The organism is Microvirga ossetica, assembly GCF_002741015.1.
In the GTDB taxonomy this organism is placed as follows: Bacteria; Pseudomonadota; Alphaproteobacteria; order Rhizobiales; family Beijerinckiaceae; genus Microvirga; species Microvirga ossetica.
The window spans coordinates 735177-792166 of the sequence record NZ_CP016616.1 but is presented as its reverse complement, the minus strand read 5'-3'; the positions used below and the strand labels follow the sequence as shown (position 1 = coordinate 792166).

Below are 56990 nucleotides of genomic sequence, written 5' to 3'. Positions count from 1 at the left end.
ACGCCAGCCCTTCGCGTCCCCGGCATCTCTGCGGTCGCGCATAGCCCCTCTCATCCTCGTCCTGCTCGTCCAAGCTCTCGGGGTGGCCGGGAGGAAATGGTCTCGATACTGCCGATGGGGGCAATCCCAAGGGCATTCCACCCGGATGTCCGGTCAAGGGCCCTGCCGCGGAGGTCGGTCGATGCCCTCGATCACCCTGCGCTCGATGTAGGGGTAGAACGGGTTCGACGAGATGCGCACCAGCGCGTCCAGCGAGACGATCAGGACGCCCCGCTCGCCACGGGGCGTCAGCGCGCCGAGATTGATGCCGAAGCGTTCCTCCGTGCCCGGTTGGGAGCCATAGAGCGGATCGGTGATCGGAAAAGGCAGGGCGACGTGGGAGAGCGAGAAGGCCGTGGGCGGGAACGACAGACCCATGTGCGTCACCGCCTCCGCCGTTGCGCCGCTCTCGACGGCCCGCTCGACAGCTTCCAGCGTGGACGGGTCGGCATTCGTGACAAGCGTCGTCCTGAATGCACGCGGGGCCGGCGGCAGCAGCCGTCCGACGATCGTGTCCATGGAGCGGTCGAGCAGGGGCCCGAGGCCGATCGCCCGGTTGAGGTCGAACAGCGTCAGCTCGCTGCCGTTCGCCGGGAGCCGCGCGTACAGGCTCGTGACGATCGCACGGGTGCTGACGGTGAAATCGGCCACGGACTGGTACGTATGGATCGGCGGAAGGGCAGCGATGCGGCCCTCGACAGCGGCCTGGTTGATGCGATCCTGGGCTGCCTGCGTAACCTGGTAGGCCTGCCGCGCCCCGTTCACAGGGAAGGAATTGTACTTGAACGGGTTGAACTCGGGCAGCACGTCGAGCCAGGCGGCTCGCGCGAAGGCCGGGAAGAAGGCGGGCAACCCGGCAAGGCCAGCATAGCGGGCGAATGCCGTGATCCCGATCATCGGCGAGAGCAGGACGAGGCGCTCGGGCCTTGGCAGGCCGTCGTCCAGAACGGCGTCGAGTGCATAGTTCATCGCCAGGGCGCCGCCGTTCGAGAAGCCGACGACATGGAGCCGCTTGCCCGGCCCAGCACGCCGGACGGCTTCCCGCACGGCCAGCCGGGTCGCCGCCATCCAGTCCTCCCATTCCACCTCGGCAAGGGCTGCGGGAACGGTGCCATGCCCGGGCAGGCGGATGCCGACGGCGACGAAGCCACGGTCGCGGTAGACGGCAGCGAGATGGCGGAGGCTGTAGGGGGCATCGGTGAGGCCGTGCAGGAACACGGCGGCTCCGACCGGCGTGTCCTCGGGCACCATGACGTAGGAGCGATTCCAGTCGCTCGCGAATGTCCCTGGGTCGACGGGGCTGCCGGTGACATACCGGCTGATCGGGATCGCCGCTCCGTCATCCGGAGCGCGGAAGACTTCCCGCCTCACGTCGGCAATGAGCCGCTCCTCCCTCCGGAGGTAAGCGGCCCAATCCATGGCGTCGATTGCGTCGGCGGCAGGCTCGTCGGGAACGTATGTGTGCCAAGCCTCGAGCGGAGGGGCACGAAGGGCGTCCCAGGCCCGGAACGCCAGGCCGGCAACGACGAGACACGCTGCCAGGGCCATGAGAAGGCCCAGGCCGACCGCGACCCGTTTCAGCCATACACCAATGGTCGTTCGCAAGGTCCCCTCCTGGCTGTGCCGACCCAAGCCCGGGCTCTGCCGCGAGCCGTGCCGGCGATGGGACGCAAGACCGATGCGCCCGGCCCGGAGGAGCCTCACCTGGGCAGTGTATCCTTGTGGATCCTACCGTCCTTCATGATGATGACCAAGTTCTTGGCCGGATCCGCCACGAGGCTGGCGTTCTCGAAGATACCTGACCTTGTGCGCCCACCACGTCGACACCCGCTCGCTCGCGGTCCTGCTTGACTCGTTGGACGGAAAGGGCACCCAAGGGTGCCCAGCGTCTCGGCCGGAGGATCGGGCACGGCTGTAGGCACCACTCGAATTTAATTGAGGCTCGGCCAGCTTGTTGCGGACCGCGTAGCGGACCAGGTCGGCAGACGTGTGCGCCTTGAGCTTTCGCATAGCCGTGGAACAGTAGGTTTTCGCCGTTTTGAGGTTGATGCCGAGGAGCTGGGCCGCCTCCTTGTTGGTTCGTCCTTCCGCGATGAGTTGCACCACACCCAGCTCGCGGGGCGTTAGGACATCGCCCGGAGGAGAGCCGAAGGCGAGGTAGGAACTCAGCAGGGTTTCCGAGACCTGTCCGGTGAAGAAGGGCTGGTGACGCGCCAGCGCGTCAACCGCCGCGATCAGGACGCGTCGGGCATCCGACTTGAGCACGTAGCCGCGCGCGCCCGCCTCGAGGAGTTCGCGAAGCAGCGGCTCGCCCTGGTGCATGGTGAAGATCAGCACCTCCGTCTGTGGGTGGAACGCCCGGATCTCCCGGGTCGCATCGATGCCGTTCATGAGCGGGAGCCGGTGGTCGAGGATCACGACATCCGGCTGGGTCTCGCCTGCGAGCTCGACCGCGCGCTTGCCGTCCGCGGCCACCGGGGTCGGCGCGATGCGGCCGAGATGCGAAAGAAGCTCGGACCAGGGTCGGCACAGGGTGGGCCGCGGATGCCGACAAGTTCCGCCATTGCCTCGTGTTCGGATATTGGGGGAAACCCTGAAATCCTCGGGCGAGAGGCTCTATCGGCCGTCCCGACCATCCCCTGGCAGACCGTCTCGGAAGCCCTTGGGAGTGGGACGGACTGTCGATTACGGAGAAAGTGGCCGCATGGCGGTCCGGCGTAGGCGGATTTTTGCGTGTGTCCTCAGGACAATTCCGGTCCCGGTTCGGGGTTTTGCCCGATGGTGTCGTGGCCCGTCCTCGGTACTCTCGTGCCGGGCCACGCTGTCGGCACGGAACGGCATGCCCTGGTGCACGGCCGGGCAAGGGATCCGTCGCTGTGAGCGCAGGTTGATCGTGACGGGAGCCAAGCATGCGCATCCGCATAGGGTTCAACATCTCGGCCCTTCTGCTGTATGGCCTGAGCTGGATCCTGCTCGGCGCCGCCGTACTGATGGTGATTCTCGCGATCGCGACGGCCCTGGGTGTGGCGAGCTTCCCGATGACGGTCTCCGCGGACCTGATCGGCAGCGTGGTCTGTGCCCTGCTCGCGCTCCTGTTCCGCTTTCTGGCGGGCAAACTGGACCAAGCCACTTGATCGGCGGGTTAGCCGCCCTGGTGATCGGTTGAAGAACATGATCGCCTGACCGAGCGCGAGGGCGTTTTTGGGTCCAGGAAGCCTGATCTTCCGACCGCACGTGACTGAGGGCCGTTGCGCCTGTCATGGATGCCTCAGTGGGTGAGCGGCCTGAAGATGTCTGGCGACATGGCACGGCATCGTCATGCCTCCGGTGTCGAGACGAGCAGGTCGAGGCCGAGGCGCTGCGAAAGGCAGTAGGCCCTCGGGGCGGGAGCCGGCGACCGCGACACCGGCTTGACCTTTCAGGGAGGTCCACCGCGGCACGGCGGTTATCCCCCGACGCCTGGCGGCTCCGTGATCAATGTGCGCTTTCCCGGTCTTTGACCTGAGCAACGTCACTTGCAGCCGTGGCGTTACGCTCCGGTAGCACCCTGGGACAGGGAGTCCGCCATGCGCCGCCTGATCGTCATGATCACGTCTGCCCCCTTCCGTTGAAGAACCGCCTCTAACGTGTGCTACATCGGCAGGACCCAAGGCACCATGATCACGCAAACGATAAGGACGAGGATGGAGAAAGGCACGCCAAGCCTTATGAAATCTCCGAACGAATAGCTCCCTGGGCCGACGACGAGGGTGTTCACCGGCGACGAGACAGGCGTCATGAAAGCGGTTGAGGCGGCCAAGGCGACGATCATGGCAAAGGGATACGGCGAAGCGTTCAGATCCTTGGCCACCGCAAGGGCGACCGGCGCCATCAGGACCGCTGTCGCGGTGTTGGAGATGAACATGCCGAGCAGCGCGGTGATGAGAAAGAGGGCTCCAAGGATCACACGGGGCCCGGCTTCGCTGATGAGTGCCATGAGGGCGTCGGCGGCCAAGTCCACTCCTCCGGTCCTCTGCAACGCGATCGAGAACGGCAGCATGCCGACGATGAGAACGATGGTTTTCCAGTCGATGGAGCGATAGGCGCTGGGAAGGTCGATGCACCCCAGCAGACCCATCAGCAGGCACCCGATCAACGCAGCGTGCACGTTCGGAATGACCCCGCTGACCATCAGCCCGACGACGAGCACCAGACAAGCAACCGCCTGAAGGGCCTTTCCGGGGACCGGGAGAACCTCGTCGAGTTCGGCGGGGAGCCGGATGATCGCCAGGTCTCCATCGTCCGACCGAAGTTGCTCGATATCGCTCCAGGTCCCGACGAGCAGGAGCATGTCGCCGACGTCGAGCCTTTCGTTGACGAGACTTCGGTCGTGCACGATACGGCCCCGCCTGAGGCCGATCGCCGAAAGTCCGAAGCGACTCCGGAAATGCGCTTCGATCACCGACCGTCCAACCAGATCCGACGATGGCGGCACGATGACTTCCGCCAATCCGATCTCCTGCGAACGATCGCTGAAATAGGTCCCCTCCAGCGGCAACTCCTCGAGGAGGAAATCGTCGCGAATGGACTGGATGCCCCTGCTATCCGAAAACAAGTCGATCAGCAGGACATCGCCGACCTCGATTTCCATTTTTGCGGTCGGCCGTAGCAGCTCCCTCGAGAAGTTGCGGCTTCTCTCTATGGCGATGATGTTTGCCCCGGACGAGCCCCGCAGGTCGAGTTCCTCCAAGGTCCTGCCGGCGAGCGGCGAGCGATCGGTCACGAGAAGACGGTATTCGCGGTCCGCGAGCCCATACTCGTCGACCCAGGTCGCGAATGTCGGCCGGTTGACGGTCCTCGCCCGATTTTCAGCCGGCAACCAGCGTCGCGCGAACGCCATGTAGATGATGCCCAGCACCAGGATGGGAACGCCGAACGGCGTGAAGCTGAAGAACGAAAAGCCCGCGATGCCGTGACGCTCGAGTTCGCTGTTGACCACGAGGTTCGGCGCCGTTGCGACCAGGGTCGTCATCCCGCTGATCAGGGCCGCGAAGCTGATCGGCATCATCAATCGGCCAGGCGGGATGCCCGTGCCTTGGGCGATCCGCAGCGCCACCGGGATGAAGATTGCCGTCACGGCCGTCGAACTCATGGTAGCTCCGAGCGCGCAGACGACCGTCATCAGGAGAGTTGTCAAGCGCAGTTCGTTCGCCCCGGCCTTTGCGGTCAGCCAATCGCCGAGCCCCTGGGCCACGCCCGTTCGCACCAATCCCTCTCCGATCACGAACAGGGCGGCAATCAGGACAATGTTGGGATCGCTGAAGCCTGCGAGCGCTTCCTGCATCGTGAGCACGCCTGTCAGGGGCAGCGCCGTGAGCATGATCAGCGCCACGGCGTCAAGGCGAGGCTTGTTGATGGCGAACATCACGATCGCGGCGGCAAGCAGGCCGAGGGTGACAGCAAGTTCAGGCATTCCAGGATTTCTTCGTACGGCCGATCGTTGCGCTGGTGAGCACCAGATTGGGTCGGCGCAGCGCTGGCGGCAACCAAATTCCCGGGCGGCGACGACTCAATGGGACGCTTGGCACGGTCGTGGGACATGGGGTCAAGCCATCAACCCTGCCCCCCTTCTCATTGCACGGTCCGGCATCACTCGGCCGCGCCATTCCGCCCAGCCGACGATGTCGTGCGGGACGCTGCATCGGTGCTCACGGCCAGCCCCCGGCCCATATCCCCGCGAGTCCGGTGCTCGTGACATAGATGACCAGGAAATAGAGCAGCACATGCAGGGCATAGGTCTGGCCGTTGCCGGAATAGACTCCTCGGGCCAAATTCGCGGCGGCAAGCGTGCCGTCCGCGATGCTCCGCCAGAAGACGATGGCAACAGGAGGCGATGCGAAGCCGATGACCGGACGATAGAAGGCGAAGAACCGACGAAGATCGACGACATTCCGCCGGTTGCCGGAATATGCGAGCCAGGCGATCAGTCCGAGGACCGCCGCGACCATCAAAGCGATAATCATGATCGGCGTCGGATTCCAGTAGCCATAGATCGTCTCCAGGGACATCCCCTCCCAGACCAGCGTCGAGGCAAATTGCGGGTCGATTGCAGCGGAAACGGGATCCATCAGCAACTTCGGGTAGAGTGAAAGAACGAGGATACCCGCGATCAGCACGAGTTGCGGAACGAGGAGAGTCATTGGCGCCTCGCTGACTTTCACCTGCTCGCTCCTATACGGCCCAAAGAAGAGGCCGCTGACGAGACGGATCATGTAGAGGAAGCCGAGGAAGGTCGCCACGAGCCCCGCGACGGCGAGAAAGTGCCAGCCTTTCTCCGTCATGGCGCTCAACAGCAACCACTTGCCACCGAAGCCCATCAGGGGCGGCAGACCCGACATCGAAATGACGGCGACGAGCACGGTGGCGAAGGTTACCGGCATTGCGCGGAGGAGCCCGCCCGCGTTCGGGAAGCTGCGCGAGCCCGTGCGCAGAATAATTCCGGCGACGGCGAGGAAGAGGATTCCTTTCACCATCATGTGGTTCGCGACGAGATAGAGCGCGGTGACCCAGCCGAGATGGCTCATCAGCGCGATTGCGGTGACGATGTAGCCGAGCTGGCTCATGCTGGAGAGCGCAAGGAGGCATTTGAAATCGGTCTGTCGGAGCGCCATCAAGGCTCCGGCAATCGTTGTCAGCATGCCGAGCCAGGCCATCGCATGCGCGAGCTCCAGCCCCACCTCGGACCGGATCGCGAGGTAGGTCCCCATAAGCAGACCGAAGACCGCAACCTTGCTGACAACGCCTGACACCATCGCGGTGAAGTCGTCATCTGCCTCGGAATAGGCTCCCGGCAGCCAGACATGCACGCCGATCGCACCCGCCTTGATCAGGAAGCCGACCGCGAGGAGCGCGAAAGCGACGCTGGCGTCCGGGCCGCTCGTCATCAGCGCGCCCAGGCTGGTCGAGCCGCTGATCGCGGCGATACCGGCGAAACCCGCCAGCACAAGAAAGGCGGACAGCAAAGAGAACAGCAGGAAGCTCAGCACATGCGGCCCCGCGCCCCGGCCCTTCGCGATCAGGAAGCAGGTCGAGAGAGTTACGATCTCCCAACTGAAGAAGAACTCCAGGCTCGTCGACGATCGAAGCAGCGCTTGGATGGACAGCAGGAGGATCGCCAGCATCGGATAGTAGCCGGGGCGTTCATCGTCCCTGTACAATCCCGCCGCGGCGATGACGAGGCTGCCAGCCAGGAGCAGGATCGCGAAGAGCCAGGCAATGCCCTGGGTGGCTTGCGCCAGGAGACCGCCGACGACAAGGACGACGGCAAGCATCAGCACATTCTTTGCCCGGCCCGGCATGCGGTCGAGCGCATAGAGGACGGTGCCGGCAAGGAGCGGGCCGAACATCCAGGGTTCGCCTGCTCCGGAGGCGCGTGCCGCGACATAGCCGGAGACGCACAGCAGGAGCGCGACGGCCACGATGGGGAACAACGCGGCGGCAGACGGCATCTCTGTCGGTCCGCTTTCCTGCGTGCAGAGGGCGCGGGTGAACCAGCGGAACATATACGCAGCTTCCAGCAGCGAACCGCAGAGGATCAGCGCGACCCAGGGCAGCTCGGCAGCGCCGGTCAGTTGCATGACCAGCTCCCATTTGGCCCAGAACCCGGGAAAGGGCGGCAGGCCGGCGATGGCCACGAGGAAGAGGGTCAGCAGCCCCGCGAGGAATGGGCGGCCGGCGAGGCCGACAGCCTTGTCGAGATCGCGCTGCCGGATCACTGCTGCGATCCAGAAGAGTCCGGCCTTGGCGAGAAGATGATTCAAGAACAGGCCACCCACCACCAGCGGTATCGATGCCAGAGCGCCGACCTGATGCAGAAGCGCCAACCCGAGGAGGAGCAGGCCCATTTGACCGATCGACGAATAGCCGAGGAGCCGCTGGATGTTGGACTGCTTCAAGCCGATCAGGTTGGAGAACAGGAACGTGGCTCCGCCCGAGACGGCGAGGATGGGGAGCTGGTCCTCGAAGAGGGGAAGCAGTTTCACGAGCGAGAAGAACACGCCGGCGGAAACACCGACGGAGATCATCGCGGCGACGCCGTTCGGCGCGGTCTCATAGACGTCGAGTCCCCAGCCATTGGCGGGGAAAGGCTTCAGTTCGATGACGAGGCAGGCAAGCAGGAGAAGCAGAGCAGCCGCGCCGATTGGACCGGTGATGTCGGACTTGGCGGCAACCAGGGTATCGATGCTGAGAGTGCCGGTGACATAATAGAGCAGACCGGTGCCGAGCATGAATAACGACGACGCGATGACTGTCGCCATGATGAACTTGAACGCCGCTCCCAACGCGGCCGGTGTTCGCTCAAGCCCGAGAAGTCCATAGGTCGCAATGGAGACGATCTCCAGGAAGACGAAGAGATTGAAGAGATCCCGGGTCATCACCATGCCGTTGATGCCCATGGTGAGGCCCAGATAGAGCAGCAACGCCGCGTAGTTGCCACGCAGCCGATCCCAAAGATGCAGCGCTCCCAGGATGGCAATGACATTGACGCTTGCGGCGACAAATCCTTCGGACGGGCCAAGGCGCAGACTGATCGAGACAGGCGGCAGCGATCCTGCCGTGAGGATATCGATGGGGGGCTCGCCGCCGAGAACGCGAAGCAGCGAAACGGCGCTGATGACCCCAATCCCGACGAGTGCGATGAAGAACCCCACTGAAAGCCACGCAGCACCGATCCGAACGAGCAGCGGAATGGCGAATCCGCCTGCCAGTCCAAGAACGAATATGTTCAGCGGATGGAACAGGCTCGCTACCATTTCGGCTCCGTGAAGGTACCGATGTCGAAGGTCTTCTTGGCCGAATGGAGACGGACTGCATAAGCGAGCATGATGGACGTCACGGCGAAGCCGATGACGATGGCCGTCACCACCAACGCGGAAGGGATGGGGTCGATCGCATGCCCTGCCTCGGCCGGGCCGAGCGCACGGTCGATGATCGGTGCTGTGCCGCCGGTTACATAGCCGGTTGCAACGATGACGATGTGGAGACCGGTGCCGAACAGGGCGAACCCGATGATGATGCGAAGCAGGTGGCGGTGCATCAGGATGCCGCAAAGGCCGATCAGGGAGAGCCCGAAGCCTGTGACCAGCAGGATGGAGGATACCGGTAGGATCGTTGCCATGGACTCGATCGCTCAACTTCGGAAGCGGTTGATGATGACACTGAGCTCTGCCCCGACCTTGATGCCGAGCAATGCCGAGACCAGCGGAATGGCGCCCGCGCTGATGAAGGCACCAACCTCGCCCGGCGGCAGGAACCGAGGGTCGAGGAAGCCCCCGGCCAGGACCAGTCCGATCATGCCGATCGCGACATACGCCATGCCGGCAAGGGATTCGATCACGCTCAACGCCGCGGCGTTGAGCCGTGCTCCCGGGTCGGCCAGGAGCAGCAGCATGACCCCGGAGGCGACGATGGCTCCGCCCTGGAACCCGCCACCGGCGGACAGGTGGCCGTTGACGATGACGTAGGCGCCGAAGGTGAGGATCACGGGCAGCAGGACCCGAGAGCCGGTCGTCACGATCTCGCTGGCGGGCCCGCGCCGACGTTCCTCCGGATCCCTCCGGCCGGCTTCGTCCTTCCTGAGCAGCAGGCCGACGCTGGCCGCGACCATGAAGAGCACGGCAACCTCACCCAGCGTATCGAAGCCGCGATAGGCGATGAGAATCCCGGTGACGATGTTCGCGACACCGAGTTCGACGGGGGCCTGCGACACGTAATGCTCCGCAAGGGGACGCAGGGTCGACCGTTCCGCATAGCTGCTGGCCAGACGGACGAAGATCAGTCCGAACAATGCGACGGTAAACAGCACGCCCGCACGATAGATCATGCCGCTCCCCCCGATCCGCCCGCCGTCTCATCGTCGGCAAGCGCGTCCGTCACGGTTGCCGAGGCCATCGGCGTGCGGATCCGATGTGCGGCGCGCGACAGGGCATGGGAGGAGACGGGATTCGTCAGCAGGACGAAGAAGATGACGAGGACCAGCTTGAGGGTCCATTCCGGATGATAGAAGGCAAGGCCGATCACGATCAATATGTTGCCCAGCGTCGTCGCCTTTGTTCCTGCCTGGATGCGGGTGTAGGCGTCCGGCATACGCACGAGGCCGAGGCCGGCCGAGAACAGGAATACGGCGCCGGACAGGATCAACAGGCTTCCGGTCAGCTCGATCATGGTTCATGTCCCCCCTGACCGGCATGGCGGAGGGCATAGATGAAGATGAAGGTGGTGAGGCCCGATCCGATCGCCGCCTCCGCCATCGCCACGTCCGGAGCCGCGAGCAGCAGGAACGACACCGACGCGAGCAGGCTGGCCAGGCCCGAGCTCACCATCGCGGCAATGAGGTTGTTCAGGCACACCGCAAGAAGCCCGCTGACAAGAATGCCGGCGCAGACCACCAGGATGAGAAGCTGGAGCATGCGCTAGAGTCCCTTCTCGAGAAAGCGCGCGAGCGCCAGCACCGCCAGGAAGCTCAGCAATCCATAGACGAGGGCGACATCGATATACACGAACCGTCCCGAAACATGGGCATACAGGACGATGAGCGAGATCGCGATGATCGTCAGCATATCGATCGCGACGATGCGGTCGATCAGAGTCGGGCCGAGCATCAGCCGAGTGATCCCAAGCAGGATGGCGCCGAGGATAAGGACAGCCGCGAGCTGAACGATGGTTTCAGCCAAAGACGTGCTCCAAATGCCTTTCGAAGGGGGTGACGATTGCATCGGTCGTCGCGTCGGCGTCGATGCCGTCGATATCGAGCAGGTGGATGAAGAGCGTGTCGCCCCTCAACTCCATCACGAGCGAGCCCGGCGTCAGCGCAATCGTATTGGCAAGGGCCAGGCGGCCGATCGGCGATTTGAGACGTGTGCGGACCTTGACGATGCCCGGCTTGATATCGATCCGCCGCGCATAGACGTAGCGCATCATGGTGATGTTGGCTTTGACGAGCTCGACGAGAAACGTCGCGCCGTAGAGCGAGAAGTGAAGGAGCCCGTCGGGAGTCCAGCGGATCCGGTTCCAGGGGCCGCCGGAGGAGGCGAAGATCCAGGCGATGGGCAGCGTGATCGCCGCGCCGAGCAGCACGACGACGACCGCCAGGGTGGAATTGGCAACCATCCACACGACGAAGAGCACGGCCCAGAGGCTGACCACTCCGTGTGACCGGAAGGGGGGCTTGGTATTGTCACGGTCCGAATCTGTGTCGCTCATTGGTGATCACCGGTTGGCCGATCAGAACCGCCAGATCAGCGGCACGAGGAAAACCGACACGACGAAGAACCAGAGGAGCAGCGGCAGGCCGAGCTTCCAGTAATCGCCGAACGCGTATCCTGCCGGCCCCATGACCATCAGGTTGGTCGGCGTCGCGATGGGGGTCAGGAAGGCACCGGCGGCGGCCACCGCGGTGCTCATGAGAACGGGGCGCGGCGAGATCCCCATGCTCGCCGCGGCCGCCATGCCGATGGGGATGACGATCAGCGCGGTCGCGGTGTTGCTGATCAACTGGCCCATGACGGCGGTGAGAAGGAAAAGGCCAGCGAGCAGGGCAACGGGCCCGGCGTCGCCGACGAGCCCGACCAGGCCTTCGGCCATGAGCTGCGCCGCTCCCGTTTGCACCATTGCCGTCGATAGCGGCATCAGCGCACCGACGAGGATCACCGTCGTCCAGTCGATGGCGCGGTAGGATTGCTCGACGGTCAGGATCCGGGACAGGACCATGGCGCCGGCGGCGAGAAGGCCGGCGACGGCGGGCGGCACGAGACCGGTCGCGAGCAGGAACACCATACCGATCAGCACGGCAATCGCCCGATAGGCGCCCGGTCCCATGGGCACGGCCTGGCGCCGCACGAGCTCGGGCGAGTTGACCACCAGCACGTCCGGATCGCTGAGGTGAACATCGAGGGCCTTCCAGGTTCCCTGGAGCAGCATGGTGTCGCCGGCGCGCAACGCGATGCCGCGACCGGAAACCTGGTTGGCGGCGCCGGCCTCGGCTCCGGCCCGTTGCACCGCGAGAACGACGAGGTCGCCGCTCTCGGTGACCATGCCCGGGAACACGGTCTGGCCGACGAGGCCCGAGCGTGGTGGGATCACCACCTCGGCCAGGCCTGACTGACGATTGAACAGGGTCTCTTCACCCTGGCCCGATGCGACATCCTCGCGGAACGAGAGATGCATCCGCGCGGCGAGGGAAGCGGCGGCTTCGGCATGCCCGCGCACGAGCATCTGATCGCCGTCCTCCACGGGACGGCGCAGCGGTGCGGCGCTCTCGCCCTCCTGGACGGCGACGAGCTGTACGCCCGGAAAGGACGAGAGATCGATGCCGGACGGAGAAAGACCGACATAGGGCGAGGTCGCGCGCACCTGCATCTGGAAGATGCCGTCGGCGAGACCGTATTGCTCCACCAGCGTCCTGGCATGGCGGCTGAGGTCGGCCGGCATCTTGGCGCCGTTGCGCTGGGGCAGGAGGCGCTCGCCGAAGAGGACGATGATCGCCATCGTGCCGGCGAGCAGCGGAATGCCGACGAGGGCGAACTCGAAGAAGCCGAACCCACCCACGCCGGCCTCGAGCCCTGCCTCGGAGACGAGGACGTTCACCGGCGTGCCGGTCAGCGCGAGCATCGATCCCGCATGGGCGGAGAAGACGAGCGGCATCAGAAGCTGCGACGACTTCCGTTTCAGGCGCACCGCCATGACGACCACGACCGGCAGCAGGGCAGCGACGGCGCCGTTGACGCTGATCAAGGCGGTCAGTACGGCCACGAGGCTCATGGTGAGAAGGAGGAGGCGCGTCCGGCTCTCCTTGCCGGCGCCGCGGATCAGAAGCTGCCCGGCCCATGCGGTGACCCCCGTCGTCTCGAGCCCGGCGCTGACGATGAAGAGGCAGGCGATGAAGATGACGGCCGGATCGCCGAAGCCGCCCAGCGCCTGACCCAGCGTGAGGACCTGCGTCGCCCACAAGGCGAGCGCGGTGCCCATGGCGACGACGACGACCGGCAGCCTGTTCCAGATGAACAGGACGACGGCAGCGGCGATAATGGCAGCGATGGAAGCGATGGGACTCAACCGCTCATCTCCCCGTGGGGCCGTTCGGACATGTCGTCGGCGAACAGCGAGAGGGGACGGCGTCGCAGCATGAGCCGACGACGGGGACCTGGATCAAACGGCGTGATGTCGCTGCCCACCTAGTCCTCGATCGTGGCCAGCAGCAACGCGAGGCGGCATCCGGTGGCGAATTCCGGCAAGTTGACGTATTCCTTGATCGTATGGATCTCCGCCTGCCCGGCGCCGATGGTGACGGTGGGGACACCGTGCTTGTCGAGCCAATTGGCATCGAGGCCGCCGTTCGAGAACAGGTAGTTTGGCTTGAGGCCAAGCGCGGTCATGGCCCTGGTCGCGCGCTGCACCACTGGCGCCGTCTCGTCCAGATTGAACGGCGGGTAGGACGGGGTATGGGTGAAGGCGACTTTCGCCGTTTCGCCTTCATCGTCCTTCACTTCCTCTTCGCCCTTCCGGAATGCCGCTTCGAAACCCTTCGCGATCGCCTCGGCGAAGGCGGAGGTCGGGCTTCGCGCCTCGCCCTTGATGAAGACGTAGTCGGTCACGACATTGGTCGCGTCCCCCGCGGCCTTGCCGTCCTTGCCGCCGAAGATCCCGACATTGCTGGTGCCGCGGCCGCCGGCCTTCGCCACCTTGCCGAACCACCCTTCGCGTTTAGCCTCGGCAAGGGCGACGGCGCCCACCAGCGTCGCGGAAATGCCCTTCTCGGGCGCGACGCCCGCATGCGAGGCCTTGCCGGTGATCTCGACCTGCCAGTTCTCCTGGCCGACCGCTCCGACGATCAGATCGTTCGGATCCTGGCCGTCGACGTTGATGCACATCGCGGCGCCGCCGAGATCGGCGGGATCGAGCTCGCGTGCGCCGTGCAGGCCGCTCTCCTCGCGGACCGTGAAGAGCAGCGTGATCGGCGGATGCGGCAGGTTGTGCTTCAGGAGCGTCTCCGCAAGGACGACGAGGATGGCGCAGCCGGTGCGGTTGTCGCCGCCGAGAGCCGTCGTGCCGTCCCCGACGATGCGGTCGCCCTCGCGCCGCGGCTTGGCGCCGGCGCAGAGCGGCACGGTGTCGAGATGGGTCGAGAACAGCAGCCGCGCTCCCGGCCGCGTTCCGGGCAGATCGACGATCAGGTTGCCGGTTTCCGTCGGCACGGGAATGCGCCTGTGCGCTTCGTCGAAGTGGATCGCGGAGGCCGGCACGCCGGCCGTCTTGAGCGTGTCGGAAACGGCCGCCGCGATGGCGGCCTCCTGTCCGGTCACGCCCTCGACCGAGAGGAACCGCATCAGGTGATCTTCCGCGGCGGCGACATCGAGGGGGATCGCAGAGCTGCTCATCGTTTCCATCCGTTGAATTCTGGCATCAGCTCATAGTCCCCATGGGAGCCCGAGCATCTTCCAGATGGCGAAGAGGGCGGTCCAGAGAATGAACATCCATATGACGTAGGGAAGCATCAGCGACACGACGGTGCCGACGCCCGCGGTCCGGTCGTATCTCTGCGTGAACCCGACCATGAGCGCAAAATAGGCGTTCAGGGGGGTGATCGCATTCATCGGCGAGTCACCGACGCGATAGGCTGCGAGCACCGCTTCCGGCTCGACCCCGAGCTTCATGAGCAGCGGCACGAAGACCGGGGCGAAGATCGCCCATTTGGCGATGGCGCCGGTCAGCAGCAGATCGATGATCGCGACGACGACGATGAAGCCGAGCAGCAGCGGCAGCGCGCCGATATTGGCGGCCTGGAGAGCACCCGACAGGCTGAGCGCCATCACCGTGCCCATGTTGGTGTAGGTGAAATAGGCGACGAACTGGCTCAGGACGAAGAACAGGAAGATCGTGCCGCCGAGATTCCTGATCGACTTCTCGATCGCCGCGATCACCTCGGGCAGCGTCTTCAGCGTGCCGGCGCCGATGCCGTAGGTCCAGCCCGTGACGAGGAACATCAGCATGATCAGCGCAATCAGCCCGTTCATGAACGGCGAGTTGCCGATGAGCTCCCCGGTGTCGGAATTGCGCAACGGTGCGCCCGAAGGAAGGGTCAGGAGGCAGAAGACCGCGATCAGCCCGAGCAGCCCGATGCCGGCGAACCGCAGGCCGCGGGACTCCTGTTCCGACAGTTCGGCGCCCTGCTCGGTCGTGGTTCCTTCCGCTGCCAGACTCGGATCGTATGTTCCCAGGCGGGGCGCGATCATCCGGTCGGTGATGAAGGCGACGACGACGGTGAGGAACAGCACAGAGGCGAACGAGAACCAGATATTCGAGGTAAGGCCTATGGAGCGGTTGGGATCGACGAGATGAGCCGCGTCGTTGGTGAACTCGACGAGCACGGCGTCGAGCGGCTTGATCAGCATGTTCACGGTAAAGGCCCCGGCCACGGCAGCGAAACCGAGCGCGAGGCCGGCAATGGGATGCCGTCCGACGGCGAGATAGGCGATGCCGGCGAGCGGAATCAGGACCAGATAGCCAGCATCGGCCGCGATGCTGGAGAGGATTCCGACGAAGGACAGAATGTAGGTGAGAGCCCAGGCCGGTGAGACGATGACGAGCTTGCGGATCAGTGCGGTGACCAGACCGGACTCCTCTGCCACTCCGGCGCCGATCATCGCGGCAATCATCAGCCCGACCGCGGTGAAGCTCATGAAGTTCGGGATCAGCGATGAATATAGGAATCGGATGCCGTCCGTGTTCAGCAGACTGCGGATCTCCGTGGTGGCGGTCTCGACCTGGTGCGTGTCCGGGTTGATTCGTTCGAAGGAGACGGCGGTGCCGAACAGGCTGAGCAGGGCCGAGAGGACGATGACGATACCGATGAGGATCAGGAAAATGACCACGGGGTGAGGAACCATGTTCCCCACCCGTTCGACGCCGTCGAGGAACCGCTGCATGACGGTCTTGGGCTGGGTGTCCAGGGACTTGGGCGCCGTGTGAATGATTGCCATCGCCATCGCCTCAAGTGGAATGACCGTCGCGCCGGGAACCGGCTTACCACAGCCGCATCGACGCAACGGTGCCCAGCGGTGACCCAAGTGAGCTTAGCGTGCCCGTTCGGTAATGCATCGGCGCAGTGTCCCAGGCTTAGACGGGCCGTCCCAATTTGTGGGATGAACCTCACAACGCGAGGGCCGTGATCCAAAAATGGGATGCATCGCGCAGGGTTGGGATGATGAGCTAATCTGCGCGAGCGGGACATTCTGATACCCTGTACCTAGGTGGGCGAGCGTGACAGGTCCTGACGATGGATTGCGAGGCGGACTCATCACGCAGGATGTAGGATATGATGCTCGATTCCGGCTCTCGTCCTCCGTTGCAAGTCGCCGTTCCGGTCGCCCTCGCGCTCTGGTGCGCCGCGTGCCAGGCCGAGGTCGAGGCGCCGGCACCGGTCCGACCCGCCCGTGTCATCGTGGTCGAGCCTGCCGTCAAGTCAGCGGATGTGGGTTTCGCGGGCCACATCGAGGCCCAGGACCAGGCATCCCTGGCGTTCCGGTTGGGCGGCCGGTTGGTCGAAAGGCCTGCCCGCGTCGGAGTGTCGGTGGGCGAGGGAGAGGTGGTCGCACGTCTCGACCCGGAGAACGAGCTCAACGAGCTGCGCTCCGCGCGGGCGGCGCTGACGGCGGCCCAGGGCGCCCTGGGGCAGGCGGACAACCAGTATCAAAGGCAGCGTCATCTTCTCGAACGCGGCATCACCACGCGAGCCGATTTCGAGGCCGCCGAGCAAGCGCGCACGGCGGCGCAGGCACAGGTGAACGGGGCCGAGGCCCGTGTCCGGACCGCCGAGGATGTCGTCGGGTTCACCACCCTGAAGGCGGATGCGCCCGGCGTCGTAACGGCAGTCGGCGCGGAGCCTGGTGAGGTGGTCGCAGCCGGCCGGATGATCGTGCAACTCGCCCGGCGGGACGGTCGCGATGCCGTTTTCGAGGTCCCGGCCGACCTGGCTCGGGCGGCAACGCCGGACGTCGAGGTCGTCGTCGGTTTGGCCAGCGACCCGAACGTCAAGGCCCACGGCCGGGTTCGGGAGATCGCTCCCCAGGCGGATCCCGTCACCCGAACGTTTGCCATCCGTGTCGGCCTCACCGATCCGCCGCAATCGTTCAGGCTTGGCACGGCCGTCTCGGGCACCCTCCGGAGGAGCGCGGATACGGCGCTGGCGATCCCCTCCACGGCACTGGTGCGGCGGGGGCAGGACATTGGCGTATGGGCGGTCGATCCGGGCACAAGCAAGGTCAATTGGCGCAGGCTCGATGTCATTAGCGCCGGTCCCTCGACGGCCCTCGTCGCGAAGGGCCTGGCAGCAGGGGACATCATCGTGACCGCCGGTGCCAGTCTTCTGCGCGAGGGCCAATCCGTAAGTCTGCCGGGAGCGCAACCGCAATGAACTTCAACCTGTCGGGATGGGCACTGAGGAACCGCTCCGTCGTGACCTATCTGATGATCGTGGCCGTTGCCGCCGGTCTCTTGGCATTCTTTCGCCTTGGCCGCAACGAGGATCCGTCCTTCGTCATCAAGACGATGGTCGTCGCTGCGGCCTGGCCCGGTGCGACCATGGAAGATACCCTGACGCAAGTCACGGAACGGCTCGAGCGTCAACTCGAGGAAACACCCGGCCTCGACTTCCTCCGAAGCTCGACCACACCGGGCATGACCACGATCTTCGTCAACCTGAAGCAGTCGATCCCGGGATCGGACGTGCAGGATACCTGGTATCAGGTCCGCAACCTGGTGACGGACATCCGCCACACGTTGCCGGCCGGCACGCTCGGGCCGTTCTTCAACGACCGGTTCGGCGACACGTTCGGCATCATCTATGGCTTCACCTCCGATGGGTTCACCCGTCGGGAGTTGCGGGATCACGTCGAGGACATCCGTTCCAGGCTCCTGCTCGTTCCCGACGTATCCAAGATCGAGATCATCGGCGCCCAGGACGAGCGGATCTTCGTCGAATTCTCGGTGAGGGAACTGGCCAATCTGGGCATCGACCGGACGGTTCTGCTGACGGCCTTGCAGAGCCAGAACATTGTGCGTCCGGCGGGTGCGCTCCAGACCCGGAATGAGACCATGGCCCTGCGCGTATCCGGGGCTTTCGAGACGGAAGCCGATCTTCTCGACGTGAACTTCCCGGTGGGGGACCGGATGGTTCGGTTGGCCGATATCGCAACGGTACAGCGCGGCCCGGCCGACCCGCCGCAGCCGATGTTTCGCGTCAACGGGCAGGAGGCGATCGGCCTCGGCATCGCCATGCGGGACGGCGGCGATATCCTGGCGCTCGGCGACAATGTCAGGAAGGCGATGGCGGGGATCACGGCCAACCTGCCGCTCGGCATCGAACCGCATCTGGTTGCCGACCAAGCCGTGACCGTCGATCACGCGATCGCCGACTTCATGACGTCGCTTTGGCAATCGGTCGCCATCATCCTCGTCGCGAGCTTCGTCAGTCTCGGGGTCCGGCCCGGACTGGTCGTCGCCCTGTCCATTCCGCTGACTCTCGCTGCCGTGCTCGCCATCATGGATGTCGTCGACATCGACATGCAGCGCATATCCCTGGGGGCGCTCATCATCGCGCTGGCCCTGCTTGTCGACGATGCCATGACGACCACGGACGCCATGGTGACCCGCCTCGCGGCGGGCGACGAAAAGGAGAAGGCCGCGACCTACGCCTTCGAGCGGTATGCCATGGCGATGCTGGCCGGAACGCTGGTGACGATCGCCGGGTTCGTCCCGATCGGCTTCGCCGCAAGCTCGGCGGGCGAGTATACGTTTTCGCTCTTTGCCGTCGTCAGCATCGCCCTGGTCATCTCCTGGCTTGTGGCGGTGGTGTTCGCGCCGGTGCTCGGCGTCGCAATGTTGTCCAAGCCGAAGACCTCTTCAGCCGATGCACCGCCCGGCCGCGCGGTCGTGCTCTTTCGGCGGCTCCTCTCCGGCGCCATCAGGGCCCGGTGGCTCACGATTGCCGTCAGCATCGGCCTGTTCGTCGCCTCGCTGTTGGCCCTTCCGCTGGTGCCGCGTCAGTTCTTCCCGGCGTCCGACCGCCCGGAGCTTCTGGTCGACCTGACAATGCCTCAAAATGCTTCGATCTTCGCGAGCGAGGAACTCGTCGGTCGATTCGACGCCGCCTTGAAGGACGATCCCGACGTCGAGCGGTGGAGCACTTACGTCGGGCGCGGCGCGATCCGCTTCTATCTTCCCCTGAATGTCCAGCTTCCGAACGATTTCTTCAGCCAGGCCGTGATCGTCGCAAGGGATGTGCCCGCCCGGGAAAGGCTTCAGGTGAAGCTGGAAGCGATGCTGGCCAGCGAGTTCCCGAATCTGGTCGGGCGGGTCTACCCCCTGGAACTCGGACCGCCCGTGGGCTGGCCGCTGCAATACCGCGTCACCGGCCCTGAAATCGGCGAGGTCCGCACCATCGCCATGAAACTGGCCCAGGTCGTCGCCTCGAACCCTCAGGCCAAGCAGGTCAACTTCGATTGGATCGAGCCAGCGCGCAAGCTTCAATTGCGGGTGGACCAGGATGAGGCGAGGCGCCTTGGCCTCAGCTCGGCGGCGCTCGCGACCATTCTCAACACGGTCGTGTCCGGAACGGTCGTTACCCAGGTGCGCGACAGCATCTATCTGGTCAATGTCGTCGCACGCGCAAGGGACGACGAGCGAGCCTCGATCGAGACTTTGAGGACCATGCAGGTCGCCCTGCCGGGCGGCCGATCCGTGCCGCTGTCGCAGTTCGTCACGTTCGACTATGGGCTCGATACACCCCTGGTCTGGCGCCGGGACCGGGTGCCGACGCTGACCGTTGCCGCCGATGTCGCGCCCGGTATCCTTCCTGAAACGGCCGTCTCCGCCCTAGCCCCGAAGATCGATGAGCTGAGGCGGACCTTGCCGTCCTCATACCGGATCGATGTCGGCGGGACCGTCGAGGAGAGCGCGAAGTCGCAGGCATCGGTGATCGCGGTGGTTCCGCTGATGCTCCTGATCATGTTGACGGTCCTCATGGCGCAGTTGCGCAGCTTCAAGCTGCTTGGCCTGGTCCTCTGCATCGCCCCCTTGGGCCTCGTCGGCGTCGTCGGGGCCCTGCTGATATCGGGTCGGCCGCTTGGCTTCGTCGCGCTGCTCGGCGTTCTCGCCCTGATCGGCATCATCACGAAGAATGCCGTCATCCTCATCGGGCAGATCGAGGCGGAGAGAGCCGGCGGCAAGGGCGTCGTGGACGCCGCGCTCGACGCCAGCACGACGCGGTTCCGCCCGATCATGCTGACGGCGATCTCCACCGTTCTCGGCATGATCCCGATCGCACCGACGGTCTTCTGGGGCCCGATGGCCTATGCGATCATGGGCGGGCTCCTGGTCGCCACGGTCCTCACCCTGATCCTGCTGCCCACGCTCTATGTCACCGTGTTCGACAGGCGTTCGTCCGCGGCGGCCCACATGGACGCCGTTCCGGCGGCTGCGGGAGCGTCTGGATCATGACCGCTATGACCGCCCCGACCTCACGATTGACTGCATGGCTCCGATCAGGCCCGGCGATGACCGCCGTCATCCTTTCCGGACTGGCCGCATGCGGTCAGGCTGAAACGCCTCCGCCGGGTGTGGGGCGCCCTGTCGATGTCGTCTCGGTGGAGGCGAGCAAGCTGGCGAACGATATCCAGCTCTCGGGCGAGATCCAGGCGGAGAACAACGTCGCGCTTGCGTTCCGCATCGGTGGCCGCGTCGTGGAGCGCCCCGTGAATGTCAGCGACCGGATCGCGGCCGGGCAGCTCATTGCCCGGCTGGACCCGCAAACCGAACAAAACGCCCTTACTGCCGCGAAGGCGGCCCTGTCGGCCGCGCGAGGCGAGGTAGGTACGGCCCGCAATGCCTTCGACCGCCAGGAACAGCTCATGGCGCAGGGTTTCACGACCCGGCCGCGCTTCGACCAGGCCTTGCAGGCCAGGAATGCCGCCGAATCCGGCCTCGAGGACGCCGAGGCACGTGTCGAACTGGCGCGCGATCGCCTCGGCTTCACGGAGCTTCGATCCAGCACTGCCGGCGTGGTGACGGCCCGAAGCGCCGAGCCCGGCGAAGTCGTGCAGCCGGGCCAGGCCATCGTGCGACTGGCCCGCGACGACGGACGCGATGCCGTCTTCAACGTCCCCGCGCGTTTCCTCGAGCAGCAGGACGAGGATCCGGTCATCCGCGTTGCCCTTGCCGATGACCGTTCCGTCGGCGCCGTCGGGCGCGTCCGCGAGATCGCCGCGCAGGCGGACCCTGTGACCCGCACGTTCCAGGTCCGGGTCAGCCTGCAAGATCCTCCGGAGGCCATGCGGCTGGGATCAACTGTCATCGGCACGATCGAACTGCTCTCTCCGGCGGTCATCGCGGTTCCGGCCAGCGCTCTCACACAGGCCGGGCAATCGCCGGCCATGTGGATCATCGATCCCGCGACGTCGACCGTTTCCCTGCGGAATGTCGACATCCTGCGCTTCGATGCCGACCGGGTGATCGTCTCGCAGGGGCTCGATCCGGACGATGTCGTCGTCACCGGCGGTGTCCAGGCCCTTCACCCGGGCCAGCGGGTGGCTCCCCTCAGGGCGCGGCCGGCGACTGCCCGTGAACAGAGAGCCGGCGCAATGTCCCGCTCCAATTGAGGCGGCAGCGTGGTCCGTTCTGAAGACAGGGGCAGCGTCCGACCTTGCTCCGGACCGATGGTGTGTATGTGATGACGATCGTCAAGCCTGCACATGTCGCGCGGACCCGTCGCACGATCAAGGCATGCTCCCGGCGTGATGTCGATGGTCACGGGTCTCGAGAGGATGATGGGCGGAAACCATCTCCCTGAATTTCGAGGGACTGCTGCCGTATCTCAGCTTGAACGCCCTGCTGAAGGTCGAGTGTTCGAGGAACCCGACCTCACCGGCCAGCGCCCTGATCGAGGTCCTGTCCCCGATGTCGGCGAGGCGTTGCCTGGCCGCGTCGAGGCGCTCGTCCTGGATGAACCGCGCGACGCCGCCAACCCCCTCGAAAATACGGTAAAGCTTGGATCGCGACATCGCGACAAGCCGTCTGAGCGCCTCCGGATCGAAATCCGGCGAGTTCATGTTCCGTCTGACGACGCAGCGGAGACGCTCGCGAAGTGCCGTGGCTCTCGACGTGTCGGTCCGTGCGGGATTGCCCGGCGCGGGAACGAGGCAGCTCTGAACCAGACAGCAGGTCACCGCACCCAGCATCGGCCAGTGCGCCTTCGGGATCGAGGGCAGCTCACGGGCCAACGAGAGGAGATGGTCCGCAAGAATGGCACCTTGCCACGAATTCAGGGCCACCATGGGCTCCCCGCCTCGCAATGGCACCGGTTTCCCGATCAGCGTGCACGGAACGAAAGCGGTCAGGAGGTGCTCGAAGGTCTCCTCGTCGAGTGAGGCGATAAGGATCCGGAAATTCAGCTCAGGCGGCGATCCCTGCTGCAAGTACGCTGACGCACCAGACCGGGAATCTCTCCCGCAAGGCCTGCCATCAGCCAGGGCAGTGAAGCGGTGATGCGTCCTTCCCGTTCTCCGGACCAGTGAAATCCGTTCCAACCGGATGACGCCCAAGTCCCAGGATCGATAATCGAGTTCCTTCGCGTGCGCCTCGCGATCGAGGGAGCCAGTGCGTCCCTCAAAGAACGTCGACGCCTGGCGGATCCTAATCTCCCGGCTATCGCTGGTCCGGGCCAACCTGGGTCGGGCTATTGCGGAAACGGCATTGCTCCTTGACGTCACTTCAGCCATGGGACGTACTCCTCGAAGGGAAGGTGGCCGACCTTGCTGACCCCTCAGGTTATCCCTCGCAAGCAACGGGTCTATCGGGGTTAACCCTGGGGCGGACCGGGAATTGGCCCGAGGTCGTGCCGAAAGATCCTTCCCGGTGCGGGGAATGGCGGGCCCCAACCGAAATGCGGTAACGTGCTCAATCCTGTCTCGGGGCATCGCGTCCGGCGCGGTCGGGGACCGAAGCCCTGCGGAAGCTCACGCCATCAAGTCCATGCCACCCGCGTACCTGATGTCGGCTCCCGCTCCATCCCGGCGGGTTGCGCAAAGGCGGCAGGATGCAGTCGGACGGGTCACCGTCCGACACGGCCTCACTCCGGGGGAGCCGTGGAAGTCCAGCCCGTCGCGTGGATGTGCGGCAGCAGGCTGAGCTCGCCGACGAGCCGTTCCACGAGGGTGTCCTCCTGGCGGGCCGTGTAGACGGTTGCCTCGACCTCGACCCGCGACGACCCTTCCACGGTGTGGCTCTCGAGGCCTTGCAGCCGCAGCCCGCGGGCGCTCACCGCCTGGAGGAGCTGGGTGCGCACGGTCGCCTCGTCCCTGGCCGCGCATGTGAGGTCGATCACGTAGAACCGCTCGGCTATCCCGGGTTCCGGCCGCAAGCGCTCGATCCAGGAGCCCGCACGTGAGAGCAGGAGGTTGGCTCCGATGATGAAGGCAGCGGTCTCCGCGGCTTCGATGCGCAGGCCATAGCCGGCCAGCACCCCGACGGCGCCGGTCGCCCAGACGGTGGCGGCCGTGCTGAGGCCGCGCACGCTGAGGCCATCGCGCATGATGAGCCCGGCACCGAGGAAGCCGATGCCCGTGACGACCTGGGCGCCCATGCGGGTCGCGTCCCCGACGGAGGGGAGCAGCCCCGGCACGGATGTGAACGCGGCCGCTCCGACTGCCACCAGGGCATGGGTGGCCAGCCCGGCGTGGCGTTGCCGCCACTGCCGCTCGAGACCGATCGACGCGCCGAGGACGAGGCCGAGCGCGAGGTTGAACGTGACCGACAGGATGGCGAGACTGCCGGCCATCAGATTGGGTTCCATGCGTCCTGCTTCCCTGGAGCCGCCGCGATGGCCTGAAGGCGATGGCCAGCGTCAGCAGGCGTCATGCGATGTTGAAGAGACAGAAAGGCAGGTAGAGCAGGGTGGGTACACCGACCACGGCTGCCATATGGGCGTCGCACGGGTTCCAGGGGACGAGCGGGGACGTGACGGTCCCGGCATCGGCGATGGTGTGCGACAGGCCCGTGGCCGAAGCCCGCGCCGCTCGAACCGCGATCGGACGGGAACCGATGGCGGAGCCATCCGTCGGTGTGATGGCCTGCATCGTCATGGCCGGCATCCTTCCGGTTGCGTCGAACCGCCATGCGCTGCCTTCAAGGGAGGCCTACAGCTCGACGAGCTTGTTGCGGATCGCGTAACGGACGACATCGGCGGTGCAGTGCGCGTTGACCTTGCGCATGGCGGCGGCGCGGTGGCTCTCGGCGGTCTTCAGGTTGATGGCGAGAAGCTGCGCCACTTCCTTGTTCGTGCGCCCTTCCGCGATGAGTTGCAACACGCTGCGTTCCCGGGGTGACAGCGCGTCGCCCGGCGGGGCTGCCTTCGCGAGGTACGCCGCCAGCAGGGCCTCCGAGACCCGGCCGGTGAAGAACGGCTGGTGTCGGGCGAGGGTCTCGACCGCCGGGAGGAGGAACCGCCGCGCGTCCGACTTGAGCAGGTAGCCTCGCGCCCCGGCCTCGAGCAGCTCCCGGATCAGCGGCTCGCTCCCGTGCATCGTGAAGATCAGCACCTCCGTCCGGGGCTGGAAGGCCCGGATCTGCCGGGTCACCTCGACGCCGTTCATGATGGGAAGCTGGTAATCGAGGATGGCGACGTCCGGCTGCGTCGCGGCCGCGAGCTCGACCGCCTGCCGGCCGTCCTCAGCCTCGGCGACCACCTCCCAGCCCGGCTGGTCGCCCAGGATGGCTTGGAGCCCGGAGCGGACGACGTCATGGTCATCGGCGATCAGGATGCGGGTCATGGCCGGAGGTGTCCTTCCGAGGACGCTTCACTCATGCCGCCGCGGCCGGCGCGACGCGGCCCGGGCGCGGAAGGAGCAGGGGCTGGCCGGCGGTCGACCTCGCCGGCCTTTCAGCGGCAGCGGAGATTGCCCCATCGGTCGCGGAAGGTCCCATAGGGGCAGCGGCTCCGCGGGGCCGTGGCGCTGCCGACGATGGCACCGCCGGCCGCACCGATCGCCCCTCCGGCCAGGGCCCCGCCGGCCCGGCCTGTCGCCGCTCCACCGATCGCGGCACCCGCGAGGCCGCCAATGGCGGCGCCGCCGACGGCCCGTTCGCCGGGGGTCTCGCAAGCCGCGACGGAGAGCATGAGCGCACCGGCGGCTATGGCTGTCATGATCTTTTGCATCGGATCATCCCTTCTGGGGTACGAATCGCATCCCCGCGGTCTGGCGGGGACAGGGCAGCTTCAGCCATCGCATCGCGTTCGGGTATTGGGGGAAACCCTCGAATCGAACGGGACATGTCCCGTCAGGGCCGGTTACGGCCATCCTCCGCGCCTGACCGATGCCGCCGTCCCGGATGCCGGGCGGGCTTCCGGGACGGCGGTTCATTGGATGCGCCCTCGGGACAATCCCCGCTGAGACTCAGGGTTACACCCAATTGCCTCACGGCTCGCGACCAATACTCTCATGCACGTGTTCGACCTGCATTGATTGTCCCACTCGAGGAGAGCATCCCATGGCTGAACTGCTGGTCGTCGGGTTCGACAACCTGACCGATGCGGACCGGGTCCTGACCGAACTGACCCGGATGCAAAAGGAATACCTGATCGATCTCGAGGACGCCGTGGTCGCCATCCGCAGCCAGGATGGCGCGGTCCGCATCAAGCAGAGCGTCAACCTGGTGAGCCTCGGCGCCGCCTCCGGGGGGTTGTCCGGCGCGCTGTGGGGCGGCCTGATCGGTCTCCTGTTCCTCAATCCGCTCGCCGGGTTTGCCATCGGCGGGGCCGTCGGGGCCGGCTCGGGCGCCCTGTCGGGGAACATGATCGACTACGGCATCAACGACGACTTCATTAAGTCGCTCGGCGATACGCTGAAGCCCGAAACCTCGGCACTGTTCCTGCTGATCCGCAAGTCCCAGCCCGAGAAGGTGCTGGCCGAGCTGAAGGAGTTCAAGGGACACGTGATCCGCTCCTCGCTGTCGCCGGAGCAGGAAGCCAAGCTCCAGGCCGCCCTGTCGCGGGCGCACCCGCCGAGCGCGAGCGAGGGTGTGGAAGCCGCGGGCACGATGGCCGCTCATCCAGCCTGACGCATTGAAGACAGCGGGAGAGATTGCGATGCTGTCACGACGATCCCTTCTGGCCGGATTACTCGGCGCGGTGCTGGCCATCCCGCTCGGCACCGTGGCATCGACGGACGCCGAAGCCCAGCCGCGGCCCGAACGTCGTCCTCAGAGGCCACGGCCCGGCCGACGTCCACCCGCGCCACGCCGACGGGTCGAGCGCCGTCCGCGGCCACGGCCTAGGTTCATCTGGGTGCCGGGCCATTGGGTCCGTCGTAGGGGCCGCTGGTAGGCGGTCGGATGCGGCCGGGACTGTTCTACGATTGCGAGAGGGAGGTGAGGTATGGAACTGCTGAACCCGATCGTGAGCCCCGGAACCTCATACATCTCGACCGGGCGGCTGCCGTCTGCAGAGTCCGTCAAGCGGCTGGTGATGGAAGCACACGAGCGATTCCGGTCCATTGACCAGGGACAGGTCTCGCAGGTCTATCCGGCGCTCGCCCGCGTGCCGAGCGACCTGTTCGGAATCTGCGTCGTGGGAACGGACGGTGGCGTGTTCTCGGTCGGAGACGCGGAGCACGAGTTCACCATCATGAGCGTCTCCAAGCCGTTCATGTTTGCGCTGATCTGCGACCTGATCGGCGCGACGGGAGCCCGCGAAAGGCTCGGCGTGAACGCCACGGGCCATTCGTTCAACTCGCTTGCGGGCATCGAACGAAATCCGGACGGTCGGACCAACCCGATGGTGAATGCGGGTGCGATCGCCACCACGAGCCTCGTGCCCGGCGAGAACATGGAAGCCAAGTGGCAGTTCATCCACGAGGGATTGTCCCGTTTCGCCGGACGCGAGCTGCCGCTCAACGAGGAGGTCTATGCGTCTGCCTCCGAGACGAACTTCCGCAACCGCAGTATCGCCTGGATGCTCGAGAGCCTCGGCTGCATCTACTGCGATCCCGCCGAGGCTGTCGATCTCTACACGAAGCAATGTTCGCTGAACGTGAGCGCCAGGGATCTTGCGATCATGGGAGCGACGCTCGCCGACGGCGGCTTCAATCCGGTCACCCGGGAGCAGTTGGTCGGTCCGGACGTCTGCCACTACGCCCTCGCCGTCATGCTGACGGCCGGGCTGTACGAGACCTCCGGCGACTGGCTCTACGAGATCGGCCTGCCGGGCAAGAGCGGCATCGGCGGCGGCATCGTCACGGTCTCCCCCGGCAAGGGCGGCCTGGGCACGTTCGCGCCACCGCTCGACGAGGCTGGCAACAGCGTCAGGGGGCAACTGGCGGCGCAGTTCCTGTCGCAGCGCCTGGGCCTGGATCTGCTCGTCTCGACGCCGGAGACATGATGTGGCGCCGCCATTTCGCCGAACACCATCAGGCCGCTCACCCACGGCGACACCCATACAGGTGCGACGACCCCCAATCACGTCCAGGCGGAGGAAAAGGCGTCATGGATCCTCATGATCGCCATCGCGTTCGGCCAGGCGATCATCGTCGGCCGTTCTCCCTGGCTCGCACGGTTCGGCCGGCACTCAGCGGCGGTCTGCCCGATTGACCGTCGTGGTGACCTGGACGGCGTGGGCAGGCACTCCCGGCGGGCTCGTGCTCCAGATACTTCCCGACAGTGCCCGCTCATAGCCATGCGCATAGATGCCGCGCATGTAGCCGGTATCGAAGCCCATGGACCCGCCGTCCGGGACGTCCTCCGGGATGAAGGCGAGATGAAACCCGATGCCGTTGCGGCGGGCGAAGGCATGGACGGCCTGGAGCGTCGCCCGCGACTGGACCTGCGTCATCGTCGAGATGGCCCGGCCGGCTATGTCCGTCGTGCGGTTGCGGACCACATCGAAGGACGGCTCGATCTTGCCGTTCATGATCACGTAGAAGTTGGCTTGGCGTCCCGCCAGCAGGCGCGGGCTCCGCAGCAGGATGTCCTGCGGCAGGATGAACACGTTCGCCGTCACGCCGCCGTCGACATGCATCTCGCTGAACACGTAGCCGTTGCTTTCCGCCGGGATCAGGGTCGGGGCAAACACGCCGGGGATGCTGGCCGAAGCGGTCATCACCGAGCGGAACATATCTGCCGCATCAGGCGAGCCGCTGGCCGCGATGGCGCCCATGTTCCAGATCACGGGGCGCTGTGCGTCGAGATTGGTGGTGAGCATGAGCAGACGGCGGCCCCTGCGATGCTCGTCCGCGATTTGCGCGACCACACGGTCCGTCACGAACTTCCGGACGAGGGAGCGCAGGCGATTGCCATCGAACACGCCCGATCCGAAGACGGCGTTGATCAGGCTTGGGGAGTCGATGAGGGTAATGCCGAAGCCACCCGTGTAGATCTCGCGCAAGGTTCCATCGTAGGCTGGCCCGAGGAAGGCAAACGGCGCCATGAGCGCGCCCGTGCTGACGCCGGACACGACCGTGAAGGCGGGCCGGCCGCCGGCCTGGGTCCAGCCGTTCAGCAATCCAGCCCCGAAGGCGCCGTCCCCGCCGCCGCCCGACAGGGCGAGATAGCTGAACTCGCCCGGTTGCTGCTGCGAGAAACGTGCCGCCTCGCGCGCCACGGTTTGGGAATCGGCCCAGAACCGCACATTCCGGAAGCCGGGAACATTAGCCTCCACCTGCTGTTCCGCCGTGAAGGGAACCCGCGGCGGGGTCCCGCAAGCGGCCAAGGCCATGCCGAGGGTTGCCGCGGCGATCGGGTGGCACGCCCGCCGCACCCACGCGAAGAGAACAGGGAGGAAGGTGCCGGGCCGACAGGCAGCAGGTCGGAGGAGGGTCATGCAAGTCCTCGTGTCGCGTCGCGACACTCTAGGACAGGGATCCGGCGGGTTCCAAATGGCGCCGTCGTGAACCGGGACGGCAGACCCGGTTCCTCAGCGCTCGCAGGGTCTGAGCCCAGGGTTCCACCCGATTGCCAATGGCCAGTCCATGGCTAGAATCCCGAATGCGATCAGGCTGCCGGCGCCTAGGTCCGCGGATCGAACGGGCACCGGATGGATGAACCTCGCCACGGGCGGCAACGGATGAGCGAGAGCGGCACGGCACGGCCACGCGCTGTCGGGAGGATCGAGCTGACGCTCCGGGACGGGGCCCAGCTCTTCAACACCTTGGATCCGTTTCCCTTTCATGAGAAGGACCTCTCGGCCGATGCCGAACGGTTCATCGTCGAATGGGCGCAGGAATTGGCGAAGGACCAGCCGATCGAGATCCTGATCGACCTGCCCTCCCGCGGCGGCAAGGGCAACACAGCGCAGGATCTCGCCGCGGCGATTGCCGGCTGGTTCACCGCACGGGCCCGCTCGGAGACCAGGGCGATGCAGGCGTTGTTCCGTGATGCCCGCCTGGCTTTCGCGATCGGCGTCGCGGTGCTAAGCGGCTGCCTCTTCGTCGCCTGGCGCCTGTCCGAGGCGTCCGGGGGGCCGTTCGGCCGCGTGCTCCAGGAGAGCTTCGTCATCGTCGGCTGGGTCGTGATCTGGCGACCCGCCGAGATGGTGCTCTACGACTGGCTGCCCATGGTGCGGCGCCGGACCCTCTACCGCCGCCTGGCGGCCGCGCGGGTCGTCGTGAACCGATCGGTGGAGTGAGCGTCAGCCGGCGGTCCTGGACCCGCTCGGTCTGGGGGCCAGTCGACCGTTCGTTACGGAAGAATGGAGGGCCTGCAATGCTTCGGTCGGATCCCGCTCCTGACGGTAACAGCGCGCAGACTGGTCGATTGTCCCAATTCTACCGGCTGCTCTGGCGTCAATCGAAACAGGCGCAACTCCTGCTGATCGGGCTCTCGCTCGCGATCGCCATGCTTGCTTCCGTGCCGCTCTACTTTCAGCAAACCCTGATCAACGGGCTGGCCTACGGCAGCATCTCGCTGCATCAGGTGCTGGCGCTCGGCGCCCAATACTCGGCGGCAAGCCTGCTCGCCGTGGCGCTCAAGCTCTATCTGCAATACCGCAGCGCGATGCTCGGCGAAACCATCGTGCGCCGCATCCGCGGCCGCCTCCTGGCCAATCATACCCGCAAGCGTGATGCCGGCGACCCGACCCGGACAGCGGACGGCACCGTGGTCAGCATGCTGACCGCCGAGGCCGAGAGCGTCGGCCTTTTCGTCGGCGAGGCGATCACGACGCCGCTCCTTGAGTTCGGGACCCTTCTGAGCGTGCTCACCTTCATCGCAATGAGCGAGCCGCTCCTGGGCGCGTTCATCGTGGCGGTCGCGATGCCGCAAGCCGTGATCGTGATCGCCGTCCAGGGACCGGTGAACACGTTGGTGAAGAAGCGCATGGAGCGTCTGCGCACGGCCGCGGATCGTGCCATCGATGCGGCGGACCCGTGGCCGGAGGCAACGATCCTGGAGGTGTTCGACGATGTCCTGAACCTCCGCCGGCGCATCCACATCCGCAAGCTGTCCTCGAAGGCGGCGCTCAATGCGCTGGCCGCCCTCGGCATCGTCGGCATCCTCATACTGGGAGGATGGCTCGTGCTCCGGGGCCAGACCGATGTCGGGACCGTGGTGGCCGCCCTGACCGGGATGACCCGCATCGATCGTCCCTGGAAGAACCTGATCAAGTTTTACCGCAGCTTGAGCATGGTCAGGGTGCGCTACGGGATGCTGGCGGACGCCCTCGCATGAAACGGCCCGTCTCCGATGCCTGTTGCTTCATGGAAGGGACTGGACGAACTTGTGATCTTCTCCAAGCATCGGCGCTCCCGATTGGGACGCACACGGAGGGTTCGCCTGATGCAGAGCGACAGCTTCCGGCCCTTCCTGCCGGCGGAGGCGGAGATCGTTGCCCGGCTCCTCAGCGGCGATCTCGATCGTCTCGGCGATGGCCTGCGCCCGGAGGTCGAGGATCCCAAACGGGTCATCCGCGCGGCCCTCCTGAGGTTCCTCCTGCTGGGCGGCGAGGAGGGATACAGGCTGCACGAGAAAGGCCTGCGGCTGAGCGGGGCCTACATCAAGGGTGTGCTCGACCTCGAGGCATGCCGGGTGCCGCGCGATATCGGGCTGAAGGACTGCCGGTTCGACGCTACTCCGGTCCTGAGCTCGGCCGTGATCGACCGCCTGTTCCTGGACGGCTCCTTCCTCCCCGGCCTCGCGGCCGAACGCCTTGAGACCCGCGGCGGGCTGTACCTGCGCGGCGCCCACGTCAGCGGGGGCATCCGCCTCGCCGACGCGCGTCTCGGCGGCAACCTTTCCTGTGACGGCGCGACCGTTCACGTAACCGACGGCATCGCCCTTGATGCCGGACGCCTCGAGGTCCGCAATGTCTACCTGAGGGGCGCGGACATCCGCGGCGGCGTGAACCTGTCGGGCGCGCGGCTCGAGGCCGATCTCGATTGCGCCGGGGCCGTCGTCTCCCGTCCGGACAAGGTCGCGGTCGCGGCGGATGCCATCAACGCGGGCGGCAGCGTCATCCTGCGCGCCGCCCGCGTCGATGGCGAGGTGCGGCTGCCGGGATCCCGCATCCGAGGGGACCTGGACTGCTCCGGCGCGGCCTTCGTCAATCCCGGTCACAATGCGCTCCAGTTGAGCCGCACCTTGATTGAAGGCGCGTTCTTCCTGCGCAACGGAGCCGAGGTCAAGGGTCTGCTCGACATGCAGGGGGCCTCGATCGACACCGTCCATGACGATCTCGCGTGCTGGCCCGGCAAGGGCGACGTCCGGTTGAACCGCTGCCGCTACGGCGCCTTCATCGACGGGCCGGTCGATGCCAGGGGCCGCCTCGATTGGCTCTCGTTACAGACGCCGGAGCGCTGGGGCGAGGATTTCTGGCCGCAACCTTTCGAGCAACTTGCGACGGTCTTTCGCGAGATGGGACACGATGAGGATGCGCGCGCCGTGCTCATCGCCAAGGAGCGCCTGCAAAGGCGGGCCCGCCGGAAGCGGGCGCGGTCGCGCTTGTGGCGGGGGATGATCGCCGTCAAGGACGGCATTCTCGAGGTTACGGTCGCCTACGGGCGCCAGCCGCTGCTGGCCTTCGTATGGCTCACGCTCTTCTGGCTTTTCGGCGTCATCATCTTCGGATACGCGGAGCGACAGGATGCCTTCAAGCCGAACAGCCCCGTGGTCCTGCGCTCGCCCGAGTGGACGCTGTGCGGGGTCGGCAAGTCTGAGCAGCGCTTTCTCGCATCGACGCAGCAGTCCGTGAGCGGACGTGCCGAGACGGGGCAGACGCAGTTGGCGTGTTTCCGCGAGCAGTGGGAGGCGTCGAGCTATCCTCGATTCAATGCCTGGATGTACTCCCTGGACACGCTGCTGCCGGTGCTCGAGATAGATCAGAAGGCATATTGGCGGCCGGATCCATCGAAGCGTTGGGGCACGTCTGCCCTGACCTACTTCTACTTTCAGTCCGTCGTGGGATGGGCCCTGAGCCTGCTGGCGGTCGCCGGGTTTTCCGGCCTCGTGAAGTCGCAATGATGGGAGGAGAAGATGCGTGGCATGATCTTGTTTCTGGCCTTGACGATCTCAGTAGCAGCTCAAGCTGACCAGGTTCAGCCGAGTGGGCCACCGGCGGACATCGGTGCACATGCCCGAGGCGTGGCCCTGCCTTCAGGCCTATCGTCGTCCCTGTTCGAATTTGCGCAGGCACGTCGTCCCTGGAGATGCACGTCCGTCAATTCGCGCGGCCAGGTCTTCACGGGTCGGGCATCGACCCGGGAACAGGCACGTCGCACCGCGATGAACCGCTGCACGGCCCGGTCGAACTCCTGTCGCCTGCGGGGATGCAGTTAGCATGCGGTGACGAACGGACCCTGGCGGCCGCGTCCCCGCAGGACGTTGTCCAGCGCGTGCGGGCGGCCGAGGGCTGGGCGAGATTGCGCGCCAGGAAGGGCCTGAACCTCCCGACATATCCATTCCACACATGGCGTTCCGCGAAATTCAACGTGGAGACTGGGAATGTCGCATATTGGCACTCCCCGGACGTGAGCCGTACATGTGCTCTGGATAGGAACAGCGGATATTCCTGTCAGTGAGCGAAGTTCACTGCCTCGGAGCAGACATTCCCCTGTGGCGATACCGACGGTGCGCTGTTCGCGCAGCAGGCGCTCACACCGGCCCAAGCTGACGCGCAAGAGTGCAGTTGATTGTAGCACGAAGTAGAACACTCGGGCCTGCAACCCAAGACCGCGCCAGCAAAGTGCGGCCGAGCACATGTCGAATTGTGATCGGGTGTACTCTGATGCTGTGAGCAGCAGACTAGATGTAGGCCAATTTCAGGAGGCAGCACGCTATGGCGGAACCAGTTCTGAAGAAGGGTTCAACTGATCCCGCTGTGCAGGACTTGCAGGAGGCCCTCAAGATCCTCGGACATGATCCAGGGCCGATCGACAGTGTCTTCGGGGCCAGCACTGAGCGCGCAGTCCGATCCTTTCAGCAGTCAAAGGGCATCGCTGCGGATGGGGTCGTCGGCCGGGTCACGTGGATCAATATCGATGAAGCCGACCAGAGCGAGCCAGTTCTCCGCCTTGGCTCAACCGGCCTGCCAGTCCGCCGCCTTCAGAGTCGGATGAGTGCGGTTGGTTTCGACACAGGCGGGGTCGATGGACGCTTCAGCCCGAAAACAGAAACGGCAGTGAGACAGCTTCAGCAACGGTTTGATCTCGCTGTGGACGGCGTCGTGGGCCCGAAAACCTGGGCGGTTGTTGCTGCACTGGAGAACGAAGGGCCGGCGAGCTGACTGAGGTGGATCATCGGGGGTGGCTGCACTCCGATCGCACATCATTTCGGATCGGGCGAAGCAGCGCAGGTTTGGTCGAGGAGAGCAGGTATGGCGAACGAGATCCAGCAACCCAAGCCGTTCGACTTGGTGGGCAATCCTGTCCTGATCGGAGGCATTGGCTCAGGGTTTGAAGCCATTCTTCAATATCGCGTCCATGACGGTCATGACGAGCGCACAGGCCACTTCACGGTCGGTGGCGGGACCGGTGAGCACGGACAGTTCCACCTGTCAATTGACGTATCTGGAGCCGTCTTCCAGTTGGACCGTCTGTTCGTCGAGGTGTTCGAGGAGAGCGCAGCAGACGGCTCAGAAATCAACAAAGTGATTGTCCCCGTTATCTTCGGGCCTAATATCGTACCCGGGTACGTAGGCTTCCGTCTTCATACGGTCCAGCGCGGCGACACACTTGCGAAGATCGCGCACGACCACTACAGCGATCCCCGCCGTTTCCAGGACATTGTCAGGGCAAATCCACTGGTCATCAGTGATCCGGATCGGATCTTCCCTGGTCAGGCACTTAAGATACCAATCGGCGCGTAATGAGCCTGCAAGCTAGGTTACAACAGGATGAGCCCGAGGCGTACGGCCTGCGCGACCGCGTCTGTTCTGCCTGTGGCGTCGAGCTTTGCCGCAATTGAAGCTACGTGAAACTTGGCAGTGTGGAAGGAGATTCCGAGCCTTCGGGCAATCAGCTTGTTGGAGGCGCCCTCTGCTAGCAACCGCAGGACATCGAGCTCCCGGGTCGTGAGCATGGGGTCCCGCTGGGTAGGAGAGGGTTTGTCCGAAGCGGGGTCTCGCGTGCTGTCCGGCCACTGGATGTCGCGAGGCAAGATCGCAAAGCCTTGGGCGACAGCATCGATGGCGAGCAGCAGATCCGAGAGAGTGGAACTACGCGGCAGCACTCCTCTGGCTCCAGCCTTCAGGATCTCAAGCGGATCCGCCGAGTCTTCAAGAACGATGATTGGTACCCCTTCGCAAACAGGCAGGTGATCGGCGATCACTACGTCGGGCTCTTTGGGGTCCAGAGCAATCCTGGCCGGCTCGCCGGCCAGCATCGTACTGATGAGGCCGAGCAGGTCTGGATCATCGATCTGGAGTGCGATGCGCTGCACTGCCTCACTCTTGAGGTTTGGGACGTTCTGCAATCACGATAGTGCAAGATATTTGCTCCCCCCCTCGCAGCATTCCAAGCGTGATGGATCGACCGACGCTCTCGGGCCCGAGGAGTGTGTAAACGCGACGGACTGAGTGCAGGGGATCGGTATCCCAACGGATGAGAATATCGCCCTGCTTGATCCCGGCTCTCTGCCCGGGGCCATTGGGATCCACACTGATGACGATGAGCCCCTTGGGCTCTGCAAGCCCTGCCGCGTCGGCGATGGTCCGATCGATCCGCACTGACTGGAGGCCGAGGCCCAGATAGCCGCGAGCGATCCGGCCATGGGTGAGCAATTGCTGTGCCACGCGCTCGAGCGTCTCGGACGGGATGACCAGAACCCGTCCCCGGGGGCCGAGCACTGTCATTCCGAGGATCTGCCCATTGGCGTCGAGCGCGACTCCTCCCTCCGATCGGGTGTCGAGTTTAACATCCAGATGGATTCTTCGATCGATATGGCCGCCGCGGAGGCTTCTCCATGGGCCGCCTGCAAGAGCCACAATGCCGAGAGCGGCGCACAATCCCTCGGATTGACGACCTGCCGCAAGCACAAGATGTCCGGCGCGGAGCCCGGACGTGTCTGCAAGGGGAACATTGGCGATGGGCTGCTCCTCCGTCCGCAGGAGGGCAATGTCTGTACTTGGATCACGACCGACGAGACTTGCGGCGACTTGGTTTCCGTCTGGACGAGTGATCAGAATATCCTCGTCTGCTTCCAGCGCTTCTTCTGCGGTGAGGACCAGTCCGGGACGCCAGATGATGCCTGTCGAGGACCTGCGTCGAGGGCCATGAACGACCACAAGCCTCGGCGCGATTCCGTCGCAAAGGTTGGCGATGCGATCTGAGATGGCGTCGAGCGACGAGGGGTTGGATGATGGGGTGGACATGATGCACCTCACTGAGGATCGCCGTTCATCCTGCTGGTAAATGCCTTTTCTGGGTACTGACCGGTTGGCTAGGTCGGTTCTTGGCACGAGGCAGACGAAAGCCGTACTTCCGCAGCTCATAGGGTAAGCTGACCTTCACAAGGCCACGCTCAACGGCTCAGTTTGACCCACTCCGGACCTTCCGGAGTTTGCACACAGTAAGGTCGATGCTCTGGTGGGAACTACATCGGCGCTCATAGGTCAGTGCCCGAGCCGCCATTGGTGCCGATACACATGCCAACGCGAGCCGGTGCCGTCCCATCCCGTCGCCGTTTAATCTATGTTAGACTGCCAAGCCAATCGGATGCGGATCGCCTAGCCAGACACATCGACGGCACCGCGACAATCTCCGTCGTCCGGTTGTTCCCTCGTCCTGGAGCTGCGCCATGGGTGACCTGTCCTCGCCGCGGACCGCATCGGAGAAACGGCAGCAGCGTGACCTGCGGGGCCGCATCAGAGCGGCGGAAGAGGTCGACCATGCAAACGAGCGGCTCAGGTCCGTCCTGGCCAGCGTCAGCGACTGTTATTTCACGTTGGACAGGTCTTACCGCATCACCGACCTCAACGAGGCGGCGAGGGACTGGGTGGGGCCGAAGCCGGACAGGGTTCTGGGCACGTGCCTCTGGGACCTGTGCAATCCTGATGCCGAGTGCAGCCGCTTGATCCGCGAGGGCATGGAGGGGCGCCGCCGCATCCGGCGTGGGGTGATGTCCGGCCTGCGGCCTGGCCGCTGTCTCGATCTGCTGGTCTGCCCCTCGACGGAGGGATTGAGCGTCTTCTTCACCGACGTCACGGAACAGCGTGCCGCCACGGCGGCCTTGGACGAACTCGCCGGGCGCTTCCTGACCCTCCAGGACGAGGAGCGGCAACGGATTGCCGAGGAGTTGCACGACTCGACCGCCCAGCATCTCGTGGCAGCCGACCTCCACCTCATGCGGCTGAAGCAGTACGTCGGCTCTGGGGACGGCCAGAAGGTGCTCGACGAGGCGGCGGACGCGGTGGAGGAAGCCGCCAGGGAGCTGCGCACCTTCACCTATCTGCTGCACCCGCCGGGCCTGGAGAATGGCGGCTTGGCTGGAACCGTGCAGGCTTTTGCGGCCGGCTTCGCGCGCCGGACAGGTCTGAACACGTCCGTCCGCATGCCCGACACGGCCGACAGCCTCCCCGTCGATGTCCAGCGTGCGCTGCTCCGGGTCATCCAGGAGGCGCTGACCAACACCTATCGGCATGCGGCCGCGTCCCGGCTGATCATCGACCTGCGGGTTGGGGCCGATACCCTGAAGCTGCGCGTCCTCGACGATGGCTGCGGGTTATCCTGCGGCGTCCGGAAGGCGGCTGAGGGCGGGCCCCTACTCGGGGTCGGCGTCACTGGCATGCGGGCCCGCATGCTGCGGTTCGGCGGCAACCTGCGGCTCCTGAGCCACGCCCGGGGTACGCTGGTCGTCGCCACCCTGCCGCTCGGGTTCGCGTCTGACCTCGGGAGCGGTCGGGAGCCTGCCGCCACGAGTCCATTCGCGGTGCACTGACATCCTTGCGGGATCGTTCGTCGCCCAAGACGACCAAAGAGCTTGGTCCGCTTCGGCGCTCATGAGCCGACGTTGGTCGAGCTGCCGGGAGGTGAAACATTGACCCAGAACTGACCTTTGTAGGCAGTAACATGGGACTTAGCTGAGGCTCTCATGGTAAGTCTTAATCGACGGGTGAGACGATCATGGCATGTGATGAGGACTTGATAAAACTAACAGCCTGTGCGGTCGTCGACCTTCTGAGACGAGGAGAGGTCACACCGTTCGATTGCCTCGACGCTCTCGAGGCCCGACTGGCTGCCGTGGACAGCGCCGTCAACGCGTTGCCAATCCTTTGTTTCGAGCGGGCTCGCGAACAGGCCCGTCGGCTGATGCAGCGCCCTCCGAACGAGCGAGGCCTGCTGGCGGGGCTGCCTGTGCCGATCAAGGACCTGACCGACGTAGCGGGCGTTCGTACCACCTACGGCTCGCCCATCTTCGCCGACTTCGTCCCCGAGGCCTCCGACATCCTGGTGAACACCATCGAAGCTGAAGGCGGCCTGATCTACGCCAAGTCCAACACGCCGGAGTTCGGCGCGGGCGGCAATACCTTCAACGAGGTCTTCGGCACCACGCGCAACCCATGGAACACGGCATTGTCCGCCGCGGGATCGTCGGGTGGGGCTGCGGTCGCACTCGCCACCGGAACGGCATGGGTGGCGCAGGGTTCCGACCTCGGCGGCAGCCTGCGCAATCCGGCCAGCTTCTGCGGTGTGGTCGGCCTGCGGCCGAGCCCCGGCCGCGTCGCCAGCACTCCTGGCGCGAAGACTGACCGGCTCCTCAGCGTGAACGGCCCCATGGGCCGGACCGTGGAGGACACCGCCCTGCTTCTCGATGCCATGACAGGGGAGAGCCCTGGCGATCCCTTGTCATTGCCCAGAACCGAAAACTTTCTGGCCGCGGCACGCTCCGGCTGGCGACCGACGCGGGTCGCCTTCTCGGCCGATCTGGGGATCACGCCGGTCGACCTCGAGGTGGCGGCCATCTGTCAGGCCGCGGCCGAACGGTTCGTGGAACTGGGTGCGATCGTCGAAGAGGCGCATCCCGACCTCTCAGAGGCCCATGATACGTTCCAGGTCCTGCGCGGGATGTCGTTCGCTGTCAGCTATGCCGGGCTCTTGCAGAACCACCGGGACAAGATGAAGCCGGAGGTGATCTGGAACATTGAGCAGGGCTTGAACTACACGATGGCCGATGTCGTGCGGGCGGAGAACCAGCGCGCCGCCCTGTTTCGGCGGATGAACGCCTTCTTCGACACCTACGACCTGCTTCTGTGTCCGGCGACGATTGTGGCTGCCTATCCAGCAGATGAACGCTATGTGAGCCAATGCGCAGGCCATACCTTCTCGAACTATGTCGAGTGGTTGGCGATTGCTTACGCGATCACCCTGACGGCATCACCGGCCCTCAGTCTGCCGTGTGGCTTCACCCGCGACGGCCGCCCCGTTGGTTTGCAGATTGTCGGCCGCCCGCGTGCGGAGGGACGCGTCCTTGCCGGAGCACGTGCCCTTGAGGAAATCCTCGGATTGCACGGGATCACACCTATCGATCCGCGTGCGTGACGCACGACGGGACATTCTTGACTTGATCGGCTGGAACTTCGGCAATTGGCACTCCCGAGACGTAAGCGTTTGGTCCGCTTCGGCGTTCAAGAGACGACGTTTATTGAGCCGCCGGAATGCGAATGTCTGACCCTGAGCAGACCTTAAGCCCTTGGGAGTAGCAGCTCCACTTCGTGCCCATGGGACAAGCAAACCTATTCAGTTACTCGAGCGGGAAGGCCTTACTCCCCAGCAAGCACCAGTTTGTGATGTTGCTGGGCGACCGAGTTTGGAACTGAGCCGATCATGGTGCTTTCCCATGGCAGTCCCTATCGGGAGGTTCCGCATGCGTCACGCTCCTGCTGCTTTCATGTCATGCCTGATCCTGTCCGCTTCTGAGTGAGAGAAGCCTTGCTGAGGTCTGTGCCACGTCTGCTGCGGTGATCAGGGTAGGGCAGGAGGCCGTTAGCTACCCGCTGGCATTCACGACAGCAGGGGAGGGCAGGTCAGGAGCGAAGAGCGGACCTTCTCACTGCCAAGCTGAAGGGCTGTCCGTGACCGAGGCCGTGCTCACGGCTTCTCGGCGGAACCGTAGACGATCGCATCCAGTTTACAGCCACGGCACCCGAGATAGGGACACGCTCGTCCCGAAGGACCGAGGATGCAGGGTGTCGGGCGATGGAGAGAGTAGCAGTGCGAGTCTTGCGGCCCGGTCATACATGCTGGCGTATCGAGCAGGCCGACCGCGTCGCCCTCATCGTCGATGCCGCTGACTACTTCCGGGCCGCTCGGTCAGCCATGCTCAAGGCGCAGCATTCCATCCTCATGATCGGGTGGGATTTCGATACCCGCATCGACCTCGACCCGACCGACGGGACGGGTGAATCCCCCAAGCGGTTGGGGGCGTTCCTGACGTGGCTTGTCGAAACCAGGCCGGGTCTTCACGTCAACATCCTGAAATGGGACCTCGGCATGGTGAAGGCCCTGTGGCGAGGCACAACCCTCTTCCGGGTGGCCCAATGGGCTTTGCATGAGCGCATCACCTTCAAGCTGGATGGCGCCCATCCTCCTGGCGCGGCGCACCACCACAAGATCGTCGTGATCGATGACGCCGTTGCCTTCTGCGGCGGCATCGACATGACAGGCGATCGTTGGGACACGTCGGAGCACCGCGATGCCGATCCCCGCCGTCGCCGCCCGTTTACGCGGCGTGCCTACGGGCCGTGGCATGATGCCACCACGGCCGTGAGCGGACCGGCGGCCAAGGCCCTGGGCGATCACGCCCGTGAGCGCTGGCAGCAGGCATCGGGAGAGGTTCTGGCACCACCGCCTGCTGGCTCGGACCCCTGGCCCGACGGCCTGCCCGTCGACATGGCCGACGTGGCGGTCGCGATCGCCCGGACCATCCCGGCCTACGACACCCGGATCGAGGTGCGCGAGGTCGAAGCGCTGTACGTTACCGCGATCGCGGCCGCTCGCAGGAGCGTTTACCTAGAGAGCCAGTACTTCGCCTCCCGTGCCGTTGCGGAAGCCATTGCCCGGCGCCTCGGAGAGCCGGACGGACCCGAGTTCGTGATCATCAACCCTGAATCGGCCGAGGGCTGGCTTGAGGAGGAGGCCATGGGCTCGGCCCGCGCGCGGCTTCTGGCCATGCTCAGGCGCCGCGACCGCTTCGGCCGCCTGCGGGTTTATACGCCCGTCACGGCGGGGGAGCAGCCGATCTATGTTCACGCCAAGATTATGATCGTGGACGACCGGCTGCTGCGGGTGGGGTCATCCAACCTGAACAACCGCTCGATGGGCTACGACACCGAATGCGACCTCGCGCTGGAGGCGGATGATGACACGCACGTCGCCGATGGGATCCGGAGCTTTCGCACGCGGCTTCTGGCTGAGCATCTTGGCACGTCGGCGGAGCAGGTCTCTGCCATCGTGGCAGAGCGTTGCTCGCTGATTGCGGCGATCGAGGTGCTCTCAGGGCCCGGGCGCTCTCTTCGGGCGTTCGATCCACCGAAGATCAACGATGCAGAGAAGGCACTGGCGGATCACGAGCTGCTTGATCCGGAGCGCCCGCGGTCCCTCTGGCATGCCCTGTCCCGGCCTCACCTGCCCATCTTCAGGTGATGTTGAGCGTCCTTTCGCCCCAGGGGACTGTCGCCTAATGGGATCGTCGGCCGTGCTCCTGCCGCGCTTGTTCGTAAGCTGTTGGGCTTCGGGCCACGTAAGGAGCACGTCCCATGTCACGGTCTTCTTCCTCTGCGGTTATCACCACCTTGGGCATCGATCTGGACAAGAACAGCTTCCACCTCGTCGGTCAGGATGAGCGCGGCGCCATCGCGGAAGGAGAACGCTGAGGACAGCGGTCACCTTATGGCTGGAGTTCGATCAGGGCTCATAATGAGGGCGCTGCCCGTCATCGACCAGGGGAGCATTCGGTAGCAAAGACCAGCAAGCCGCCCATAAGCAACTGACCGCAAAAACCCTCTGCCCCTGAAGATCCAGTTGACTGAGAAGGTGAGGCGATCGCAAGCACAGTGTCACCGCCCACGAGATCTGCCATGCACCAGAACCGTCCCGAATGGTACTGTATCACGCCAAGCGTTCTTGCTGGATATTCCAAATGTTCGGGATACGCTCTGGTGAACGGTACTGAATGATAGCAGGCCACTTCGAGCGTCGGTTGGGAGACCGCAGATGACCCTTGATGGTACTGGGATCGAGCCCTTCGCAATACTCGAAGCAGCATCAGAAAGCATTCTGGTAACCGATGCTGATCTGGAAAGGCCTGGTCCGATCATCGTCTATGCCAACCCCTCTTTTGAACGAATGACGGGGTGGAGCGCGCGCGACGTGATCGGCAAATCGCCCCGAATTCTTCAAGGTGTAAAGACTGACCTTTCCATTTTTCGGGGAATGCGGGAAACGCTCAAGAGCGGACGCCGTTGGGAAGGCCAAACGGTCAACTATCACAAGAACGGCAGTCAGTTCGTCATGGAGTGGTCAATCACCCCATTGAGAGACAAGGCCGGTCAGATTACCCACTTCGTTGCAGTCCAACGCGATGTCACCGCGCGGGTCGCGGCCGAACGGCGTCTCGCGCAAGCACAACAAGCTGCCCGTGAGGCAGACCGGAAGAAGGCCAACCTCGCGCGCTACTTCTCGCCTGCAATGGTCGAAACCTTGGCTCAAAGAGACCACCCTCTCGGCCCTGTGCGGCGGCAGGCGATAGCGGTTCTCTTTGTTGACATCGTCGGATTTGTTGCAATCAGTGAGAGCTTGCCGCCTGAGCGTGTCGTTGGACTGCTTCGGTCGTTCTACCGTCGGATGGCAAAGGTGATCTTCGCGCAACGGGGCTCCATCGAAAAGTTTTCGGGCGATGCGATAATGGCGCTCTTCGGCGTCCCCACCCCGACCGGAGGTGAGGCGACCGATGCACTGCACGCCGCGGTTAGCATCATCGATGAGGTGGAGCTTTGGAATGCGAAGCGGATGAGAGCTGGCCGTAGTCCGATTGATGTTGGCGTCAGCGCCAATTTCGGCGTGGTTGTTCTTGGCGATATCGGAACGCGCGAATCCATGAGCTTCACCGCCATCGGTGCTACGGTGAATACCGCGAGCAGGATGCAGGAGCTGTGCCGAGTGCTGCAATCGCCACTGGTTGTAAGTCAATCCTTGATTGCACGGGCATGTGAAGAGAGCGGCGATGAGTTGGTAGTATTACGGCGGCTTTCTGATGGGGGGCACCACTCTTTGCGCGGAGTCACTCTGCCCGTTAACGTGTGGACGTGTGTCTGACTGTCCGATGCCAGTGGTGATCTGTCGAGCGAGTCTCGCACTGAGGTTACGAGCGCTCGGCTCAGTCCAAACACGGAACTCGTGATGATCACAGACGCCCAAATTCAATTCTGCCGGAATGACGGCTCCTGGCACGTTCCGGAAGTACGCTGAATTTCTGCAAACTCACGATGAGTGGACCTTCACAAAATCCTGCCGGTTGCTCCCGAACGCCGCTCAATCTTCCCGGACTATTCTGCCAGATTGGTAAACGAAGATGGGTCGGACCTCATGAGGGGGCGCGAAGACCGTCCCATTCCTATCTTCCATGCACAAGAGCACGGATATTGTGTCCGATGCCCTGGAGCGCGTGGCGAAGCGAAACTCCAGCCATGACAGCTCACGGTGCTACGGCCATGGATAACTTGTAGGAGGGCGTTGGCGAAGGCAACGACCGTTGGGGCTATCAAGGCAAGAGATGAAAGGCACCACCCTCGCTGGTTGATAGCCATTGGATCGGCATGGCACTCATTGGGTGGGTTTCCGGCCGCATGCTTTGCTGATCGTGGTCAGCCCGGCTCGATGCAAATGCCCCAGGCTTGGAAGCCCGGGGCATGGTCTCATGGGGACAAAACGTCAGAGTGGGTCCATCAAGCGGCCCGGCTGACGCGCTGGAGCGCTTTCTCCGACTGAGCCGTTACGATCCGACTTGCCTCATCGGCGAGCTGACGCGTGAGGTCCGCCATCCGCCGACTGTTGTCGAGGGTCTGTTCCAGGTTGTCGCGGATGAGCGAGGTCTGGACCGCCATAAAGTCCGGAACCGACCGGCACTGTGCCAGACTGCTCAAGCCGTCAAGGTTCTTCAGAAGACGCTTCTGGCTCAACTCAAACCATTCGCGGGAAACGTCTTGGACACCACGGGCCAGAACCGTACCGGATTGCGCAAGGGCTTGCAGGTTCCGCGAGGTCTCGTCGCCAAGGCTCCGGGAGTCCCCTTTACGGGTATTGAAGAGCTGCATCGCCTGGTCTGTGGAGAGGCGGGCGAGCTCCGATGCCGTGCTGAGACTGGTCTGCACTGCTTCCTGCATGGTCCGCGCCATCGTTTGGGCTCCTTCCGCTCCAGCCTGCACCGTGCTGGTCACATCGTCCCCGACCTGCTGGACGATTTCGATCTGCTCGCGGGCCCGCTTGGCCTCGGCCCGTTTGGCCTCTTCGACACTCGCCATCTCATCCTGCACTTGCTCGGCCACCGCTTCAGCCTCCTCGTCGCTCAAGACCTTGAGCACCGCCGGAAGCAGCTCCTTCTTGTCGTCGCGAATATGCTGCTGGAACACTTTCCTCAACTCGGTCACCTTCTTGAGGAACTCACCATTATTTTTCGGCGTGCGGTCCAATTCCGCCAGGAGCGCAGTCGTTTCCTGGTTGTCCTGGATGGCCTCTTGAACCAGGTCCTGCATCCCGTGCTTGTTCAAGACGGGAAAGAGGTGCTGTTCCTGGAGATTAGCCAGGAGGTCGAGCTCCTCTGTCAGGTCAGAAAGCAGCCGCTCACGGGTTTTGGCTGCGTTATCGGAGGTGGCGAGGAGCTTCTCGAAGAGTTCGTTTGCCTTATCCGGCGGCGTTTGGCTGAAGGTTCTGGTGGTCATTTTGCCTCATAGGATGATAAACATAGGATAGAAAAAGATGTGGCTCGACGCTTTGAAGCGTAAACCACGCGCTGTGACGAAAATATGTCGAGCTGAATAAATAATATATAGTATTTTCATCTCATTGTTCAAGGATGAGATCCAATTTTATTATGGCATTGTCCATCAGACCCTCTCAGCACGGCGGGTGTGCCATGTGACAGAACACTAGGATGAGCCATTACTGCTATTCAATTGCAGAAATTGGCTCTCTTACGTTTGTCGTGCCGATCATTGCCGATCGTTGGGGTAAAAGGAAAACCCTGCTTAGAAGTCATGATAGTGAATTACGTTATGTTGAGTCAGGGCGCGACGGGGCGCACGATGCGATTGGAGGAACCGTTCCCGCCTGAGGTAGTTGCTCTAGTGCATTGCAGCAAATCGCTCGCAGTTGCGAGATAACCTTCCTAGTGCGTGAAGCACCGCTTCCGGAGTTCAAGTCGGTACTACCTGTCTCCAGTTCAACGGCACTTCCTTAACCCCATGCCTACAGCTCGCTTGCGACACCGGGAAGTGTGGCAACACCACCTTTGTATTGCGTCTGGTAATTACTTTTTTCACCGCCCATGAGGATCATATGACAACGAGCAGACAAATTAATCAGACAGCTCCTGCCAACGCTGATGAGAGTGCCAAGCAGATGGTCCAGAGTGCCGCAGAACGGACTCAGCGTATGGCGAGAGCTCCCATGAGCACCGGCTCGATCTTCTGGGATGCCATGTTTGACATGTGGAGCGCTCCGCTGGGTCGTTCCGTAGCTCGGCCCATTAACCTCCAACCATCCTCGCAGGCAGAGGAGATCATCCCGCTTGCGGAAGAGACCCTGATCGTGGGCAAGCAGACGGTGACCAGCGGCACCACCACCGTGCGCCGCGTTGTCGTGGAGACCCCGGTTCAACAGCAGGTGACGCTGTATGATGAGAAGGTCATCGTGGAACGGCGCAAGCCGGTCACCGATGCCGTGACGGGCGAGACCCTGACCGAAGTCACGATCGAGATGATCGAGACGTCCGAGCGGCCCGTGGTGGGCAAGAGCGTGAAGGTGCGGGAAGAGGTCGTCGTGCGCCGGGAGCGCACCCAACGGATCGAGACCGTGCGGGACACCGTCCGTCGCCACGAGATCGAGATCCAGCACTCCGACGAGAACCATCGCTCCGGCAGGACGCGACCCGCGATCGCCTCCAGCCGCAAGTAAGGTCACGAAAGCAAGACCTCACCTTGCACACAGGTCGCGGCTCGCGCCCGCGATCTGTGTGCTCACAACCCGAACAGGGATGCCGCCACTTCGGGACTGCACTGGATCGGGTTCCGTGACGGTCGATGGGCGAGCCCCCTGTCGAAGGAATAAGAGGCAGCCGAGGAACTGACGCGTTGTGTCCTCCAAAGCGCCCCCGTCAGCCGTCCGATGCCCGCGGGCTCAAGGTTGCGAACAGGGGCGTGGACCAGATCATGGGCGGCAACTTGGAACCAACCCTTTTGATCGCCGCTGTCATGGAGACCCACGGCGGCCAAATGGCTGACCTCAAAAAGGAAATGTCAGATGAAGGTCACGATGAACGTTGATTGCACACCGGAGGAAGCACGCACCTTCTTCGGCTTGCCGGATGTGCAGCCCATGCAGGAGCACTTGATGAGCGAGATGCAGGAGCGCCTGTCTGCCAACCTGAGGTCGATGGAGCCGGATGCGATGATCAGGGCCTGGCTGCCGACGGCCGTCAAAGGCTTCGAACAATGGCAGGAGATGCTTGCATCCCAGATGAGCTCGGCAAGGACGAAATAAGGTTCTGGGCGGCAGTCACCATCGTTCCATCACATTGGCGATTCAAACGAGCGCGGAGTCTCGGAATTGCGCAGGTCATCGCTGTGTTTGGCCAGCTCCAGATCACGGACTGCGCCTCGACTGCCAGCGGGGTGGCGTCGGTCGCCAGTTTCATCCAAAGCACCGGCATTCGTACCTTCAAGATCGAAGGGTGGGGGCATCATGCCAATGCGATGTCGAGGTTGATCGGGTTGTACAGGGTGTTGGCGACGGGGGACCATCGCACCGCGTGATCGAGGAGCGCCTTGAGGACGTCGCGGGGCGTGTCGGCCTCGATCCGCACGCTGACGCTGACCGTCTCGAATCCGGGACCCTTGAAGTCCAGGTCTCCCGTGCCCCACAGGGCCGCGAGGTCGATGTCGCCCTCGAGCTCGATCGCGAGCCGGCGGATTGGAATCGCCCGGGCAGCCGCGTTGGCCTGGATGCTGACCGACAGGCAGGAGCCCAGGGCCGCGAGGAGCGCCTCCGAGGGACTCGGCATTGTGTCGTCATTGAGTAGAGTGAGTGCTTCCACGTCGCTCCCGCCGCCGAACGGCGCCAGGTCGCGCACGTGATGCCTTTGGCTGAACCGCCCTGTGGCCTCGGTCCGGCATCGCAGCGTCCGGGTCGACGGCGACAGGGTCTTGCCTGTTGTCACCGGCAAATCCTCTCCGCCCTGCCCGAGAAGCCCGAGCGGCTGTCCGGACGTTGGCGTCCTGCGGTCGGTCACTGGGCGGCTCCTTGGATCGGTGGATGTCGAGGGTAACGCCTCCGCCCGCGTTCCGAGCCAAGCAAGATCGGTTACCGGGTAAGCGAAAACGCATGGAGCCTCGCTGGCTGGATGGGGACGACCTCCGTTCTTCCCCGGCATGGCCCGGCACGGCAGGTTGACTGCGGCCGAGTCCCCCTTGGGATGGGGGCCATGCATCTTCGCATAGCGGGTCACCGGATTTGCACCGGATCGCCCGACCGGGAGCGGCGTTGGGTTCAATATACAGGCCGCGTCCAGCCATTGCGCCTGCAATGCGGCCCTTCCTGCCCCCAACTACGGTGATCGTCGATGTCCTTGTGCTCTCAAGGTCGGCCATCCCCCGTCCCCACAGGAGATCACGATGACGTCTACCGCATACCCTGACACTCCACGCTCGCGGGGCAACACCGACGCCCCTCACATCAGTGGGGTCACACCCACCGAGGATGCCCGCACGATCCTGATCAACAAGGTCTCGTGGGGCGCCGTTCTGGCCGGCGTGGTCACAGGCCTCGTCGCACAGCTCGTCCTCAACATGATCGGGATCGGCATCGGCGCTTCGACGCTCGATCCCATGACCGGCGACAACCCAGCCGTCAGCAGCTTCTCGATCGGAGCCGGGATCTGGTGGGCGCTGTCAGGCATCGTTGCTGCCTTCATCGGCGGCTACGTCGCGAGCCGCCTGTCGGGTCAGCCAAAGGCATCGACCGGTGGCTGGCATGGCCTGACCACCTGGGCGATGACCACGCTGGTGATCTTCTATCTGCTGAGCACGGCAGTCGGCGGTCTCGTCGGCGGCGCGTTCAACACGGTCAGCGGTGCCCTGGGCGGTCTTGGTCGCACGGCGACATCAGTGGCCCAGACGGCCGCACCGGCGCTGGCTAATAGCACCGACCCGTTCGCCTCGATCGAGCAGTCGCTGCGCGGCTCGACCGGCAACGATCCGGCCGCCTTGCGGGATACGGCCATCGCCAGCATGCGTGCATTGGTGACCGGCAACCAGGCCCAAGCCAACGATGCCCGCGAGCAGGCCGCCCAGGCACTCGCCCGTTCGCAGAACATTCCGATCGAGGAGGCACGCACCCGCGTTGCAGGTTACGAAAAGCAGTATCGCGAGACGGCGGACCGGGCCAAGCAGCAGGCGACGCAGGCTGCCGACACGGCCGCCAAGGCCGTCTCTCGCGGAGCCCTTCTCGCCAGCCTCGCCCTTCTTCTCGGCGCCCTGGCAGCCTGGTTCGGCGGACGCCTCGGTGCGGTCGATCCGACTATCACGGCGCGGTTCCTGACCACGCGGAGCACCGGCTCCTCCACCAAGACGGCATGAGCCGACAGCCATCATTTCGATCAGTCGACACCGGTGTCGACTGATCGGGTCCACACAGATCACGGAGATACCACGATGACCCAACAGACCATGACAGCCCGGCAGACGATGACGGCCCTCTTCGACAATCGCAGCGATGCCATGAGAGCCATCGACGAACTCGTCAGCGCCGGCATTTCGCGCACCAGCATCACGCTGATGCCGGAGGACGACAGCGCCTCATCTCCGGCGACGGGCTCATCCTACGACACCGACCGCGATGAGAAGGGCTTTCTTGCCTCCCTCGCTGACTTCTTCCTGCCCGACGAGGATCGCTCCACCTATGCCGAAGCCATGCACCGCGGCAGCTCCATGGTGACCGTCATGGTTGATCCGGCCCAGGCCGAGCGCGCCGAGGACATTCTCGAGGAATACGGCACCGTCGACCTGGAGGAGCGCGAGAGCGCATGGCGCGCCGAAGGCTGGCAGGGCTATACGCCAGGAACCACTGCCATGAATGTTGCGACAACCAGGGAGGCGAACGTACCCACCACAAGCCGCGCGGCGGATGCTGGCGAGGAGGTCATCCCGGTGGTCGAGGAGCAGCTCCGCGTCGGCAAGCGGGATGTCAGCCGGGGCCGTGTCAAGGTGCGCAGCTACGTGGTCGAGACACCGGTGAGCGAGCAGGTCAGCCTGCGCACCGAGAGCGTCCACGTCGAGCGTCGCCCTGTTGATCGCGCCACGGCGGTCGGGGACGATGCGTTCCGCGAGCGCACAATCGAAGCTCGAGCAACTTCGGAAGAGGCCGTGGTCTCGAAGGAAGCTCGCGTCACCGGCGAGGTGGTGGTCAAGAAGGGCGTCGAACAGCGCACCGAGACCGTGTCGGACAAGGTCCGCTCGACCAAGGTCGATGTCGAGGACGATCGGGTCGCGACGGACAAGGCCACGTTGAATCGCTCGGTCTGAGCCTTGCGGGGCGGCCCCGATCGGGTCCGCCCCCATTCACCCGATACGGAGAACAACGGTGCAGTTCCTCGATGAGGCCGCCCGCGGCATTTACGGACCATCGGCGAGCAGCATCGATCCCTCCTCGCCGATCGCGGTCGCTGTCAGTGCTCTCCTGACATCACGAGGCGGCAAGGAGCATGGCGAAGGACTCCGCCAGCTCCTCGATCGCTTTATCCACTGCGGCCACGGCGCGATCGCTCAATCCTGGGTCGGCCTGGGTGAAAACGAGCCGGTCACGCCGAACCATCTCGAGGAGGCCCTCGGTCCGGCAACGATCCATGCCCTTGCGCGCCAGTCCGGCCTTCCAAGCCAGGAACTGCTCACGGAACTCTCCCAGCACCTGCCCGGTATCGTCGATAAGCTGACGCCGTTGGGTCAGGTGCCGGACGCACACAAGACGCATCAACCACCAGAACCATGAGGACATCATGCAAACGATCAAGGACCTGCTCATCGAAGAGATGAGAGACACCTACAGCTCCGAGACCCAGATTCTGGAAGGTCTCGGCGCCATGGCCGATGCCGCCACGTCCCCGAACCTCAAGCAGGCGTTCCAAACCCATCGCCAGGAGACAGCGAATCAGGTCGAGCGCCTCAAGCAGGCTTTCGAGCACCTGGGAGCCGATCCCGATGGCAACACCTGCGAAGCCACGCAAGGCCTGATCGCAGAGGCGGAAGAGGTGATGGAGGAGGGGCTTCCGAGCGAGCTGCTCGACGTGGCGCTCGTCATGGCAGCGCAGAAGGTCGAGCATTACGAGATCGCCAGCTACGGCTCATTGAAGACCATCGCGCAGGATTGCGGAGAGAGCGAGGTGGCGGCGCTGCTTGGACAGACCCTGGAGGAGGAGAAGGCGGCCGACGAGAAGCTGACGCGGCTCGCGGAGACCGAGATCAACAAGACGGCAATCGCCGCCTCCCCATCCGCTTGATCCAACGTTATTGAAAGCAGGCGCTTCCTCGCTTCGCAGCGACGCAAGCGCCTGCTCTTCTTGAGCGAGTAAAAGGTATTAAACCATGCGCGAGCCCACCTCCGGGAGTATCGAGATGAGTGAGACCGACAAGTCCGACACGCTCGTGATCCCGATCGTCGAGGAGGAAGCCAGGATCGCCAAGCGGCAGGTGGCGAGCGGCAGGGTCATCGTGAAGACCACCGTCGACACCGAGGAGCGCATCCTCAAGGAGATGCTGTCGCTGGAAACGGTCGAGGTCGAACGCATTCCCGTCAACCGCGTCGTCGATACCATTCCGCAGATCCGCACGGACGGTGACGTCACGATCGTTCCCGTGTTCGAGGAGCGCCTCGTCGTCGAGAAGCAACTCGTGCTGGTGGAGGAGGTCCGAATCCGCCGCACCGCATCGGTCGAGAACGTCGAGGTGCCCATAACGCTGCGCAAGGAGCGCGCGGCCGTCGAGCGTCTCGATGGCTCAGGGGAACCGATCATCGAATGAATTGAGCTGGACCTACCGCTCCGAAGCGGCGCACCGCAAGAAGGATCTGCCGTCGTTCGGACCGACAACCGAACCTTGAGCGTTTCTCGCCCGTTGGCAACGACCAGAGAGCAAGCCTTGACGGCTCGCATTCGAAGCGGATTCCCACATGAATGTCTCCGAGCCCAAGGGGGCTCAGTCCGAGGCTGCCGCGCCCCGGGCCACCCGACGATCCGCCGTGCGAGAGGGTCGACCAAATCCCCTGGGCGCAACCTGGAACAGTCTCGGTGTCGACTTCGCCCTGTTCGCCACTCATGCCACCAAGGTTGAGCTCTACCTCTTCGACGACAAGGGACAGGTAGAGCTCGAGCAGATCGAGCTGCCCGAGTACACCAACGAAGTCTGGCACGGCTATTTGCCTGACGCCGGGCCCAACACCATCTATGGCTATCGTGCACAGCCGCTACGAACCAGCCCAAGGTTATCGGTTCAATCCGAACAAGCTGAGCTCTGCATTCGATCCGTACCCGCAGGGTCTGCTAAGCCGCACCAAGCTACGCTTTTGCCCCTGATTCGTTACAGCTAAACAATTCATCCGCGAGGTTTGGACCATTGGCCAAGCCCAACTTCCACCTATGCCAACACGAGTTTGGAATGAGTTCTGCAATCCCGCCCACGCATCTGCATGATGATCATCATGATCACGACGATATCGTCTATCCGCAGACGATATCCTTCATCTTGGTTCACCTGGCGTGTTTTGCGGCGATCTGGTCCGGCGTGACCGGGGAGGCAGTCGTGCTCGGCATCGTCCTGTACTGGCTACGGATGTTCGGGATCACGGCCGGCTACCATCGCTACTTTTCGCATCGCTCCTATGTCACGAGTCGCGTGTTCCAGTTCATTCTCGCCTGTTTGGCCCAGAGTTCCGCCCAAAAGAGCGTGCTGTGGTGGGCCGCCAAGCACCGGCACCACCACCTGTTCTCCGATACCGGGCATGACGTCCATTCACCCCGGCACACCGGCTTTATCTTTGCCCATGTAGGCTGGATCTTCGCCCGCAAGCACGACACGGTCGATCTCGTCAAGGTCGGCGACCTCACCAAGTATCCGGAGCTGATGTGGCTCCATAAGTACGAGCTGCTGCCTGCGGTCGTGCTGGCCGTGATCACGTTCCTGATTGTGGGCTGGTCGGGCCTCATCGTCGGCTTCTTCTGGAGCACGGTGGCGGTTTATCATGCCACCTTCTGCATCAACTCGCTCGCCCACGTGCACGGCTCGAAGCGATACGTGACGGGTGACGACTCCCGCAACAACTGGCTGCTCGCCTTCTTCACCATGGGCGAGGGTTGGCACAACAACCATCATGCCTATCAGGCGAGCGTGCGCCAGGGCTTCCGCTGGTGGGAGATCGATCCGACCTTCTACATCATCAAGGTGCTCTCCTGGCTCGGCGTGGTGTGGGACCTCAAGAGCCCGCCCGAGGCGGTGCTCAGGAACGAGCAGAAGCTCGGCTCGCGGGTGATCGACCGCGCTGCGAAGGATGTCGTCGCCACGTTCAACGTCGAGGCGATCTCTTCCCGGCTGAACCAGGCGCTGCAAACCACGCCGGGTCTTGCCGACCTTCGGGCAAGGATCGCGGCGGCGCAGCACAGGGCCCACGAGGTGCTGGCCCATGTACATCTGCCGCACCTTCCGACCCGGGAGGAGATCGGCGCGCGGGCCTCAGGCATGTTCGTCAAGACACGCTCCCTGGACGAGATCGTCGAGCGGGCCCACCGCATGATCCTGGAGGCCGTCGGCGCCCGCTTGGGTGCCATTGCCCCATAGGCATCACGAAGGACCGCGTGACGCAGTCCTTGCGGCAGGATGCTTCAGCGCGGAGGAGACGAGGGTCTGCACATCGGCTTCGTCCTCACAGGTCGGGATCGGTGTCCTGGGTCGGCTTGGCGTCTGCCGGCGATGCGTCCTTCACCGTGATCCTGACGGTATGGGCCTCCACCTTGCCGCTGGCCGACCTGACCTCGTAGCTGACCTCGTCAGGACCCTTGTAGCTGGAGTTGGCCTTGTAGAAGATCCCTTGTGCCTTCGGCGCCAGCTTGGGGCAGCGGGTGATCCGGCCCACCTTCAGGGTTCCGCTGCGCACGTTCAACTCGCCATGCTTCGGCGGGGTCACCACACGCACGGTCGGCAGGGGACCGGGCGTGCAATCCTTTTGCACGTTGCCGTACACCCCCAGACGCTCGGACTTGCCCGCGACCGCGTCCGCGCTGCGATAGACACTGTTGCTCTGGGCCAAGGCAACGCCCGCCGGGATCGCAAGCGAGCCGGCGAGGACGACTGCCAGTGCCGGGAGATGGTTCAAGCGGATCATTCAGGAATTCCTTTCAATGGGAAAACATCGAAGCCAGGGACGACTGCCGTGTTTTCGGTTTCCGGTCGTGCGGCACCTTGCAAGCCCGCAGCGGCTGGTCGGTCCGGCAGTCGCTGACGCGCCAGACGCCCGAGGGAGGGGAGGTGTAAGGTTCGGGATTGCGGCGCTCGCGTAGGCGAATGTCAACGAAGGCCCGACCGAGATGGTAGAAGGACACATGACTGATCTCCTGCGACGCGGAGGTATTCAGCCCCTTGAGGTCGTACAGCTTGAAGGTCGATCGGATCCCGGTGTTCTGCCCTTGACCGTCGGCGATGGCCTCAATCGCGCCTTCCCCGCTACGGCGGTCGACATTTACCCGATACGGAAAGGTCTCGCCGGTGCGGCGGACTTTGATCTCGAACCGGAGATGGTCACCGTCGCCTGCGCTTTGCAGGACGAAGTGCTCCGCAGGGAATCGGGGCCGGAAGATCGCCTGCTCCAGCTTGGAGGCCGCTGCCTGTGCGCCGAGCGGGTAAAGGATTATCCCAACAATCGGAACAACGCGCTTGTGCATGATCAGGCCGCTTCCTGGGTCTCGATCCGGGAGGCCAGCACCTTGTCGATGCGCCTGCCGTCGAGGTCGACAACCTCGAAACGCCAGCCCAGGGTCTCGACGGCTTCGCCGGTGCTGGGAAGGTGCTGGAGCTCGCCGATCACTAGGCCGGCGACGGTTTCGTAGTCACGCCGTTCGGGCAGGGCGATCCCAAGCTGATCGGCCATTTCGTCCGCCGGCATCCAGCCCGCGAGCAACCAGGAGCCGTCCTCGCGCTGCATGGCTTCCGGCTCGGCTGTTCCCTCATCCGAGCGGAATGCCCCCGCGATGGCATCGAGGATGTCGGCCGGGGTGACGATGCCGTCGAAGTGGCCGTACTCATCGTGCACGAGCGCCATCGGCACCTCGGCCCGCCGCAGCACCTCCAGGGCATCGAGCGCGTCGAGGGTGTCGGGGATGATCGGGGCCTTGCGGATATGGGCCCGAATGTCGAGGGGCTCGTCGCGCAGCGAGGCGGCCAGGAGTTCCCGCGCCTGCACGACGCCCAGCATATTATCGGGGTGCCCCTGGGCCACCGGAAGACGGGAATGGGCGGTGGTGATCAGAACCTCGCGGATCTCGGCTGCTGTGTCGTCGACATCGATCCAGTCGACATCGGTGCGCGGCGTCATCACGCCACGCACTGCCCGGTCGCCCAGGCGCATGACACCCGCGATCATCTTGCGCTCGTCCGTCTCGATCACACCGGCGGTCTCCGCCTCGGCCATGATGGTCTTGATCTCTTCCTCGGTCACCATGCTGTCGGATGCCGTGCTCTGGCCGAAGAGGCGGAAGATCAGCTTGGTCGAGGCATCGAGCAGCCAGACCACGGGAGCCCCGATCCGGGAGATCAGCGCCATGAGCGGTGCGACCGTACAGGCGATCCCCTCGGCGTTCTTCAACGCCAGATGCTTGGGCACGAGCTCGCCCACCACGACCGAGAGATAGGTGATGAAGCCGATCACGAGGCCGTAGCCGAGTGGCTCGGCGGCGCGCTCGGGCATGCCCTGATCGAGCAGGATCTGGGTGAGGCGATCGCCAAGCGCCGCGCCGGAGAACGCGCCTGCCAGGATGCCGACGAGAGTGATGCCGATCTGGACCGTCGACAGGAACCGTCCGGGGTCCTCCGCCAGCCTGAGGGCTGTGGCGGCGCCCGCGCGACCGCTGTCAGCCATGTTCTTCAGGCGGGCCTTGCGGGCCGAGACAATGGACAGTTCGGACAGTGCAAAAAGGCCGTTCAGGCCGATCAGCAGGATGGCTATGCCGAGTTCGAGCAAGGGTCTTCCGGCGCGCGTGGCGCCGCTCCAAAGTTGTCAACGTTGCCGCCGCAGGGGTCCGGCCGGGTTAATCATCCAATGAGAACCCACAACTGTTCGAGAAAGGCGCGGATCCCGGCAATGATTGCAGACGAAATCGCGGCCAGGATCAGGACGCTGCCGATCGTCGCGAGCCAACCGATGATCGTGGCGAAGCCATCCCGCTCCAGGATCCCGAGCGCAAAAGCCGCGATGGCAAAGGCAGGCGGAATGTTGCCGAACGGGATCGGCAGGAAAAGGATGATCGCAAGGAGCAGGCAGGCCGCGCCGACGATCCGCTCCGGGACCGGATGGAGCAGCATGCTGATCCGAGGCTGAAGGAAACGCTCCGCCCGGTGCAGGATGGGGCTGAGCTTCGCCGTCAGCAGGGCGAAGAAGTCCCGCGAGATCGACCGCTCGCGGATGACGCGCGGCATCCACAAGGTGGCGCGCCCGAGCATGAGCTGGGCGGTGATGAAGAGGAGCGGCGCTCCCAGAAGCGCCGACATACCCGGCGGGAGCGGCAGCATGTTGGGGGCGGCGAAGAGAAGCATCAGGGCACCAAAGGCCCGGTCGCCAAAGGCATTCAGCACGTCACCAATACTGATGACGGGGACCGGCCGAGCTGCGAGGCCTCTCAGGACCTCGGAAAATCGTTGTCGCGGTTCGGCGTCGCCGTCGGCTAACGCGACGGTCGCGAGACTACTCGAAGGGTCGGGCATGGTCCTGTCTATTGGGTCACATGAAGCAATGCGAGTGGGGGATGGTCAAGAGTTCGTCGGCAGCCCTGCCAGCGGCGACTGTGAGTTGACTTACTGGGAACCGGTTGGCCGATGATCGCCAGAAGCGATCATCGGTTCAACAGCCTAAAGCTCCTTCAGGAAGCTTTTGACGGTCTTGAAACGGCGAGACGGTCTCGGGCAAGGAGCCTTACGATCCTTCTTTGATCTGCTCGATGGCTTCATTCATCAGGCCGGACAGGACACTAGCCAGCTCAGCATCGTTGGCAGTCTTGCCGGCGGCCTCGAAATCCTGGCGCACCTTGCGGATGACGTCGGCATCGCCGGCTTCCTCGAAATCCGCCACGACAACAGCCTTCGCATAGGCCTCGGCATCCGTACCGGTCTTGCCGAGCTGCTGGGCGGCCCAAAGACCGAACAGCTTGTTGCGACGGGCAGTCGCCCTGAACAGCAGCTCCTCGTCGTGAGCAAATTTCCTTTCGAAGGTATCCCTGCGATCGTCGAAACTGGCCATATCCGTCGTACTCCTCAGGTTCGTGGCTTCCGCGATAAAGGCGCCTCGCGGCGACGCCAGGAGCCCACCAGGTTTGAAGCAGGCCCTAAACCGCCGCAGAAGCTTAGGGGATCACTGCTGCGTCAGGCTAAGCTGTTAGGTAGCGTCGAGCTTACGGAAGGCGTTGGTGTCGTTGGTGAACGCCGTCATCCCATCGAGCTGCGCCACGTCCATGTTGCGCAGCGTCACCTTCTCGCCCTGCACTGCGACGTTCTCCACCGGATCGCAGTCCTCACAGTGCTGCTATGCCATATGGGCGGCGGAACCCAGCCCTGAGCCCCGCCGCCTGATTTGCGATCAAGGCTTAGGCTTCATCGAAGCCGAAGTCTTCGCCGGTATCACCGCTGTCTTCGGCCGCGGCCTGCTGCGGCTCGGCCTGACCGGCATCTGCCGCTTTCGCCTCGTCCCCGCCTGAGAAGGCGCCGGCGATCATGTTGCCGATGAGCACGCCACCGGCGACGCCCATGGCCGTCTGGGCTGCACCAGCCAGGAAGCCGCCGCCACGAGCGGGAGCCATGCCTCCCATACCAGGAACCATGCCGGGCGCCATGTGCGGGGGCAGGCCCTGCATCGGCTGCGGCTGGTAAGGCTGATGCGGCTGGGGACGGGTCTGGCCCCCGCCGAAGAGACCGGAGAGGAAGCCGCCTC

54 protein-coding genes and 2 pseudogenes (1 of these 56 only partly in view) are annotated in these 56990 nt (G+C 64.4%); 26 read left to right on the top strand and 30 right to left on the bottom strand.

Annotated elements, in window-relative coordinates; translation table 11 throughout:
* Positions 1-153 precede the first annotated feature (153 nt).
* Both BB934_RS03605 and BB934_RS03600 read right to left on the bottom strand, forming a co-directional pair.
* The gene (locus tag BB934_RS03605; RefSeq protein WP_237050172.1) at positions 154-1644 is read right to left on the bottom strand and encodes an alpha/beta hydrolase; all 1491 of its coding nucleotides are present in this window, start codon (positions 1642-1644) and stop codon (positions 154-156) included.
* Between the two features lie 123 nt (positions 1645-1767).
* Positions 1768-2514: a response regulator gene (locus tag BB934_RS03600; RefSeq protein ID WP_237050171.1), complete on the bottom strand. Its 747-nt coding sequence runs from the start codon at positions 2512-2514 to the stop codon at positions 1768-1770.
* A gap of 434 nt (positions 2515-2948) precedes the next feature.
* On the opposite strand from BB934_RS03600, the gene BB934_RS03595 reads away from it, so the two are divergent.
* Positions 2949-3173 (top strand): hypothetical protein, encoded by a 225-nt coding sequence (locus BB934_RS03595; protein WP_099508408.1) that lies wholly within the window; start codon positions 2949-2951, stop codon positions 3171-3173.
* Between the two features lie 497 nt (positions 3174-3670).
* Here the strand turns inward: BB934_RS03595 and BB934_RS03590 are convergent, their stop codons facing one another.
* The 11 genes from BB934_RS03590 to BB934_RS03540 form a co-directional block, all read right to left on the bottom strand.
* Positions 3671-5491: an SLC13 family permease gene (locus tag BB934_RS03590; RefSeq protein ID WP_099508407.1), complete on the bottom strand. Its 1821-nt coding sequence runs from the start codon at positions 5489-5491 to the stop codon at positions 3671-3673.
* Between the two features lie 235 nt (positions 5492-5726).
* On the bottom strand, positions 5727-8831 hold the full coding sequence (locus BB934_RS03585; protein ID WP_099508406.1) for a proton-conducting transporter transmembrane domain-containing protein: 3105 nt from the start codon (positions 8829-8831) through the stop codon (positions 5727-5729).
* Entirely contained in the window at positions 8825-9196 is a 372-nt protein-coding gene (locus tag BB934_RS03580; protein ID WP_099508405.1) for a sodium:proton antiporter, read from the bottom strand. The genes BB934_RS03585 and BB934_RS03580 overlap by 7 nt, the downstream gene beginning before the upstream one ends.
* Before the next feature lie 12 nt (positions 9197-9208).
* Positions 9209-9901 (bottom strand): hydrogen gas-evolving membrane-bound hydrogenase subunit E, encoded by a 693-nt coding sequence (mbhE, locus tag BB934_RS03575; RefSeq protein ID WP_099508404.1) that lies wholly within the window; start codon positions 9899-9901, stop codon positions 9209-9211.
* On the bottom strand, positions 9898-10242 hold the full coding sequence (mnhG, locus tag BB934_RS03570; RefSeq protein ID WP_099508403.1) for a monovalent cation/H(+) antiporter subunit G: 345 nt from the start codon (positions 10240-10242) through the stop codon (positions 9898-9900). The genes mbhE and mnhG overlap by 4 nt, the downstream gene beginning before the upstream one ends.
* On the bottom strand, positions 10239-10487 hold the full coding sequence (locus tag BB934_RS03565) for a hydrogenase subunit MbhD domain-containing protein (RefSeq protein ID WP_099508402.1): 249 nt from the start codon (positions 10485-10487) through the stop codon (positions 10239-10241). Before BB934_RS03565 ends, mnhG begins: the two co-directional genes overlap by 4 nt.
* Before the next feature lie 3 nt (positions 10488-10490).
* Positions 10491-10751: an MrpF/PhaF family protein gene (locus BB934_RS03560; RefSeq protein ID WP_099508401.1), complete on the bottom strand. Its 261-nt coding sequence runs from the start codon at positions 10749-10751 to the stop codon at positions 10491-10493.
* Positions 10744-11280: a Na+/H+ antiporter subunit E gene (locus BB934_RS03555; RefSeq protein ID WP_099508400.1), complete on the bottom strand. Its 537-nt coding sequence runs from the start codon at positions 11278-11280 to the stop codon at positions 10744-10746. Before BB934_RS03555 ends, BB934_RS03560 begins: the two co-directional genes overlap by 8 nt.
* Before the next feature lie 21 nt (positions 11281-11301).
* A complete protein-coding gene (locus tag BB934_RS03550; protein WP_099508399.1) occupies positions 11302-13131 on the bottom strand; it encodes an SLC13 family permease in 1830 nt (609 codons plus the stop codon).
* 119 nt (positions 13132-13250) lie between these two features.
* Positions 13251-14462 carry a M20/M25/M40 family metallo-hydrolase gene (locus BB934_RS03545; protein WP_099508398.1) on the bottom strand — a complete coding sequence of 404 codons (1212 nt, stop codon included), beginning with the start codon at positions 14460-14462 and terminating at the stop codon, positions 13251-13253.
* Between the two features lie 21 nt (positions 14463-14483).
* Positions 14484-16055 (bottom strand): AbgT family transporter, encoded by a 1572-nt coding sequence (locus BB934_RS03540; protein ID WP_099512611.1) that lies wholly within the window; start codon positions 16053-16055, stop codon positions 14484-14486.
* A gap of 335 nt (positions 16056-16390) precedes the next feature.
* On the opposite strand from BB934_RS03540, the gene BB934_RS03535 reads away from it, so the two are divergent.
* From BB934_RS03535 to BB934_RS03525, 3 genes are read left to right on the top strand one after another with little or no spacing between them, the layout of a single operon-like run.
* Positions 16391-17488: an efflux RND transporter periplasmic adaptor subunit gene (locus BB934_RS03535; RefSeq protein ID WP_099508397.1), complete on the top strand. Its 1098-nt coding sequence runs from the start codon at positions 16391-16393 to the stop codon at positions 17486-17488.
* Complete coding sequence (locus BB934_RS03530; protein ID WP_099508396.1) at positions 17485-20571, top strand: efflux RND transporter permease subunit; 3087 nt, start codon at positions 17485-17487, stop codon at positions 20569-20571. The genes BB934_RS03535 and BB934_RS03530 overlap by 4 nt, the downstream gene beginning before the upstream one ends.
* Complete coding sequence (locus BB934_RS03525; RefSeq protein ID WP_237050170.1) at positions 20568-21728, top strand: efflux RND transporter periplasmic adaptor subunit; 1161 nt, start codon at positions 20568-20570, stop codon at positions 21726-21728. Before BB934_RS03530 ends, BB934_RS03525 begins: the two co-directional genes overlap by 4 nt.
* Before the next feature lie 117 nt (positions 21729-21845).
* Here the strand turns inward: BB934_RS03525 and BB934_RS46835 are convergent, their stop codons facing one another.
* From BB934_RS46835 to BB934_RS03500, 5 genes are all read right to left on the bottom strand, one after another.
* A complete protein-coding gene (locus BB934_RS46835; protein ID WP_157934011.1) occupies positions 21846-22403 on the bottom strand; it encodes a helix-turn-helix domain-containing protein in 558 nt (185 codons plus the stop codon).
* Positions 22404-23197: 794 nt separating this feature from the next.
* Positions 23198-23920 (bottom strand): MgtC/SapB family protein, encoded by a 723-nt coding sequence (locus BB934_RS03515; protein WP_237050169.1) that lies wholly within the window; start codon positions 23918-23920, stop codon positions 23198-23200.
* Between the two features lie 61 nt (positions 23921-23981).
* The gene (locus BB934_RS03510; protein WP_099508393.1) at positions 23982-24209 is read right to left on the bottom strand and encodes a hypothetical protein; all 228 of its coding nucleotides are present in this window, start codon (positions 24207-24209) and stop codon (positions 23982-23984) included.
* A gap of 54 nt (positions 24210-24263) precedes the next feature.
* Positions 24264-24896, bottom strand: coding sequence for a response regulator (locus tag BB934_RS03505; protein ID WP_099508392.1), 633 nt, complete (start codon positions 24894-24896; stop codon positions 24264-24266).
* Between the two features lie 110 nt (positions 24897-25006).
* On the bottom strand, positions 25007-25282 hold the full coding sequence (locus tag BB934_RS03500; RefSeq protein WP_099508391.1) for a glycine zipper domain-containing protein: 276 nt from the start codon (positions 25280-25282) through the stop codon (positions 25007-25009).
* A gap of 332 nt (positions 25283-25614) precedes the next feature.
* On the opposite strand from BB934_RS03500, the gene BB934_RS03495 reads away from it, so the two are divergent.
* Together BB934_RS03495 and glsA are read left to right on the top strand one after the other, a co-directional pair.
* Positions 25615-26184 carry a DUF1269 domain-containing protein gene (locus tag BB934_RS03495; protein ID WP_099508390.1) on the top strand — a complete coding sequence of 190 codons (570 nt, stop codon included), beginning with the start codon at positions 25615-25617 and terminating at the stop codon, positions 26182-26184.
* Positions 26185-26500: 316 nt separating this feature from the next.
* Complete coding sequence (glsA, locus tag BB934_RS03485; RefSeq protein ID WP_099508388.1) at positions 26501-27502, top strand: glutaminase A; 1002 nt, start codon at positions 26501-26503, stop codon at positions 27500-27502.
* A gap of 186 nt (positions 27503-27688) precedes the next feature.
* Here glsA and BB934_RS03480 read toward each other — a convergent pair whose 3' ends face one another.
* Entirely contained in the window at positions 27689-28939 is a 1251-nt protein-coding gene (locus BB934_RS03480; RefSeq protein ID WP_237050168.1) for a patatin-like phospholipase family protein, read from the bottom strand.
* 213 nt (positions 28940-29152) lie between these two features.
* Between BB934_RS03480 and BB934_RS03475 the strand changes: the two genes are divergently transcribed.
* The 5 genes from BB934_RS03475 (at position 29153) to BB934_RS03455 (ending at position 34414) form a co-directional block, all read left to right on the top strand.
* The gene (locus tag BB934_RS03475; RefSeq protein WP_157934010.1) at positions 29153-29743 is read left to right on the top strand and encodes a hypothetical protein; all 591 of its coding nucleotides are present in this window, start codon (positions 29153-29155) and stop codon (positions 29741-29743) included.
* A gap of 77 nt (positions 29744-29820) precedes the next feature.
* Complete coding sequence (locus BB934_RS03470) at positions 29821-30783, top strand: ABC transporter transmembrane domain-containing protein (RefSeq protein ID WP_157934009.1); 963 nt, start codon at positions 29821-29823, stop codon at positions 30781-30783.
* Between the two features lie 108 nt (positions 30784-30891).
* Positions 30892-32571 carry a hypothetical protein gene (locus tag BB934_RS03465; protein ID WP_099508385.1) on the top strand — a complete coding sequence of 560 codons (1680 nt, stop codon included), beginning with the start codon at positions 30892-30894 and terminating at the stop codon, positions 32569-32571.
* 814 nt (positions 32572-33385) lie between these two features.
* Positions 33386-33832: a peptidoglycan-binding domain-containing protein gene (locus BB934_RS03460; protein ID WP_099508384.1), complete on the top strand. Its 447-nt coding sequence runs from the start codon at positions 33386-33388 to the stop codon at positions 33830-33832.
* A 90-nt stretch (positions 33833-33922) separates the two neighbouring features.
* Positions 33923-34414, top strand: a complete 492-nt coding sequence (locus BB934_RS03455) for a Gmad2 immunoglobulin-like domain-containing protein (RefSeq protein ID WP_099508383.1) — start codon at positions 33923-33925, stop codon at positions 34412-34414.
* Between the two features lie 17 nt (positions 34415-34431).
* Here the strand turns inward: BB934_RS03455 and BB934_RS48795 are convergent.
* Together BB934_RS48795 and BB934_RS03445 are read right to left on the bottom strand one after the other, a co-directional pair.
* Positions 34432-34632, bottom strand: a pseudogene (locus BB934_RS48795) (LuxR C-terminal-related transcriptional regulator); the annotation flags it as partial.
* Between the two features lie 358 nt (positions 34633-34990).
* On the bottom strand, positions 34991-35917 hold the full coding sequence (locus tag BB934_RS03445; protein ID WP_099508382.1) for a S1C family serine protease: 927 nt from the start codon (positions 35915-35917) through the stop codon (positions 34991-34993).
* A gap of 425 nt (positions 35918-36342) precedes the next feature.
* On the opposite strand from BB934_RS03445, the gene BB934_RS03440 reads away from it, so the two are divergent.
* The 4 genes from BB934_RS03440 (at position 36343) to BB934_RS03425 (ending at position 42857) form a co-directional block, all read left to right on the top strand.
* Positions 36343-37482, top strand: a complete 1140-nt coding sequence (locus BB934_RS03440; protein WP_099508381.1) for a sensor histidine kinase — start codon at positions 36343-36345, stop codon at positions 37480-37482.
* A gap of 185 nt (positions 37483-37667) precedes the next feature.
* A complete protein-coding gene (locus BB934_RS03435) occupies positions 37668-39083 on the top strand; it encodes an amidase (protein ID WP_099508380.1) in 1416 nt (471 codons plus the stop codon).
* 672 nt (positions 39084-39755) lie between these two features.
* Complete coding sequence (locus BB934_RS03430) at positions 39756-41186, top strand: phospholipase D-like domain-containing protein (protein ID WP_237050167.1); 1431 nt, start codon at positions 39756-39758, stop codon at positions 41184-41186.
* Positions 41187-41756: 570 nt separating this feature from the next.
* Positions 41757-42857, top strand: coding sequence for an adenylate/guanylate cyclase domain-containing protein (locus tag BB934_RS03425; RefSeq protein ID WP_099508378.1), 1101 nt, complete (start codon positions 41757-41759; stop codon positions 42855-42857).
* A 629-nt stretch (positions 42858-43486) separates the two neighbouring features.
* On the opposite strand, the gene BB934_RS46830 is transcribed toward BB934_RS03425, so the two are convergent.
* On the bottom strand, positions 43487-44479 hold the full coding sequence (locus BB934_RS46830) for a phasin family protein (protein ID WP_099513265.1): 993 nt from the start codon (positions 44477-44479) through the stop codon (positions 43487-43489).
* 212 nt (positions 44480-44691) lie between these two features.
* Between BB934_RS46830 and BB934_RS46825 the strand changes: the two genes are divergently transcribed.
* The 4 genes from BB934_RS46825 (at position 44692) to BB934_RS03410 (ending at position 46298) form a co-directional block, all read left to right on the top strand.
* Entirely contained in the window at positions 44692-44871 is a 180-nt protein-coding gene (locus BB934_RS46825) for a hypothetical protein (protein WP_157934008.1), read from the top strand.
* Positions 44872-45206: 335 nt separating this feature from the next.
* Positions 45207-45713, top strand: a complete 507-nt coding sequence (locus BB934_RS03415) for a YsnF/AvaK domain-containing protein (protein WP_335645601.1) — start codon at positions 45207-45209, stop codon at positions 45711-45713.
* A gap of 242 nt (positions 45714-45955) precedes the next feature.
* Entirely contained in the window at positions 45956-46081 is a 126-nt protein-coding gene (locus tag BB934_RS50200; protein WP_257792369.1) for a hypothetical protein, read from the top strand.
* Positions 46071-46298 carry a DUF6489 family protein gene (locus BB934_RS03410; protein WP_210422131.1) on the top strand — a complete coding sequence of 76 codons (228 nt, stop codon included), beginning with the start codon at positions 46071-46073 and terminating at the stop codon, positions 46296-46298. Before BB934_RS50200 ends, BB934_RS03410 begins: the two co-directional genes overlap by 11 nt.
* 199 nt (positions 46299-46497) lie before the next feature.
* Here BB934_RS03410 and BB934_RS03405 read toward each other — a convergent pair whose 3' ends face one another.
* Positions 46498-47046: an OsmC family protein gene (locus tag BB934_RS03405; RefSeq protein ID WP_157934007.1), complete on the bottom strand. Its 549-nt coding sequence runs from the start codon at positions 47044-47046 to the stop codon at positions 46498-46500.
* A 382-nt stretch (positions 47047-47428) separates the two neighbouring features.
* Between BB934_RS03405 and BB934_RS03400 the strand changes: the two genes are divergently transcribed.
* The 7 genes and pseudogenes from BB934_RS03400 (at position 47429) to BB934_RS03370 (ending at position 52636) form a co-directional block, all read left to right on the top strand.
* On the top strand, positions 47429-48391 hold the full coding sequence (locus BB934_RS03400) for a PhnA-like protein (RefSeq protein ID WP_099508374.1): 963 nt from the start codon (positions 47429-47431) through the stop codon (positions 48389-48391).
* A 75-nt stretch (positions 48392-48466) separates the two neighbouring features.
* Entirely contained in the window at positions 48467-49336 is an 870-nt protein-coding gene (locus BB934_RS03395) for a YsnF/AvaK domain-containing protein (RefSeq protein WP_237050166.1), read from the top strand.
* 58 nt (positions 49337-49394) lie between these two features.
* Complete coding sequence (locus BB934_RS03390) at positions 49395-49799, top strand: YidB family protein (protein WP_237050165.1); 405 nt, start codon at positions 49395-49397, stop codon at positions 49797-49799.
* A 7-nt stretch (positions 49800-49806) separates the two neighbouring features.
* A complete protein-coding gene (locus tag BB934_RS03385) occupies positions 49807-50307 on the top strand; it encodes a YciE/YciF ferroxidase family protein (protein WP_099508373.1) in 501 nt (166 codons plus the stop codon).
* 115 nt (positions 50308-50422) lie between these two features.
* On the top strand, positions 50423-50827 hold the full coding sequence (locus BB934_RS03380; protein WP_237050164.1) for a YsnF/AvaK domain-containing protein: 405 nt from the start codon (positions 50423-50425) through the stop codon (positions 50825-50827).
* Between the two features lie 148 nt (positions 50828-50975).
* A pseudogene (locus BB934_RS03375) lies at positions 50976-51360 on the top strand (glycogen debranching protein GlgX); the annotation flags it as partial.
* Between the two features lie 100 nt (positions 51361-51460).
* Positions 51461-52636: an acyl-CoA desaturase gene (locus BB934_RS03370; protein WP_099508371.1), complete on the top strand. Its 1176-nt coding sequence runs from the start codon at positions 51461-51463 to the stop codon at positions 52634-52636.
* An 85-nt stretch (positions 52637-52721) separates the two neighbouring features.
* Here the strand turns inward: BB934_RS03370 and BB934_RS03365 are convergent, their stop codons facing one another.
* The 7 genes from BB934_RS03365 to BB934_RS03340 all read right to left on the bottom strand — a co-directional run.
* Positions 52722-53180 (bottom strand): 4-aminobutyrate aminotransferase, encoded by a 459-nt coding sequence (locus BB934_RS03365; protein ID WP_099508370.1) that lies wholly within the window; start codon positions 53178-53180, stop codon positions 52722-52724.
* Positions 53181-53193: 13 nt separating this feature from the next.
* Entirely contained in the window at positions 53194-53736 is a 543-nt protein-coding gene (locus BB934_RS03360; protein WP_099508369.1) for a hypothetical protein, read from the bottom strand.
* 2 nt (positions 53737-53738) lie between these two features.
* Positions 53739-55031, bottom strand: a complete 1293-nt coding sequence (locus tag BB934_RS03355; protein WP_099508368.1) for a hemolysin family protein — start codon at positions 55029-55031, stop codon at positions 53739-53741.
* 71 nt (positions 55032-55102) lie between these two features.
* On the bottom strand, positions 55103-55771 hold the full coding sequence (locus tag BB934_RS03350) for an exopolysaccharide biosynthesis protein (RefSeq protein ID WP_099508367.1): 669 nt from the start codon (positions 55769-55771) through the stop codon (positions 55103-55105).
* Between the two features lie 208 nt (positions 55772-55979).
* Positions 55980-56303 (bottom strand): DUF1476 domain-containing protein, encoded by a 324-nt coding sequence (locus BB934_RS03345; RefSeq protein ID WP_099508366.1) that lies wholly within the window; start codon positions 56301-56303, stop codon positions 55980-55982.
* A gap of 135 nt (positions 56304-56438) precedes the next feature.
* Positions 56439-56561, bottom strand: a complete 123-nt coding sequence (locus BB934_RS50195; protein WP_257792368.1) for a hypothetical protein — start codon at positions 56559-56561, stop codon at positions 56439-56441.
* Between the two features lie 85 nt (positions 56562-56646).
* Positions 56647-56990, bottom strand: partial view of a DUF2076 domain-containing protein gene (locus BB934_RS03340; RefSeq protein WP_099512605.1) — the 3' portion only. 238 nt of this gene lie beyond the right edge of the window; 344 of the gene's 582 nt are visible here — the last part of the coding sequence; its start codon lies beyond the right edge, outside the window — the gene reads right to left on this strand; its stop codon occupies positions 56647-56649.

Bases quoted from the DNA above. Each gene is read 5' to 3' on its own strand.
- BB934_RS03595 (WP_099508408.1), top strand. From the start codon at position 2,949: ATGCGCATCCGCATAGGGTTCAACATCTCGGCCCTTCTGCTGTATGGC.
- BB934_RS03590 (WP_099508407.1), bottom strand. From the start codon at position 5,491: ATGCCTGAACTTGCTGTCACCCTCGGCCTGCTTGCCGCCGCGATCGTG.
- BB934_RS03585 (WP_099508406.1), bottom strand. From the start codon at position 8,831: ATGGTAGCGAGCCTGTTCCATCCGCTGAACATATTCGTTCTTGGACTG.
- BB934_RS03580 (WP_099508405.1), bottom strand. From the start codon at position 9,196: ATGGCAACGATCCTACCGGTATCCTCCATCCTGCTGGTCACAGGCTTC.
- mbhE (WP_099508404.1), bottom strand. From the start codon at position 9,901: ATGATCTATCGTGCGGGCGTGCTGTTTACCGTCGCATTGTTCGGACTG.
- mnhG (WP_099508403.1), bottom strand. From the start codon at position 10,242: ATGATCGAGCTGACCGGAAGCCTGTTGATCCTGTCCGGCGCCGTATTC.
- BB934_RS03565 (WP_099508402.1), bottom strand. From the start codon at position 10,487: ATGCTCCAGCTTCTCATCCTGGTGGTCTGCGCCGGCATTCTTGTCAGC.
- BB934_RS03555 (WP_099508400.1), bottom strand. From the start codon at position 11,280: ATGAGCGACACAGATTCGGACCGTGACAATACCAAGCCCCCCTTCCGG.
- BB934_RS03545 (WP_099508398.1), bottom strand. From the start codon at position 14,462: ATGGAAACGATGAGCAGCTCTGCGATCCCCCTCGATGTCGCCGCCGCG.
- BB934_RS03540 (WP_099512611.1), bottom strand. From the start codon at position 16,055: ATGGCAATCATTCACACGGCGCCCAAGTCCCTGGACACCCAGCCCAAG.
- BB934_RS03535 (WP_099508397.1), top strand. From the start codon at position 16,391: ATGATGCTCGATTCCGGCTCTCGTCCTCCGTTGCAAGTCGCCGTTCCG.
- BB934_RS03530 (WP_099508396.1), top strand. From the start codon at position 17,485: ATGAACTTCAACCTGTCGGGATGGGCACTGAGGAACCGCTCCGTCGTG.
- BB934_RS03525 (WP_237050170.1), top strand. From the start codon at position 20,568: ATGACCGCTATGACCGCCCCGACCTCACGATTGACTGCATGGCTCCGA.
- BB934_RS46835 (WP_157934011.1), bottom strand. From the start codon at position 22,403: ATGGTGGCCCTGAATTCGTGGCAAGGTGCCATTCTTGCGGACCATCTC.
- BB934_RS03515 (WP_237050169.1), bottom strand. From the start codon at position 23,920: ATGGAACCCAATCTGATGGCCGGCAGTCTCGCCATCCTGTCGGTCACG.
- BB934_RS03510 (WP_099508393.1), bottom strand. From the start codon at position 24,209: ATGACGATGCAGGCCATCACACCGACGGATGGCTCCGCCATCGGTTCC.
- BB934_RS03505 (WP_099508392.1), bottom strand. From the start codon at position 24,896: ATGACCCGCATCCTGATCGCCGATGACCATGACGTCGTCCGCTCCGGG.
- BB934_RS03500 (WP_099508391.1), bottom strand. From the start codon at position 25,282: ATGCAAAAGATCATGACAGCCATAGCCGCCGGTGCGCTCATGCTCTCC.
- BB934_RS03495 (WP_099508390.1), top strand. From the start codon at position 25,615: ATGGCTGAACTGCTGGTCGTCGGGTTCGACAACCTGACCGATGCGGAC.
- glsA (WP_099508388.1), top strand. From the start codon at position 26,501: ATGGAACTGCTGAACCCGATCGTGAGCCCCGGAACCTCATACATCTCG.
- BB934_RS03480 (WP_237050168.1), bottom strand. From the start codon at position 28,939: ATGACCCTCCTCCGACCTGCTGCCTGTCGGCCCGGCACCTTCCTCCCT.
- BB934_RS03475 (WP_157934010.1), top strand. From the start codon at position 29,153: ATGGATGAACCTCGCCACGGGCGGCAACGGATGAGCGAGAGCGGCACG.
- BB934_RS03470 (WP_157934009.1), top strand. From the start codon at position 29,821: ATGCTTCGGTCGGATCCCGCTCCTGACGGTAACAGCGCGCAGACTGGT.
- BB934_RS03465 (WP_099508385.1), top strand. From the start codon at position 30,892: ATGCAGAGCGACAGCTTCCGGCCCTTCCTGCCGGCGGAGGCGGAGATC.
- BB934_RS03460 (WP_099508384.1), top strand. From the start codon at position 33,386: ATGGCGGAACCAGTTCTGAAGAAGGGTTCAACTGATCCCGCTGTGCAG.
- BB934_RS03455 (WP_099508383.1), top strand. From the start codon at position 33,923: ATGGCGAACGAGATCCAGCAACCCAAGCCGTTCGACTTGGTGGGCAAT.
- BB934_RS03445 (WP_099508382.1), bottom strand. From the start codon at position 35,917: ATGTCCACCCCATCATCCAACCCCTCGTCGCTCGACGCCATCTCAGAT.
- BB934_RS03440 (WP_099508381.1), top strand. From the start codon at position 36,343: ATGGGTGACCTGTCCTCGCCGCGGACCGCATCGGAGAAACGGCAGCAG.
- BB934_RS03435 (WP_099508380.1), top strand. From the start codon at position 37,668: ATGGCATGTGATGAGGACTTGATAAAACTAACAGCCTGTGCGGTCGTC.
- BB934_RS03425 (WP_099508378.1), top strand. From the start codon at position 41,757: ATGACCCTTGATGGTACTGGGATCGAGCCCTTCGCAATACTCGAAGCA.
- BB934_RS46830 (WP_099513265.1), bottom strand. From the start codon at position 44,479: ATGACCACCAGAACCTTCAGCCAAACGCCGCCGGATAAGGCAAACGAA.
- BB934_RS46825 (WP_157934008.1), top strand. From the start codon at position 44,692: ATGAGCCATTACTGCTATTCAATTGCAGAAATTGGCTCTCTTACGTTT.
- BB934_RS03415 (WP_335645601.1), top strand. From the start codon at position 45,207: ATGAGCACCGGCTCGATCTTCTGGGATGCCATGTTTGACATGTGGAGC.
- BB934_RS03410 (WP_210422131.1), top strand. From the start codon at position 46,071: ATGAACGTTGATTGCACACCGGAGGAAGCACGCACCTTCTTCGGCTTG.
- BB934_RS03400 (WP_099508374.1), top strand. From the start codon at position 47,429: ATGACGTCTACCGCATACCCTGACACTCCACGCTCGCGGGGCAACACC.
- BB934_RS03395 (WP_237050166.1), top strand. From the start codon at position 48,467: ATGACCCAACAGACCATGACAGCCCGGCAGACGATGACGGCCCTCTTC.
- BB934_RS03385 (WP_099508373.1), top strand. From the start codon at position 49,807: ATGCAAACGATCAAGGACCTGCTCATCGAAGAGATGAGAGACACCTAC.
- BB934_RS03380 (WP_237050164.1), top strand. From the start codon at position 50,423: ATGAGTGAGACCGACAAGTCCGACACGCTCGTGATCCCGATCGTCGAG.
- BB934_RS03370 (WP_099508371.1), top strand. From the start codon at position 51,461: ATGAGTTCTGCAATCCCGCCCACGCATCTGCATGATGATCATCATGAT.
- BB934_RS03365 (WP_099508370.1), bottom strand. From the start codon at position 53,180: ATGATCCGCTTGAACCATCTCCCGGCACTGGCAGTCGTCCTCGCCGGC.
- BB934_RS03360 (WP_099508369.1), bottom strand. From the start codon at position 53,736: ATGCACAAGCGCGTTGTTCCGATTGTTGGGATAATCCTTTACCCGCTC.
- BB934_RS03350 (WP_099508367.1), bottom strand. From the start codon at position 55,771: ATGCCCGACCCTTCGAGTAGTCTCGCGACCGTCGCGTTAGCCGACGGC.
- BB934_RS03345 (WP_099508366.1), bottom strand. From the start codon at position 56,303: ATGGCCAGTTTCGACGATCGCAGGGATACCTTCGAAAGGAAATTTGCT.